This is a genomic window from Sinorhizobium americanum, from assembly GCF_001651855.1.
Lineage (GTDB): Bacteria > Pseudomonadota > Alphaproteobacteria > Rhizobiales > Rhizobiaceae > Sinorhizobium > Sinorhizobium americanum.
Map to the genome: position 1 here is coordinate 1 of NZ_LNQC01000079.1, position 40891 is coordinate 40891.

Here is a 40891-nt window from a genome sequence, read left to right on the forward strand (position 1 = left end):
GCTGCGCATCATCCCGGCCGTCGGCCACATGCCGCAGATGGAGGCATCATCCGCCGTCAACGAAGCGGTTCTGGAGAACATCCAGCGCGGATGAGCACGCGCTTTACCGATGCCTTGTGAAATGAAGTGGTTCTAATTGGGAGCAAATCCATGTCCGGACGATTGTCAGGCAAGCGCGTTCTCTTGACCGGAGGCGTGGCGAATATCGGTCTTGCCATACTTGAGGCATTCGTGGCCGAAGGTGCAACAGTTTCTGTGGTCGACATCGATGCAGCCAAGGGTGCCGAAGTCGAGAAGCGTTTTGGCGAGCGAGTCCGCTTTTTCAAAGCGGATATCTCGCAGGAAGACGAAATCAAGGACGCGATCGCTCAATCGGTCGCCTGGATGAAAGGGTTGGACACGCTGTGCCTGAATGCAGGCGTCCAACTCTCGGGCAAAGTGGAAGATTTTAGTACCAGCAACTGGGACAAGGTTTTCACGATCAACGTCCGGGCCAATTTCATTTTTGCGCGCGAGTCCGTCAAACACCTCCGTGCTGCTGCCAAGTCTTCGATCGTGATGATGTCGTCGCTTGCCGGCAAGCGTGGCGCGCCGGGGTTGCTAGCCTATTCGGCATCGAAAGCCGCAGTCATTGGGTTGACGACAACGCTCGCCCTCGAACTGGCTCGCGACGGAATCCGTGTAAACGCTGTCTGCCCGGGTTGGATTGATACCCCGTTCAACCAGCCGGCCATCGACTACATCGGTGGCAGAGACAAGCAGGAAGCCCTGGTTCCGACGGTCATCCCGCTTGGACGACAGGCCACACCGCAAGAGGTCGCGCCGTTGTTCGTCTATCTCGCCTCGGATGAGGCTTCGTACGTCACAGCTCAGTCGATCAATGTCGACGGCGGAATCTACAACTAAGGCAACGGCGAGGGCATGAAAATGGCGAAGATGATTACGCATGAATCGGCGCTCAAAGCCATTGAGGTCGGCGCGGCGAAAGCACGGCAGCTTGGTGAGCCTTCTTCTCTCGCAATCGTGGATGCCGGCGGCAACCTGATGGCGTTCTTGCGCGTCGACGACGCCGCGCTTTCCACAGTCGAGATCGCTCAAGGCAAGGCATATACCGCTCTGGCCCTGCGCTCGCCTTCCGGAAACTGGCTCGAAATCGTGCAGCCGGGCGCAGCGCTCTATGGGCTTGATGCGCTCGGCGGGCGCAGGCCATTTGTTGTCTTCGGCGGCGGATTGCCGGTCCACGACGGCAAGACCGTCATCGGGGGGGTTGGCGCGTCGGGGGGACCGGTGGATGCCGACGTAGCGATCGCAGAGGTGATGGTGTCGGCGCTGCAGCAGCACTAGCCCTATCTTTCTTTCACTGCCTATGAGGGTCGCATGTCAACGGAATCAGTTGCAGCAAAGGCATCCATGTCGGCTTCTGAAGTTCGACAGATGATCCGCGAAGGAAGCCTTCGCGTCCCAACCACCGGGTTTGCCGAAGGGTTCATGCAAGCCAATCTGGTGATTTTGCCTGAGCGGCATGCATCCGACTTCCGCCTATTTTGCGAGCGCAATGCCAAAAGTTGCCCGCTCCTCGGCATTGGCAAGCCGGGCGATCCGGGCTTGCCTGAATTAGGCTCGATTGACATTCGCACAGACGTGGCTCGATATCGAGTCTATCGGTCGGGCGAGCATACGGAGACAATAGCAAACCTTTCGGACATCTGGCGTGACGATCTCGTCACGTTCGCGCTTGGTTGCTCATTCTCGTTTGAGAGCGCGATCCTTCGCGCTGGGATCGATATCCGTCACATCAGTGCCAATCGCAACGTTGCGATGTACGCGACGAATCTGCCTACCAACCCTGCGGGGCCCTTTGCCGGATCGATGGTGGTGTCCATGCGGGCATTTCGGCCGGCCGATGCCATCCAGGCGATCATCTTGTCGGACCGCTATCCGCTTGCCCACGGCGCCCCAGTTCACATAGGCGATCCCGCCGACATTGGCATCAAAGACATAAGCAGGCCAGATTACGGCGATCCGCCGGTTATCGAACCGGGTGACATACTCGGCTTCTGGGCCTGTGGGGTAACGCCGCAGCTCGCACTTCAGCAGGCGAAATTGGATCTGGCGATCACACATGAGCCGGGCTTTATGCTCGTCACCGATTTGCCAGCGGATCTTGCGGGTCCGCCCGGCAAAGAGGCCCCGAGAAACTGAACCGAAGTTGGGCGCCGAGACGTGCCCGCCGTTCACGGCATCAACTGGAGAGCTACCAATGTCTGAACACATCGTGCGCGTTGAATGGAGCGCGACTGAGCATACCAAACAACCCGGCACATACAGCCGCGACCATAAGTCAATCATCAGCCCTCAGGTAACCATCCCTGTCTCGGCAGCCGCGGATTACTTGGGCAACAGCGAAATGGCCGATCCAGAACAGTTGCTCGTTTCTGCGCTCGCAAGTTGCCACATGCTGTACTTCCTCGCGATTTGCGAAGGAAGCGGATATACGGTCAGCACTTATGTCGACGAAGCCATCGGCACCGTCGCCAAAAGCCCTGTAGGTTTCCACTGGGTATCGTCGATCACGCTTCGGCCTAGAGTCTCCTTCAGTTCTGAAAAGCAACCCGATCGCGACGCTCTGGCTCGGTTGCATCACCGCGCGCACAAAGGCTGCTTCATCGCAAATTCAATTAGGTCGAAAGTATCCATCGAGTTGGAACCACAGCTAGCTGATGCTTGACATGCGATCAACCCACGAAAATCTGTGAAGGAGAGGCGATACATGAAGGAAAAGCTTGTAGTTGTCGCAGTGGTCATCGCGCATCAAGGAAAAGAGGACCTCCTTAGAGACGGGTTGATGGAACTGGTTTCCATCGCACGCACGGAGCCAGGCTTCATCCAATACGATCTGCACGTTTCGCTCGAGCGCCCCGGAGAATTCCTCTTTTATGAGATCTGGGACGATGAGCAGTCGCTCGACCTGCACAACAATACGGAATCAATGAAGGCATTCGGCGCAAAAGCCGGCCAGTGGATCCAGTCGGTCACGCTCAATAAGTACAGGCACATCTCTTAAGCCTGGATACCTTCATCGGCTTGGATCGCGAATGCGAATACGGCCCCGTCCGGCCGGACGGCCAAGATATCGGTGGGCGAGAGCAGCATTTACCGGAATTGCCAGATTAAAGGACTGTCGGATGACTTCCAACATGGATAAAGGCCATCAGAAAGCTCCCGATCTCTCGGTGCACTATCGCCCAATCGCCTTGAAGGCTGTTCTTGCCGCTTGCAGCGTTGGTTCCGCAAAAGCGGAACCAACGCCGTTGCGACGGGCGTTCCAACACCATCCAGATTTCCATGGGTATGAGGAAGACTAAACCGGCTTGACCTCCTCCGATGCGAAGGAGAGAACTAGCTACCGTGATGCATTCGCTGACCTAGCTGTTTCAGCATAGACACGGCCGCCATTCGTGCCTCGAGGCAGAGCTTTCGCTTCACTAACGAATCTCGGCAACAGCTTCGATTTCCACGGCCATGCCCGAGGGGAGCGCGTGTGTCCCCGAGGCAATGCGGGCGTGACGGCCGTCCACACCCAGAACATCGCACATTAGATCCGAGGCTGCGTTGAGCACCTTTGCCTGGTCTTCAAAATCGGGAGTGCAACGGACAAGCCCCGCGACCCGGACGAGCCGTACGACCCGATCAAGGTCACCGCTGCAGGCGGAGCGCAACTGTCCCAATATATTCAATGCGCAAAGGCGGGCGGCTGCCTGGCCATCCGCGACGGTCAAATTATCGCCAATAACGCCCTTGCAGATCAGCTGACCACCCTTGCGAGGCCCTGGCCGGCGACGAAGACCAGAGCACCCGATTGGACAAAGGGAACATAGTTCCCTTGAGGAGGATTTTCTTCGGGAAGCTCCAGACCGAGGCTGGTCAAGCGCGCATCAACGATCCCCATCCCTGTTCTCACTTCAGTTGGCGCCAATCGCCGCTATCGCCCTTCCAGCCCACAACCCTGCCGGCGAGGCGCTCTAGCGTGTTGCGCAACGTGGTCACAAGGCCTGCCCACTCGGTAGCGGAAATGCCGTCCACCGCCGGTTCGGGGCCCATGAACATGCCGTCGACGCCGCCGAAGGAAACGCATTGTTCTATGCACCGGCGCTCCAGTTCGCCGTCGTGGAAAATCGAGGGTTTCTCAAGCAGTGCCGAAAGGGCAGCGATAAGGCCGGTGGCCCCCCAGTTCGAGACGTTCGAAACGATCAGGTGGTCGGCTGCCGTTGCCGCCGCCACACCGCCACGTCCCGGATGGCCACTATCCTTGGCCTTCGGTGAAAAGACCTTGAGTTCTTCTGCGATCACGCCCATCCCCAACTCGTTTCCTCCGTCGCCGATTGCAACGAACGGAACGCCTTCGGACTTCGCGCGGAGGAAAAATTGATCGAGATCGGCGACAAGACCGTCGAGCGGCCGTCCACCGAGACCATGATAGAGGCCACGGTCATTTCTTCCCGGGCGCTCAATCGAGATGACCAGGGACGGTCTGGTTACATCGAGCAGAGAGTCCGTAATCTTCCGGCAGCCTGCATCGTCCTTCGGCACGCTGCGAATGTAGACCGGTCGGATGAACTCGACCGACTGGATTACGCCAGATTCGGGGAAGGGAAGGGGAGAGAGGCCGGCTCCCCGGCAAGTCCCGATCATCATTTCAACCCAGTCGTTGTCCGTCAGGATGATCGTTTCAACACCCAGCCCCAGGAAGAATGCACGCGCCATGAGCGCTGCACCCACGGGGCCATCGGTCTCAGGGACGCCGGCCCCCTCGGGAAAGCCTGTGGCAATGACAATCGGACCGCCATGGTCGCGCACCCGGTCGCAAATCAGTTTGGCGGCCGTCATGCAAGCCGGGCCGGGCTGGCGGCTTTGAAGCGCCTCATAAATCTTGCCGATCAGCCCGACGCCTGTGAGATCGAGCGTCATGAAATTCTCGATAGTCCGGGCGATTTTCTCGCCCTTTGCACTTTGCAGATCAAGCATGTTCAGGTTCCGATACGTTGGTGAGGTAGTTGGCGAACTTGTCAGAATCGACGTTGCCGCCGCTGACCAGTATCGCGGCGGTTTTTCCCGTGATTTCCAACTTGCCGGCCAACAGCGCGGCCAATGCTACCGCCCCGCCGGGTTCGACCACGAGTTTCAGGTCACGATAGGCGAAGCGGATAGCCTCCTTCACCTCGTCGTCGTCGACAGACAGCCCGCCGGCGAGATGCTTTCGACATATCGGGAACGTCAATTTGCCCGGAGCAGGGACCAGCAGAGCGTCACAGATCGATGTGGCAAGCGCGGGCGCTTTTCGCGGCTCACCGGCGGCAAGCGAAAGCGCCATCCCGTCGAAACCTGCGGCTTCAACGCTATAGATTGCCGCCCGCGGCATGAGAGTGTGAACTCCGCAAGCAGCGCCTGAAACAAGCCCTCCGCCGGAACACGAAAACAGCGCAACATCAAGCGAGACACCTATTTCAGCAGCTTGGTGGGCGATTTCCGCACCGAGGGTCGCCTGGCCGGTAATGACGTACGGATCGTCATAGGGCGGCACGATGACAGCTCCGCTCTCAGCCGCGATTTGCGCGCCGATCTCTTCACGATCTTCCTTGGTTTTGTCGTAGAGCCGGACGCTCGCGCCGTTTTGCCGCACACCCTCCACCTTCGTCTTGGGAGCGTCGTAAGGCATCAAAACAGTGGCTCGAATCCCAAGTTCTCTGGCTACAAACGAGATTGCCAATCCGTGATTGCCTGACGACCACGTCACAATGCCGCAATCACGCTGCGCCGCGTTGAGCTGCAAGGCCCTGTTCAGGGCGCCGCGAAGCTTGAAGGAGCCGGAACGTTGCAGGTTCTCCGGCTTGATGAGCACACGTCCTCCAACCAGCCGGTTCAGCTCCTGACTCTCTAGGATCGGCGTACGCACCGCATATTTCCCAATACGATCCCGCGCCGCTTGGATTGAATCTGCAGTCGGTTCGAAATGGTCGAGTGGAGGTTGAACTGTCACCTGGAGCTCCAAAGACGGTATATGCTCCAAGACAAGCTCAGCGATGACTTAAAGTAAAATTATAATCCCTGATCGATCGGCATAAGGAGATGTAATGCGTCCTCATTCAGCGTGGGAGTCCTCACTGGCAACGCGCTGCGCAATCGCCGCAAGTTCCTCAAGCATTTCGCTGCCGAAGCCTAACGGGTAGAACGCGTAGAACCTCAAGGGGGGGAGGTCTATTTCGCTTGGGACAGGCTGAAGAATGTTGCCGTCCTTTGCCGCACCGAGAGTGCCTTCTGCAACAAGTGCAACGCCTATGCCGTCGAGCGCCAGTTTCTCGATTGTCGAGATCGATGAGTTTGCGAAGATTCGAGGGGGTTGACCGCTTTTTTCAAATATCAGCTCCCGGAGATAGTCAAATGGGTAGGTATTACGAGGATAGGTCAAAATGGGGACGGTCGGAGCTTTCTGATATGTGAGCGGTTCGCCCGTGACGAGCCCGGGGATCGCATAGAACCGCAGAGGGTAGTCCTTGAGTTTTACACAGGTGAAACCTTCGAGGACTGCGGGTCCCAACATCAGTGCGATGTCGATTTCGCCGTTTTGCAGGGCAACGAGCATCGACGGCGTGACGTCCACCGTCATGTCGAAGTCTATGTTTGGAAACCGGCGCGAGGCCTGTTCGAGAAATCGCGAAAGCCACGTATGAACAATAGTTTCCGAGACCCCAAGGCGTATCCTGCAGTGCAGGTGCCGATTGAGTTCAAGATCGCGCTCCATGGCAACGACCTGCCGCAGAAGCAATTCTGCATGGCCAAATAGGGTTCGTCCAACCCTTGTCAGAGCTATGGGCTTCGCCATTCGATCGAACAGAGGTTCGCCGACTAGTTCCTCCATCGCCCCAATCCGCTGTGAGATTGTCGGCTGCGTAGTGTTGAGTTTCTCTGCTGCCTTGGAGAAACTGCGCAGGCGTCCTGCCCAATAAAAGACTTCCAGGCTTCTTAGGCTGAACATCCTACCTTCCCATAATCTCTCGCGCCTGCCGGCGCGCAGCACGCGCCCCCGCACTTCTGGACGGGTTCATTAGACCCGAATGCTAGCTGAGCTGCCATCACTTCGAGGATTGCTCTCCTCCTACTGTAAACTGAATGTTATCGTTGACATAGACGCAAATCCCGTCTCGTATACGTTGACATGAGCCCAGGCCGTGCCCAACCCTCTGAATTCTACCAACCGGAAACTGCTTTGGCTCAACTCCCTGCGCGTGAGTGCGAGCACGTCACCACGGGCCATGCGCAGGAACGCCGTCCTCAATAGGAAGGAAGATAAAAGGGATGACAACGAGCATCGGAAATTCTGCTGCCTCAACCCGCAATTCCATTCGGGTATGTGGGAAATGAGCGTCGCGATTGGCGTTATCGGCACCGGGGTGATGGGCTCCGAACATGCCCGCATTCTTCGCGAGGAGACCAGCGACGCGCATCTTGCCGCCGTCTGCGATGCTGATGAAGGCCGCGCCCGCGCCGCCGGTGCCGGAAGTAAGGTGTTCACGGATCCACTCGCCCTTATCAACGCCGATCAGGTCGACGCCGTCGTGATCGCCGCGCCGGATGCCATGCACGGCAGCCTCGTGCTGTCTTGCATCGAAGTGGGTAAGCCAGTGCTGTGCGAAAAGCCTCTTGCACTCACCGCGACCGAGGCGCTTCAAGTCGTCGAGGCAGAGGTCGCCAAAGGGCGGAGACTGGTTCAAGTTGGCTACATGCGGCGCTTCGATGCGTCCTATGTAGAGATGAAACGGCTGCGTGAAGCAGGGGAAGTTGGAAAGCCGGTCATCCTGCACAACGTCCATCGCAATCCCGTCGTGCCTGCATGGTTCAGCGGACCGATGTCGGTGACAAATGCCTTTGTCCACGAGATCGACATGAGTCGGTGGCTGCTCGGCTCGGAGATGGTGTCGGCACGGGTTTATTCCGGACCGGGTGGTGACCCGCTGATGATCACAATGCAAACCGACCACAGCGAGATCGTTTCAACCGAGATCTTCATGAACTGCGGCTACGGCTATCATGTGCATTCGCAGCTCGTCGGCCGTAATGGAACCATCGAGACCGCCCTCCCAACCGCCACCGTCAGGAATCTCGCTGGTCAGCACAGCGCAACTTATCCAGAAAATTGGGTACCACGCTTCCGAAATGCCTACACAAGCCAGATGAATGCTTGGGTAAGATCTGTAAGAACTGGTGAGTCCAGTCACGGGGCTGGCGCGTGGGACGGATATGTCACCACGTCTCTGGCAGAACAGATCGTCGCGGCACTCGGAGCGAACGCCACAGCGCAGCTAACGATTGAAGCACGTCCCGCATTCTACGCAATGTGACTGGCCTCATAAAAAAGGCCAATCGGCTCGCGGACTGCAACGCTGATGGGCATTCAAGCGCAGTGGTCGGATATGCTGTCATCGGCGCCGGCTGTATCGCTTAATAGGCATTCGTTCCCTCGATTGGACAAACCTACCACGCCTTTGTCGCGCTGGGTGGAGCAAATGACCATGACGGACTCCTTGTTCGTTCTCACCTGATGAGTACCATTTTTCAGAGGCACACCGCCTTTCGGATGGAACCCTGAGAGCCGCGGCATGTAATCGTTGACGTTGGTCATTGTACTTGATCAAATGCCACGCCGTGTATACGGCACTGCATGGGCTACGCAGCCCCGGCGACGATTTTCTCTTTGGATTGAGTGAGTTTAGATGAGCAAGCCGCCGACTGTCCACGACGTGGCACGCCTGTCGGGTGTATCGACCGCCACAGTGTCTCGATACTTCACCGGGAAGACTGATGCGATTTCGCCCGAAACCATCGAGAGTGTGCGCAACGCCGCCGAGGCTCTTGGGTATACGCCATCAGAGATCGGGCGCTCGCTCCGCCTGGCCCGCAGCCGCGTGGTCGTGATGTTGGTTCCCGATGCAACAAATCCATTTACTGCGGATGTTGCGGCGTCGGTCGAACAGGCGCTGAAGGATTTCGGCCTCTCTATGGTGCTGGCGAACGCTTCCGAAAACGCGGAACAGCAGGATCGCCTACTTTCCGACGCACAAGGTCTGCGGGCGCGCGCGATTGTGCTGCAAGGTGCAATAGATACGCCGCGACTGCGTGACATGGCTTTGCGGCAGAACAACATTATTTTTGTCAATCGTCGCCCGGCGCCGGGAATCATCGCTCCCTACGTGGGCATCGACAACTTCGCGGCGGGTCGCGCCGTCGGGCGCTATTTCGTGGAGCGCGGGTACGAGAACTGCGTTGCGATTCACGGACCACGCCATTACTCCGGCAGCACTGAGCGGCTTGATGGCTTCCTTGCCGGTCTCCAGCAGGAGCGCCCTGTTTTCCAGTTTGAGAGCGCATACACCATGGAGGCGGGTTACCGTCAAGGCCAGTTGCTGCTCGCTGATCACAGCCGTCGATATGCGGTATTTTGCGGCAACGACATGATTGCCTATGGGGTTTATCGCGCCGCCATGGAGAAGAGCATGCGCGTGCCCGACGATCTCGTGATCTTCGGCTTCGACGACAATCGGTTGAACGAGTGGCTGGCGCCTTGGCTCTCCACCGTGAAGGTCCCGGCGTTCGATTTCGGCCCTGCCATCGCCAAACTCATTCATGAGCCGATCGCCTCGGACGACCCAAATAGAAACGTTATTCTTCCGTTTACGCTGACGATCAGAAAGTCTGCTTAGAACAGGGCAGGGACTCGCAAAAACAGCGAGCGCACATGCTGCCAAAGCCGGGCCTTACCCTCGGATTGCCTATTTGGGATCACTTTGGCATCACATCCATTATTCACTTCCCCAACTAATCCCCGCAATGTAATCGTTGACATAGTCATTTTGCATAGTGTACACGTTTACATTATGGGAATGGGAAATTCATGGACGTTTGAATGCGCGTGGCAGAGGAGTGTGAAAGGTGAGCATTCGCCGATCGGCAGGGCCCGTTTCAATCACGAAACAAATAGCACTCGCAATCCAAGTAGGACGATCGCGGACCTCCTCGAACATCTGGACAAACTAACATGGCCAAGCCGCCGACTATCCGCGATGTAGCACGCCTTTCCGGGGTTTCCACCGCCACGGTTTCGCGGTTCTTCACAGGCAAGACGAGCGCGATTGCCCCTGAGACCATTGAGAATGTACGCAGTGCCGCAGAGGAGCTCGGTTACACGCCGTCGGAGATCGGGCGCTCGCTCCGCCTGGCGAGCAGCCGGGTCGTGGTGATGCTGGTACCCGATGCCACCAACCTCTTTACCGCCGATGTTGCAGCGTCGGTTGAGAATGCGCTCAAAGGTATTGGACTTTCATTGGTACTCGCGAACACGGCTGAAAATGCTGAGAAGCAAGACGGCCTGCTCGCCGATGCGCAGGGCCTGCGGGCGCGAGCGATCGTTCTACAGGGCGCAATGGATACACCGCGATTGCGCGAGATGGCCGAGCGGCAAAACAACCTGATATTCGTGAATCGCCGGCCCGCGCCCGGCATTGTCGCTCCCTATGTCGGGGTCGATAACTTCGCCGGCGGCTTCGCGGTCGGACGCTATTTCATCGAGCATGGCTACGAGAACTGCGTGGCAATTCACGGGCCACGGCACTATCCGGGAAGCAGTCGGCGCCTTGAGGGCTTTCTCGCCGGTGTCGGTGAGATGCGCCAAGTCCTCCGGTTCGAGTGCGCTTTCACGATGGCGGCCGGCTACCAGCAAGGTTCGCTTCTTCTGGCTGACCGCAGCCGTCGATACGCAGTCTTCTGTGCCAACGACATGATCGCCTACGGCGTTTATCGGGCCGCCATGGAGAGGAACATGCGGATTCCCGAAGATCTGATCATCTTCGGGTTCGACGACAATCGCGTGAACGAGTGGCTTGCTCCTTGGCTCACGACCGTCAAGGTTCCGGCATTCGATTTCGGCCCTGCGATTGCGGAGCTGATCAACGAAGCGCCCGCCACGAACGATCACAACCGGACCGTTATCCTGCCCTTTTCACTGACGATCCGGCAGTCTGCTTAGAGGAGCAGCAAGGGGGCCGGAGCAACAGCACTTACCGGACACCGAAGTGCAGCGGGGAAAAGAAGAAAATGAATGAGATCGCCAATAACCAGCCGATCGGTCTCGGGCGAGTTTCGAAGTTGCGGCGCATCAATTCTATCAGGTCCACGCCGAAGGGCGGAGCGTGAAAGGCTAACAGCATGCTGTCACCATCTACAATCAAGGTCGTTCGCGAAACGGGTGCGCTGCCTAACTCCGAGTATCTCTTGGAGGTCAAAAACGTCCGCAAGGAATTTGCGGGGGTCGTTGCGCTCGACAATGTCTCTTTCCGGGTCCGCCGCGGCAGCGTGCATGCGCTCATGGGCGAGAACGGTGCCGGCAAGTCGACATTGATGAAGATCATTGCCGGCATCTACACGCCGGATGCCGGGGAATTTAAGTGGCGCGGCCAGTCGATCCGGCTGAACAGCCCGCTCGACGCGCTCGACAACGGCATCGCGATGATCCACCAAGAGCTCAACCTCATGGCGCCGATGACGGTATCGGAGAACGTATGGATTCGCCGCGAGCCGAAGAACCGGTTCGGGTTTATAGACCACGACGAGTTGCGCCGCCGCACGCTGGAACTCTTCGACCGACTCGGGATCGATATAGACCCGGACGAGCAAGTCGGTAAGCTCTCCGTCGCCAGCCGACAAATGGTCGAGATCGCAAAAGCGGTTTCCTATGAATCAGACGTCCTGATCATGGACGAGCCTACCTCGACTCTGACCGAGCGCGAGGTGGAGCACCTTTTCCGGATCATCCGAACACTCAGGGAAGCCGGAAAGGGGATCATCTACATAACGCATAAGATGAACGAGCTTTTCGAAATTGCCGATGAGGTCTCGGTCTTTCGTGACGGCAAGCACATCGCGACCAGTGCCGCCAACGAGGTCACCCGCGACGACGTTATCCGAATGATGGTTGGCCGCGAGCTCTCGCAGATGTTTCCCAAGACACCCGCCCCGATTGGCGACGTCATCCTGAGAGTCAGCAATCTCGGGCTGGCAGGCGTCTTCGAGGGCATTTCCTTCGACTTACGAGCCGGCGAGATCCTCGGCATCGCAGGCCTGGTTGGTGCGGGGCGTTCCAATATTGCCGAGACAATCTTTGGCGTCACCCCGGCGACCTCGGGTACTATCGAGATTGATGGCAAAAAGGTGGTTGTGGACTCGCCTGCTGTCGCCATGGAACATGGCATGGCCTTCCTCACCGAGGAACGCAAGGAGTCCGGCTGTTTTCTGCTTCTCAACATCCAGGAAAACATGCAGATGGCGGCGCTGCGCAGCGGCTATGTCCGGCGCGGCTTCGTCGATCAAACACGGCTGTCCCGCGACTGTGATGCCATGACAAGCGCGCTGAGGGTCAAAACCCCAAATATGGAGGAGTTGATCCTGAATCTCTCCGGAGGCAACCAGCAGAAGGTACTTATCGCCCGCTGGCTGTTGACGAAGCCGCGCATCCTTATTCTTGACGAGCCTACCCGGGGTATCGACGTCGGCGCTAAGGCGGAAATCCACCGCATGATCTCTAATCTTGCCGGCGAAGGCCTGGCGGTGATCATGATCTCCTCGGAGATGCCCGAGATCCTCGGGATGAGCGACCGTGTCATGACTATACGTCAGGGGCGTTTGTCCGGCGTTTTGGATCGCGCTGAAGCCGATCAGGTAAAGATCATGGAGCTTGCAGCACAATGATCACCACGGTGGCGGCAGAGACCCGCTGAAGCGACTGGTGTGCATCGATTGGGACTGGTGCCACGAAAAACAAAGGTCTGACCTGTGAAAGGTCCACGAAACCTTCCATCGGCAGGTCTTCAGCGTTCGTGAGCTAAGGTCTTAACCGCATCAAGAAACCACTCGAAACAGGCTGTGATATGGCAAGCATCGATCTCAATAGCGATCTCGGCGAAAGTTTCGGCCCCTGGCCGATGGGTGACGATGCCTCGATGCTTGGCATTGTCACCAGCGCCAACATTGCCTGCGGCTTTCATGCAGGCGATCCGGCGGGCATCCTTACGGTTCTACGTGAGGCCGCGCGACGCGGCGTCTCGGTTGGCGCCCATATCGGCTACCGAGACCTGGTCGGCTTCGGCCGGCGTAACATGGACCCGTCGAGCGCCGAGCTCGTAGGCGATACGATCTACCAGATCGGCGCGCTGCAGGGCCTCGCAAAGGCCGCCGGCACCGAAGTTGGCTACGTCAAGCCGCACGGAGCGCTTTACAATACTATCGCCAACGATATGCGCCAAGCGGACGACGTGATTGCCGGGATCAAGGCGGTCGATCCCTCGCTGATTCTCATGGCGCTCGCGGGTGCCCCGATTGTCGAGCAAGCCCGTGCCGCTGGGTTGACGGTCGTGTGCGAGGCCTTCGCCGATCGCGCCTACAATGCCGACGGCAGCCTTGTCAGTCGCCGGCTGCCGGGCGCGGTCATCCACGACGCTGAGGTCGTCGCGACCCGGATGCTGCGCATAGTCAGCGAGCATCGGATCACTGCGATCGACGGCACCGAGATCGTCCTCGAAGCGCAATCCATTTGCATCCACGGTGACACGCCATCCGCCGTAGCCCTCGCCCGCGCGGTGCGCGACAGACTCATCGCAAGCGGCGTCGAGCTGAAGCCCTTTGCTGGGTCGATCCGGGATTTGGCTAATGCCTGACCGTCTACGTTTTCTGCCCGCCGGCGCTGATGCTCTTCTGGTCGAATTGGACGACCTGGAAACGACGCTGACGTTACTCGACCGTTTGTTGGCCGCCCGGCCAGAGGGGGTGAAGGAGTTCGTTCCGGCCGCACGCACCGTGATGATCCGCTTCGACCCGCTCGTCACCGACCGCTCCACGATCGCCGCATTCGTTGCGCGGATCGATCTTTCGATGCGGAGTGTGCGGCAGGGCGAGACGTTCGATATCCCAGTGACCTATGACGGTGAGGATTTGGGCGACGTTGCCGAATTTCTCGGCTGGCCGGTGGAAGAACTCATCCGCCGCCACACCGACGCGACTTACACCGTGGCCTTCACCGGCTTCGCGCCCGGTTTCGCCTACATGACCTGCGATGATCCCGCGTTCGACGTGCCGCGCCGCAAGACCCCGCGGGTGCGAATTCCGGCCGGCTCCGTGGCGATAGCCGGTACGTTCGGTGGCATCTATCCCACTGACAGCCCAGGCGGTTGGCAGCTTCTCGGCACAACACCGCTTCGCATGTGGGATACAGCCCGCCCCCGGGCGGCGCTGCTCGCCCCTGGCGATCGCGTGCGCTTTCGCGATATGGCCAAGGGCACCCTGGTACCGGTCTCCGTGCCCGAACGGCAGGCGGACGTCGCGGCGCCGGGAGGGGGCTTGCGCGTTATCCGCGCCGACCGACCGGCGCTTTACCAGGACCTCGGCCGTCCCGGTCGGGCAGATCAGGGCGTCTCGAGGTCCGGTGCGCTCGATCGCGCCGCACTTCGCAACGCAAATCTCTGTGTCGGCAATCCAAGCGATACCGCGGCGATCGAGATCACTTTCGGGGGCTTCGCGCTCAGGGCCGACCGACCCGTGACGCTGGCGTTAACGGGCGCGTCGTGCCCGCTGGAAATTCGCACGGCGGGCGGCCGCGTAGTCTCCGCCCCGTTTGCTCATCCGTTTGCGCTCGACGCCGGCGACGAGTTGACGCTCGGCGTGCCGAGCGAAGGGATGCGCAGCTATCTGGCGCTCCGCGGCGGCTTCTTCGTCCAACCTGTTCTCGGTTCGGCCTCGACGGACACGCTGGCGAAGATCGGGCCACCGCCGATTGCTACGGGCGATGTCCTCGTTCCGGCGAGCGGACCGGCCGGCGCCGTCGACCCCTACCGGCCCGAACCGGGACACCTGCCGCGCGCAGGCGAGACCGTGTCTCTTGACGTGGTGCTCGGCCCGCGAACCGACTGGTTCACGGACAAAGGCGTGCAAACCTTCCTCTCGCAGGAGTGGGAGGTCACTGCCCAATCGAGCCGCGTCGGCGTGCGCCTCTCCGGGTCCGCACCGCTCGAACGACGCGACGCAGCGGAGCTTCCCTCCGAAGGCACGGCGCTCGGCTCGGTACAGGTGCCACACAGCGGCCAGCCAGTCCTCTTCCTTTCCGACCACCCGCTGACCGGCGGCTATCCGGTGATCGGCGTGGTTGCAGCCCATCACCTCGATCTGGCCGGCCAGATCCCAATCGGCGCGCGCATCCGTTTCAATTCGATCGCCGCCTTCGATCCGCATGTGAAGGATACCGACCGATGAAAAAGCTGCTCATCGCCAATCGCGGTGAAATCGCCATCCGCATCGCCCGGGCTGCGCGCGATTATGGCGTCGCCTCGGTCGCCATTTATTCGGATGCCGATGCGACATCGCTCCATGCCGAGATTGCCGACGAGGCCTACGGCCTCGGTCCCGGTCGCCCGGCGGAGACTTATCTCAACATCGAAAAGATCCTCGATATCGCCCGTCGGGCCGGCGCCGACGCCGTCCATCCCGGTTACGGCTTCCTGTCGGAACGCACCGAATTCGCGCAAGCGGTGATCGACGCGGGCCTTACCTGGGTCGGTCCCGCCCCCGAGGTCATAACAGCGCTCGGAGACAAGGTCGAGGCGCGGCGCATTGCGGCGAAGGTCGGGGCGCCTCTCGTCAAAGGTTCGGAGGGTCCGCTCGCTTCGGCTGCGGAGGCGGTCGACTTCGCCAAGCAAGCCGGCCTGCCGCTTGCCATAAAGGCTGCATTTGGCGGCGGGGGCCGCGGCATGAAGGTCGCACGGCGGCTGGACGAGGTCGGTGAACTGTTTGATTCCGCCGTGCGCGAGGCGAAGGAAGCCTTTGGCCGCGGTGAATGCTATGCGGAGCAGTTCCTCGACCGGCCCCGGCATATCGAGGCGCAGGTCATTGCCGACAGCCGCGGCAACACGGTCGTCCTCGGTACGCGCGACTGTTCGCTGCAGCGGCGCAACCAGAAGCTCGTGGAAGAGGCTCCGGCTCCCTTCATCACCGCCGACCAGCGTGCGCGCATTCACGACGCCGCGCGCGCCATCTGCACGGAAGCCGGCTATACTGGGGCAGGGACCGTGGAGTTCCTGCTATCGCAGAATGGGGTGATCTCGTTCCTCGAGGTGAACACGCGGCTTCAGGTCGAGCACCCGGTGACCGAAGAGACGACTGGCGTCGACATCGTCATCGAGCAATTGCGTATCGCTGACGGCCTGCCGCTCTCCGTCACAGAGACGCCCGCGCCCCGCGGCCATGCCTTCGAGTTCCGCATCAATGCCGAGGATCCTGGGCGAGGCTTCCTGCCCACTCCAGGCCTTATCACCCGCTTCCGCGCCCCTGCAGGGCCCGGCGTGCGCATTGATGCCGGCGTCGAGACTGGATCGGAGATCCCCGGCTTCTACGATTCCATGATGGCAAAGCTGATCGTCACGGGCGCCACACGCGAGGAAGCGCTTATCCGGGCTCGGAGGGCGCTAGCCGAATTCCGCATTGAGGGAGTCGCCTCCGTGCTGCCTTTCCATCGAGCGGTGCTGGATGAGCGCGATTTCACCGGCGAGGACGGCTTCGGCGTTTTCACCAACTGGATCGAGACGGAGTTTCGCGGCTTGGAGCCTTCACCCCGCGTCGATCCGGCAGGAAGTGGGCTGATACGCAGCTTCGTCGAGATCGATGGGAAGCGGCACGCCATCGGCCTGCCCGCAGCCCTATTTTCCGGTCTGGGCGCCCCGCAGCTCGTGCAACAGGCTACGTCAGTAAGCGACGGCGGCGTGACCGCTCCGATTCCTGGCACGTTGCAGCAATGGTTGGTCGATGACGGAGCGGAAGTCGCGGAAGGCGACGCTGTCGCCGTTATCGAAGCGATGAAGATGGAAACTCGCATACTTGCACCGAAGGCGGGCCGGATCCGCATTAAGACCGAAGCGGGCGCGGTCGTCAGCCTCGGCGCAGAACTGGCGACGGTTGGCTGAGCCACACGGTTTCGTCACATGGCAACCCCCGAGCTCCGATGACCCGATCGCCCGTCCAGAGGTGCCAGCTTGGTGGTGCTCGCATCACAGCGATGGCGCGTTCAGGCGAGCAGGCGAGGGTCGTCGACCTCCTCGCTTACCGTTCGATCACGAAGAGTATCTCTCATGTCAACCATAGCCATGCCTGAACCGGATGCCGGCGTCCTTGCGAGAGCACCCCAAATCATCGCGGCGCTTGAGGCTGCGCTGCCGGCAGGGACTGTCATCTCGAGCCCGGAGGAAACACGGGCCTATGAATGCGACGCGCTGACCGCGTATCGCTGTCCGCCTCTTGCAGTTGTGCTGCCGCGCACAACCGAGGAAGTGGCAACCGCCATGCGCGTCTGCCATGAGTTGCGTGTACCCGTCGTGCCCCGTGGAGCAGGGACATCGCTTGCTGGCGGCGCTTTGCCGACCGCGGACAGCGTCGTCATCGGCACCATGCGTTTGCGCGAAATACTCGAGGTCGACACCGCCAACCGCTTCATTCGTGTGCAGACGGGTGTAACGAACCTCGCCGTCAGCGCCGAACTGGAAGTCCAGGGCTTCTTCTACGCGCCTGATCCCTCTTCTCAGCTTGCTTGCACGATTGCCGGCAACATTGCGATGAATTCCGGTGGCGCCCATTGCCTCAAATATGGAGTTACGACGAACAACCTGATGGGCGTCCGGATCGTTATGGCCACGGGCGATATCGTCGAGCTTGGCGGCCCACTCCCGGGTGTGTCGGGCCTTGACCTCGTCGGTTTGATCTGCGGATCGGAGGGCCAGCTCGCCATTGTTACCGAAGCAACGCTCCGGATCGTGCCGAAGCCTGAAGGCGCACGGCCCGTACTGATCGGCTTCGATAGCGCGGAAACGGCTGGTGAGTGCGTAGGACGCATTATCCGATCGGGCCTGCTGCCCGTCGCGATCGAATATATGGACGACGTTTGCCTGCGTGCGGTCGAGGCCTTCGTCAAGGCGGGCTATCCGAATTGCGCAGCCGTGCTGATTGTCGAGGTGGAAGGCTCAGAGGCGGAAATCGACCATCAAATCGAGCGTATCCGTCTGATCGCCGAGGAGCTGAATCCGGTGGAGTTCCGTGCCAGCCGAACTGCCGAGGAAAGCTTGGCGATCTGGAAAGGGCGCAAATCGGCATTCGGGGCGATGGGCCGGCTCGGCGATTACCTGTGTCTCGACGGGACCGTGCCGGTCTCGAAACTTCCCCACACGCTCAAGCGTATTGGCGAGCTGTCGAAAGCGTATGGCTTGGAGGTCGCCAATGTTTTCCACGCAGGCGATGGCAACATGCACCCGCTGATCCTGTTCGACGCGAACGCGCCCGGCGAGCTCGAGCGAGCCGAAGAATTCGGCGCCGATATTCTACGGCTTTGCGTCGACGTAGGAGGCTGCCTGACCGGCGAGCATGGGGTCGGAATAGAGAAGCGCGACCTCATGACGAAACAATATACGGCCGATGACCTGGCGATTCAGATGGAAATCAAGAGCGTCTTCGATCCCGCCTGGTTGCTCAACCCAGCGAAGGTCTTCCCACTCGAAGTCAGTCAGCCACATCGTCACGCGGCAGCGAGATGCCCATGATAACGAACAGCAGCGATCACGCGGCGACAGTGGTTTCGCCGCCCAGCGAGGCGGAGTTGGCTGGTTTGATCGCCGAAAGCTATGCGCGGGCCGCACCCCTGCGCGTCGTCGGCGGAGGCACCCGTATCCGATCGGAGGCCATCGCCGCTGATCAGACCCTTACCTCGCGACGTCTTAGCGGTATCGTGACCTATGAGCCCGGCGCGCTGACGCTGATTGCGCGCGCAGGAACGCCTATCGAGGAAATCGAGGCAACACTTGCAGCCGAGGGCCAGGCGTTCGCGTTCGAACCGATGGACCATAGGGCGGTACTTGGCACCAAGGGGGCTCCCACAGTTGGCGGCATGGTTTCGGCCAACGTCTCCGGCCCGCGCCGAATACATGCGGGTGCTTGTAGGGATCATCTCCTTGGCGTGCGGTTCGTCGATGGCAGGGGGCGGGTCATCAGGAATGGTGGCCGGGTGATGAAGAACGTCACTGGGCTGGACCTTGGCAAACTGCTCTGCGGCTCCCACGGAACGCTTGGCGTGTTGACCGAGGTGGCGCTGAAAACGTTGCCTGCCGCGGAAAGCCAACAGACGCTGGCCTTTCATGCCACTTCAGTGAAGGAGGCAACAGAAATCTTTGCGACGGCACTCGCCACTCCCTTCGAGGTGTCCGGCGCCGCCTTTCGGTCCGGCACTGCCTGGCTCAGGATAGAGGGGCTTTCCCCGCAGGTCGATTATCGTCGCGAACGGTTGTCCGCACTCTTCCGCGATCGGGAGATCGACATAGTGGGCGAGCCTGACAGCCGGACGCTGTGGCGCAGATTGCGCGATCTGCACCACTTTGCGGGCTCGAGCGTACCGCTTTGGCGGATTCTGGTTAAGCCGAGCGAAGCTCCAGCGGTTGTGGCCCGTTTGCATGCGCTTGGCGGGGAGGTGTCGCTGGATTGGGGTGGCGGATTGATTTGGTTTGAGAGTAACGCCGATAGCGTTGCGATCCGCCGCGCAGCTGGTGTGGGGCAAGCTGCGCTGCTGGGCCGTGGCACGCTGCCGAACAGTAACAGTTTTCCGCCCGAAGGAGCCGCTGTAGCTCGGCTCTCAGCTGCATTGCGTCGGACTTTCGATCCCGCCGGAATTCTCAATCCCGGATTGATGGGTAAATGAGATGCAGACAAACTTCACCGACACACAGCTCGCCGATCCCGCCACGAGACGTTCGAACGAGATTCTGCGGTCTTGCGTCCATTGCGGCTTCTGCACAGCGACGTGCCCGACATACAAGGTGCTTGGCGACGAGCTCGATAGTCCGCGTGGTCGCATCTATCTGATCAAGGACATGTTGGAAAACAACAAGGTCCCTGACGAGCGAACGGTAACTCATATCGACCGCTGCCTTAGTTGTCTGAGCTGCATGACGACCTGCCCCTCGGGTGTGCATTACATGCATCTGATCGATCATGCGCGCGAGTATATCGAGAAGACCTACAAACGCCGGTGGGATGAAAGAGCTCTACGTTGGCTTTTGGCAAAAATTCTGCCGTATCCCGGCCGGTTTCGGCTGGCGCTGATCGGTGCAAGACTCGCCCGCCCTTTCAGGAAACTTCTCCCCGACGCTCGCCTGAGGGCCATGTTGGAGATGGCGCCCGACTTTATTCCGCCGGCCAGCGAGAATGACAGACCACAAAGCTTTTCGGCGATCGGCGCGCGTCGCAAGCGTGTTGCCCTGCTCATTGGTTGTGCGCAGCGCGCCCTGAACACGGATATCAACGATGCGACGATCAGGCTGCTACGCCGCCATGGCTGTGAGGTCGTAATCCCGAAGGGCATCGGCTGCTGTGGTGCTCTGACGCACCACATGGGCAAGGTCGAAGAAAGTCATGCAATGGCCGCGGCGAACGTCCGGGCGATTGTCCACGAACTCGACGGCGAAGGCCTGGATGCCGTGGTCATAAACACGTCGGGCTGCGGGACGACGGTGAAGGACTATGCCCATCTGTTGCGAGACCATCCGATCGCCGACGATGCAGCTCGCGTCGCCGCTCTCGCCAAAGACGTAACCGAAATCATGGCCGACCTCGGCTTGAACGACCCATTCCACGCCGAGCCGCTACGCGTGGCTTATCATGCTGCTTGTTCGCTGCAGCATGGCCAGCAGATCCGCTCCGCCCCGAAAGACCTGCTTCGGGCGGCAGGCTTCGAAGTCGTGGAGCCGCGCGACAGCCATATCTGCTGTGGATCTGCTGGGACCTACAATCTCATGCAGCCGGCGATATCTTCTGAACTCAAGGATCGAAAATTAGCGACGATCGAAGCCACTCGCCCTCAGGTGATCAGTGCCGGCAACATCGGCTGCATGATGCAGATCAGCTCCGCGACCGAAATACCTCTTGTTCACACTGTCGAATTGCTGGACTGGGCCACAGGTGGACCGAAACCCCGTAGCATCGCCAATGCCGTCACCGTGAAAATGCGGGAATTGCCAGCATGTAGGTGTTGAGGTTTCCGGCTATGGCGCTCCTAAACGCCGCGACACCATCTTCGCGGCATTCCTTACTCGTTCCCCGATTTGTTGCACTTGCCTGTCCGGCATTCTATGCGTTGGGCCTGAAACGGAAATCCCGGCCACCGCTTCGCCGTGCACATTCAAGATCGGGGCTGCAACACAACGCATCCCTTTGGTTCGCTCCTCGTCATCCAACGCATAGCCTCGGTCTCTCGTGACGCGAAGTTCTTCTTCCAGTTGAGCGACTGACCGAACCGTATTCGCAGTGAACCGCTCCAGGGTGGTCTTCTTGAAAAGTGAAGCGAGACGGCTGTCGTCATATGTGCTGAGCAACGCCTTTCCTATTCCCGAGGCATGCAGGGGAGACAGTGTCCCTGGCGGGAAGAATGCCCTGATCGATTCGTGAGTTTCGACCTGGCTGATGAAGAGGACATTGCCGTCCTTCTCGACGCCGAGGTTCGAGGTCTCTCCGGTCTCCAGCATCAGCTCCCGCATGATTGGGCGGCTGCGTTCCACAACGTTGGTACGACGAAGAAACGCGGAGCCGAGCCGATAGGCCTCGGGGCCGATGTGCCAGACCTGTCGATCGGGGCTGATCTCGACGAATTCACGACGTTCCAGCGTCGAAAGTACCCGATGCATCGTGGCGGCCGATTGACCGAGATGGGCGGCAAGTTCCGATAGCGTCAGTCCTTCGGGCGAGGCCAGAGCCTCTAGCACGTCCAAAGCGCGGTCGAGGGACTGAATGATGTTCGGGGACTCCGGAGCATTGAATGCTTTCGGACGCCCTCTTCGCCGCTTTACTACCTGCATCTTTTGCACCTCACCAATGTCATTGCTATCATTCAATAACACTCATGAAAAATCAATTCTCACAATGAAAAAATCTAATAGGCTGATATTATTTACTAATCGTCGTTGTATCACAATTTCGAAAAACAGTTTCAAAAAAATTTACCTCTAAACGCCGGCATGTTATCTCTCTTTCCAGCTCTAGGAGGACGCCCCATGTACCTGCAGAACCCGGTCTTCATTCCAGGTCCGACCAATATGCCGGAGGTGCTGCGTAAGGCGTCGGATATGCCGACTATCGACCATCGCTCGCCACTGTTCGGAGAGATTTTGCGGCCCGCCCTCGCAGGCGTGAAAAAGATCGTGAAGTCCGATGCAGCCTCGATCTTCGTTTTTCCTGCAACGGGCACGGGTGGATGGGAAACGGCGATCACAAACACCCTCAGTCCCGGCGACCGCGTTCTCGTGGCTCGCTATGGGATGTTCAGCCATCGCTGGATCGACATGTGCCAGAGGCATGGCCTCGACGTTAGTGTCATCGAGACGTCGTGGGGCAGCGGCGCCCCGGTTGATCGGTATGAGGAAATGCTGACCGCCGACAAGGCGCACCAGATCAAGGCCGTCCTGGTGACGCACAACGAGACGGCAACGGGGGTCAAGTCGGATATCGCCGCGGTTCGGCGCGCCCTTGATGCAACTCGCCATCCGGCCATGCTGTTCGTCGACGGCGTCAGCTCCATTGCTTCAATGGAGTTTCGCATGGACGATTGGGGCGTCGACGTTGCTGTGACCGGCTCACAGAAAGGCTTCATGCTGCCTGCTGGGCTGGCGATCACCGCATTCTCTCCCAAGGCCTTGGCGGCGCTCGAAACGGCGAAGCTGCCGCGCACTTTCTTCGACATTCGCGACATGTCGAAGAGCTATGAGAACAACGCCTACCCCTATACCCCCGCGGTCGGGCTGCTGAATGGCCTGAAGGTCTCGACGGAGATGCTGCTGGCGGAAGGCCTTGAGAACGTATTCGCGCGCCACAAGCGCATAGCAACGGGAGTTCGTGCGGCCGTGCGTGCCTGGGGTCTGGAGCTCTGCGCGAGGAGCGAGGACCTTTACTCGGACACTGTCAGCACAATTCGAACTCCTGACGGCTTCGACGCTACGTCCGTCGTTACCCACGCGGCGAAGAAATATGACGTCGCCTTCGGTGTTGGACTGGGAGAGGTCGCCGGCAAGGTGTTCCGCATCGGGCATCTCGGCAGTCTGACGGACGTGATGGCCCTTTCGGGTATTGCGACGGCGGAGATGGTCATGGCGGATCTCGGTCTCGCGATCAAGCTCGGTTCCGGGGTTGCCGCGGCCCAGGAATATTACCGTAGCAACCAGGTTTCAGCGGGCCGGGGAGCCGCCTGAGGGAGCTATGACGATGTATATCCCGACGCTTTTCGACGTGGATGAAGCGCATGCGCGCATCAAGCCGCACATTCATCGCACCCCGGTTCTCACCTCGCGTTTCATCAACTCCCTTGCCGGGGCGGAGCTTTTCTTCAAGTGCGAAAATCTGCAGAAGGCGGGCGCCTTCAAGGCCCGTGGCGCATCGAACGCCGTTTTCGGGTTGAGTGATGAGCAGGCAGCAAAGGGCGTTGCCACCCATTCCTCGGGCAATCATGGTACCTGTTTGGCCTATGCGGCGGGACGGCGCGGAATACCTTGCACCGTCGTCATGCCCCGTACCGCGCCGCAAGCGAAGAAAGATGCTGTCCGCGGTTACGGTGCCAAGGTTGTCGAGTGTGAGCCGTCAACATCCTCCCGCGAAGCGGTCTTTGCCGAAGTCGTCGCCGCGACCGGTGCGGAATTCGTGCATCCCTATAACGATGCGCGCGTCATCGCCGGTCAGGCAACCTGCTCGAAGGAACTGATCGAACAGGTCACGGGTCTCGATGCGGTGATCGCGCCGATTGGGGGCGGCGGCATGGTGTCGGGAACATGCCTCACGCTGTCGAACCTGGCGCCGCATATCAAGATCTACGCGGCCGAGCCGGAGCAGGCGGATGATGCATACCGGAGCTTCAAGGCCGGGCACATCATTGCCGACGACGCACCAGTCACCGTGGCTGACGGCCTGAAAGTGCCTCTCAAGGATCTGACGTGGCACTTCGTCAGGAACCACGTCACCGACATCCTGACGGCTTCGGAGGCAGAGATCGTCGACGCGATGAAGCTCATCTGGAAGCGAATAAAGATCGTCATGGAGCCTTCCAGCGCCGTGCCGCTCGCGACCATCTTGAAGAACAAGGATCTGTTCGCCGGCAAGCGTATCGGCGTGATCATCACCGGCGGCAACGTCGACCTTGACAAGTTGCCTTGGCAATAGGGGAGAGAAAGAGAGATGAATATGGAAACGAAGTTCGCAGGCATGGAAGTCGGCTACGATGTACCGGCTCTTCCCGGGATGAGCGTCAATGAAATCCAGACGCCGTGCCTGATCCTCGATCTCGATGCCCTCGAACGCAACATCCGCAAAATGGGCGACTATGCCAAGGCGCACAACATGCGCCACAGGGCGCACGGCAAGATGCACAAGTCGGTCGATGTTCTGCATCTCCAGCAGGAACTCGGTGGTGCGATCGGTGTGTGCTGCCAGAAGGTATCGGAGGCAGAGGTCTTCGTGCGCGGCGGGATAAAGGACGTGCTGGTGTCGAACCAGGTCCGCGAACCGCTGAAAATCGATCGTCTAGCACGCCTTGCCACGCGGGACGCACGCATCATCGTTTGCGTCGACGATCTGGCAAATGTCGCAGAACTGTCTGCAGCGGCGCAGAAACACGGAACAACGCTCGAGTGCTTCGTCGAGATCGATTGCGGTGCCGGCCGGTGCGGCGTGACCACCGCCGCCGCGGTCGTGGCGCTTGCCAAAGCTATCGACAGTGCTGCGGGTCTCAAGTTCGCTGGCATTCAGGCCTATCAGGGCGCCATGCAGCACATCGACAACTACGAAGACCGCAAGGCCAAGCTCGACATCGCGATTGCCCAGGTGAAGGATGCGGTCGCTGCCTTGAAGGTCGAGGGTCTGGAGCCCGAACTGGTGAGCGGCGGCGGCACCGGCAGCTACTATTTCGAGAGCAATTCCGGTGTATACAATGAACTGCAGTGCGGCAGCTACGCGTTCATGGATGCTGATTACGGTCGCATCCGCGATCAGGGTGGCAACAGGATTGATGGAGGCGAATGGGAAAATGCGCTCTTCATTCTCACCAGCGTGATGAGCCACGCGAAGTCGGACAAGGCAATTTGCGACGCCGGATTGAAGTCCCAGTCGGTCGATTCCGGACTGCCCTTCGTCTATGGCCGCACCGACGTCAAGTACGTGAAATGCACGGATGAGCACGGCGTCATCGAGGATCCGAACGGCGTGCTCAAGATCAATGAAAAACTTCGTTTGGTTCCTGGCCACTGCGATCCGACCTGCAATGTTCACGATTGGTATGTGGGCGTGCGGAACGGCCGGGTTGAAACGCTGTGGCCGGTCTCGGCCCGCGGTAAGGCCTACTGACCGTCAACGCGGGCATTGCCCCACTTCGCATCAATCGGAAGTTCGCAATGATTATCGTACCGGAAAATCAGATCGCCGGGCTGATTACTCCCGCTGATTGCCTTGTGGCGGTCGAAGGGGTCTTCGCCTCCATGGCCAAAAAGTCCGCCTACAATTTCCCTGTTATTCGCGAAGCCATCGGACACGCGGACGCGCTCTATGGTTTCAAATCGGGGTTCGACCGCGACAGTCTGGCCCTCGGCCTTAAATCCGGTGGTTTCTGGCCGAACAATGTTGAGAAGGGGCTGGCGAACCACCAATCGACCGTCTTCCTGTTTGACGCTGATAACGGCAGGTGCCGCGCCGTGGTGGGCGGCAATCTGCTGACGGCGCTTCGGACGGCGGCAGCCTCGGCTGTCTCGATCAAGTATCTTGCCCGTAAGGACGCGAAGGTGCTCGGCATGATCGGCGCGGGGCATCAGTCGACGTATCAGTTGCGCGCTGCGGTGGAGCAGAGGCCTTTTGAGAAAGTCCTCGCGTGGAATCTGCACCCCGAGATGTTGAGCCGTCTCGAAGAAGTCGCCAGGGAACTGGAGCTTCCGTTCGAGACCGTCGATCTCGATCGTCTGGGTGCTGAAGCGGACGTCATCATTTCGATCACCTCGTCCTTTGCCCCGATCCTCAAGGCCTCTCAGGTTCGCCCCGGCACACATCTCGCCTGCATGGGCACCGACACAAAGGGCAAACAGGAGATGGACCCCGAACTCATCGCTGCAGCAACGGTGTTCACCGATGAAGTCGCTCAGGCGGTCACGATAGGTGAATGCCAGCACGCGATTGATAAGGGGCTGATCAGCAAGGGCGACATCGTCGAGATCGGTGCGGTCATCACCGGTCGCCACAAGGGCCGTTCGTCACCAGAAGAGATCACATTGTTCGACGGAACGGGGGTCGGTCTCCAGGATCTGGCGGTGGCTTCTGCCGCTGTCGAACTCGCGCTCTCGAAAGGGACAGCGATCGAGGTGGATTTCTAGGCCATCGCGTCGCATTCTGAACGCCAGAGCTGTTCCGTCGGGACAGTAGGGGAGGGTCTCCGTGTCTTTGAAGCGTCGGGGGCTTTCGCCGCATGCTCGATACGAAGAAGGAGAAACATGGTAACGGTTTTCGACGCGGTCTCGGATCGGGCTCAGCGTATCCGCCATCCGGAAAAGGCGCACCGGCCGGATACGGAAGTGCTGCGCAAGCCGGACTGGATCCGCGTGAAGGCGCCGACCTCGAAGGGCTACCAGGAGACCCGCTCGATCGTGAAGAGCAACAAGCTCGTCACCGTCTGCGAGGAGGCCGGCTGCCCGAACATCGGCGAATGTTGGGACAAGAAGCACGCCACCTTCATGATCATGGGCGAGATCTGCACGCGCGCCTGCGCCTTCTGCAATGTGGCGACCGGCAAGCCGAACGCGCTCGATCTCGAAGAGCCTGCCAATGTCGCCAAGGCCGTCAAGCAGATGGGCTTGAGCCACGTCGTCATCACCTCGGTCGACCGTGACGACCTCGAGGACGGCGGTGCCGAGCATTTCGAGAAGGTGATCTTTGCGATCCGCGAGGCCTCGCCCACGACGACGATCGAAATCCTGACGCCGGACTTCCTCAAGAAGCCAGGCGCGCTCGAGCGGGTCGTCGCCGCCAAGCCCGACGTCTTCAACCACAACCTCGAGACCGTGCCGGGCAACTATCTCACGGTGCGCCCGGGCGCGCGCTACTTCCATTCGATCCGTCTCCTGCAGCGGGTGAAGGAACTCGATCCGACGATGTTCACCAAGTCCGGCATCATGGTCGGCCTCGGCGAGGAGCGGAACGAGGTGCTGCAACTGATGGACGACCTGCGCACCGCCGACGTCGACTTCCTGACGATCGGCCAGTATCTGCAGCCGACCCGCAAGCATCACAAGGTCGAGAAGTTCGTCACCCCCGAGGAATTCAAGTCCTACGAGACGGTCGCCTATACCAAGGGCTTCCTGATGGTCGCGTCGAGCCCGCTGACCCGCTCGTCGCACCATGCCGGCGACGACTTTGCACGGCTGAAGGCGGCGCGGGAGAAGAAGCTGGCCGCAGGATAGTTGACAGCCTCGGCTGGGGCATCCCGGTGGGTGAACGCAACGCATGCTGTCATTGCCATGGCTTCCGTACACGTCGACGACAGCAATCGTTTCCCCCAACGCTACCACACTGGCATGCGGCAATTTTGATCGCGACTCGGGACCGAGAGACGAATTCTGTGTTTCACATGTATCTATTCTTGCAGCAGGTAGCGAATCTCTCCAGTGCCGCCGAGGGCCACCGGGGCCGGTGACCGCGGGCGCCGCAAGCGCTCGGATTTGTCTGCAAGGATACCGCTGACGATCGCCGGGAGGGCGCCGGGATGCTTCAAGGCGTAGCCGATGGCGCTTCTAAAGCCGTCCTGGTTTTTGAGGTCGAGAAAATGCCGCAACTCGTAACGGTCTCGAACATGGCGTTCGTGGCGGCGCAACGCAGCCTCGGCGGCGGCGCCTAGCCGGGCTTCAGCAAGCATTGCCCGGTCGGCTTCGTAGAGACACTTCAAGTCGATCGTGCGGTGCCTGCCGCTCAGCGAGTTGCCGCGCACGAGGGCAGCGTATCCGCAGCTTTTGATGACCTTGTAGCGCGCGCCCTTTGCGAGCGCCCGGGCATAAAGGTTGTAGTCTTCGCCGAGGCGCAGCGTCTCATCGTAACGAAGCCCATGCTCATCGAGGAAGGCGCGTCGCATAATGGGTTTCAGGAAGCCGATTTCACCGCGGCGGGCGCCGTGCCGCGAGATGTTCCCTTCCACAAAACCGGCAAGGTCAATGAGCCGTGGACTCGGCGTGAACTGCTTAACCTCTGCAACCGCGGTCGCCGCTCGCTCGGCATCGATGAAGGCGATGTTGTCGGCGATCAAGTCCCAACCGTCCTCCGAAAGCAGTTGCCGCAGCCGGCCGGGGAGGAAGAAATCGTCCGCGTCCAGGAGCGCAAGAAGGGGGGATTGCGATATCGAAATCGCATAATTGCGAGTTGCAGACGGTCCGCGATTTGCTTCGAAGCGAACGACAGTCAGCCTCCCGGTCCCATCATCGGCAGCGCTGGCAACCGCCGCGGTTTCATCGGTTGAACCGTCATCAACGACGACGACTTCAGAGGTTTCGGGCTCGGAAAGTGCAGAGGTGATTGCTCTGGCGATCGTGTCGGCGGCATTCTTTGCCGCGATGATAATGCAAACGGCTGTCGGCGCGGCTGCGGTCATAAGGGGCTCCAGCATGTGATGCTCTGGCAGGAAAAGTGCGACCGGTCTACTGCACGACTCCGATCGACTTAGTGATTCAACGTGCGACAGCAAGCTCGGCAGTCACGAGCCGACCAGAGAGGAAATGATGTGCAATCATATGGCAGACACGTCAAAACGGCATGTCCAAGTCATCTTATTCCGTTCCCATTCAGAAGGGGCTCTCACCGTAATGACGCAGCCGGAGGCTCAATTCGCCCAGCCCCGTTGATTCAGCGACAACTTACCCCAGGAGAAGCTCATCGATGTGAACGTGGAAGTCGGCAAAAAAAGGGCATGGCAACGATTACATTGCTAGCGAATTGCGTGACGTCGGAAAACCAGCACAGGAGCGGGCGGCCCCATCGCCAGCGCCGGACGGGATTACTAGGGCCTGCGGACGCGTTGGAGGGCATACTTATCCCAGCGCGCTACGAGTTCGGTGGCAATAGGCGGCGGCGCGCTCGCGCCGACCGCCATGGTCCATCTGCCACACGAGTTTGAAGTTTTGCGCTGAATTCGAATCGCCGCGGAAATGAACCGTTCAATGCCGATGACGATCCCGAAGTCCTTACAACATCAGGCCGCCTGACCTGCGGCCTGGCCGGATTTTTTCTTAGATAGCCAACTCTCCACCGTCGATCCGGAACGTGGTCCCGGTAACAAACGAGGCCTCGTCAGATGCAAGATATGTGAAGAGACCCGCTACCTCTGCAGGCACGCCCATTCGGCGCATCGGAACCGTGGTTTGAAGAAATTCGTCGCGGAAGTCGTGTGCATTGCGACCGAAACGTGCACTCATGACTTCGAGATCGGAGAAATTAAGCGCCGTGTCGATTTGGCCGGGCGCCACGGCATTGGCGGTGATACCATATTGCGCCAGTTCCATACTAATGGCCCTCATTAGAGCGATCACTGCGCCCTTGCTAGCCGCATACGCTGTCGACGGCGCGTGTCCCTCGCCTCGTAGACCGGCAATCGATGACGTTGCGAGCAGTCGTCCTCCCTTGCCCGCCTCCACCATAACACTAGCGGCTGCACGGAGCGTTATCATCACGCCAATAAGATTGACCTCGATGACCTGCATCCAGGATTCGCGAGACCCGTGGATGAAATCTTCGATTTTACCGATCCCGGCATTGGCGACGCAAATATCGAGCCCGTTGAACGCGCGTGCGGCCTCAATTGCGCGGTCGATATCCGCCGCAACGGTTACGTCACCTTGCACCCACGTGAGCCGAGGATTGGGCGAGCTGGTTTCCACTGCGCGATCAAATGCAACAACCTTGGCACCCTCGCGCAGATATCTCTCAACGGTGGCCCTGCCGATACCATTTCCAGCACCGGTCACGATGGCAACTTTGTCTTGAAGAACGCCCACTTGGAAATTTCCTTTCTACATTAACTGATGCTGGTGTTCAGCTCGCTTGCGGCTGTTCGCAAGGCGAACTATTTTGTTGGGGATTCTCGGTATCCTCGACGAACAGGACATCATCCGGGCTCCAAGTCAGCACGACAGCTCGACCTTCATCCGCGGCATCAAACACTTCGGCGGCTGCAGATACATTGAGAAGCGCACCACTCTCCGACCGAACAAGCAGCTCATAGTTCAGCCCGGTGAACACCGCGCGTTCCACTGTCCCCTTGATCTCGTTTGTTGCCCCTGTGGGAGCACTCGATGAAAGTCGCGCTCGACCGCGGGGCAACACTGCTGCCAGCCGCGAATGCTGCGGGATGGCCGGCTGTACTCGTCCCTCCAAGACGATCCCGGAAGCCTCCAGGCGCGCATGACCTCCATCACGGCGGGTGGATCCTTTGACGATTGTCCCCAGGTTGATAAAGCGAGCCACGTGGGTCGAGCGTGGGCTGCGGTAGAGCGTTTGCGGAGTATCAATCTGTGCGATCTGCCCGCGGTCCATAATCGCGATCCGATCGGCCATTGCGCAGGCTTCTTCCTGATCGTGCGTGACATGGATGAAAGTCGTGTTCGTCTCCCTTTTTAAGGTGACGAGTTCCTCCTGCATTTGGCGGCGAAGGCTTAGGTCCAGGGCGCCGAGCGGTTCATCCAAGAGCAACACAGACGGCCGATTGGCGAGCGCGCGAGCCAGCGCCGCCCGTTGTTGTTGTCCGCCCGACAGTTCAGAGATTTTCCGATTTTCAAGCCCCCCAAGCCCCACCATCTTGAGGGCCTGAGACGACCGGTGATCTCGTTCAGAGCGCTGAGCGCCAGTCATTTTCAATCCAAAGGCTACATTGGCTCCCAGCCGCAGGTGGGGAAATAGTGCATAGCTTTGGAAGACGGTGTTCGTCGGACGCCTATATGGCGGAGCAAATGTCACATCTTTCCCGTCGATGAACACAGTTCCGGCATCAGGCTCGATAAAGCCGCCGATAATGCGAAGAGTAGTGGTCTTGCCGCAACCGCTTGGCCCAAGCAAAGCAAAGAGTTCCCCCCGCTCGACCTCGAAGGAGATGCCGTTGCTCCCTTCCCCGAGGGCTGGGCCCTGCTGTCCGGCGTAGCGTTTTGACAGGTTCGAGCATCGCAATGCAACGGACATAGTCTCAATCCTTGTGTTTTTGAAGATCACTGGGAACCGTTTTGATGGCATTAGGCGCAGGCACCGACGGACGACCTTTACCCCGTGTGGCAAGCAGCGCGCCCGTTACCAACAGAGCGAACGACACAAGGAGAAGGGACACCGATAACGCCACCACCGCAGGCGTTACGCTGAAACGCAACTGCCCGAATATATAAAGCGGGAGGGTGCTGTCAGCGCCAGTTACGAGCGCTGTAAGGATGAACTCATCCATAGACAAGGCGAAGGAAATCAATGCAGCGGCCACTATACCTGGCAAGGCTTGCGGTACCGAAACCCGAACTAGAGCCGTCATCGGCGGCGCTCCGAGGTCCATGGCCGCCAGTTCGAGGTTTGGATCGAGACCCTCGAGACGGATCAGCACAAGTAAGGTGACGACCGGCAACCAGAGAATGGTGTGACCGATGATAATCGTCCAGAGCCCACGTTCGATGCCGAGAGCATTGAGGCCGATAATGATCGCGAGTCCAAGCAGCATCGGCGGAAGAAAAAGCGGAACGGAGATAATCGCCAAACTTGCCTGGCGCCATTGGCCGTGACTTCTCGCGAGTTGCACCGCCGCAACCGTGCCGAGAGCGACGCTGATGCTAACGGACGCGAACGCTACGATCAAACTGTTGCGCAGGCTTTCCAGGAGAAGTGGATCGTCAAGGATCGCCGCAAACCAGTGGAATGTGACGCCATTGAAAGGGAAGCCGATCGACGTGTTGTCGTTGAGGGCCAGCACGACGAGAAGCCCGATCGGTGTGTAGAGAAATGCGAGGAATGCGATTGCGTACGCCTTGAGCACGGGCGATCTGGATGGATTGAATTGGCGTGAGAACGTTCCGACCTGGGCTGCTCCGCCTGTAACCTGACGGAGCACGAGCAGAAGCACAAAAACGACGACGAGGAGAATTAACGCTAACGCTGATCCAAAACCCCATTGAACCGAGGAACCAAACTGACGCTGGATGATGTTTGAGTAGAGGTATCCATCGGTCCCGCCGATCAATTGCGGCGTCACATAGTCGCCCAGGATTGTGATAGTGCTAAAAACGAAACCTCCGACGATACCCGTTCGAGCCACCGGCAGAGTTACGTAAAAGAGTCCCTGCCAAGGGCGTGCGCCCAGATCCGCTGCCGCCTCCAGAATGGTAGGATTCGTTCGCTCCAGCGCAATGAAAGTCGTAAGGAAAGCCAAGGGAAAAAGCAGATAGATGAAAGTGAGAACAATTCCCGAACTGTTCAGGCCAAGTATCCAAAGCGGGTTCTTAATCAGGCCAAAGTACATGAGGCCTTGATTAAGAAGTCCTGTGTCGCCTAAAAGGTTCATCCAAGCGAAGACTCTAATCAGGTAACTTGTGAAAAACGGTACGACCGCGACCAGTACCCAGATCAGCCGCCTTTCCGGCTGCACTTTCAGCGCAACGAAATAGGCAAAAGGGAAGGTCAAAATTACCGTAAGGGCCGAGGCGAGGGAAGCGAAGAGCAAGCTTCCGAGCAACGTTCCCCAATAGACCTCGCTTTCGAAAAAGCGGAGGTAGTTGGTAAAAGTCCACTCCCGTATGACCTCCTGATCCACGGTTGGCCACAGCGAGTAAACGATAAGAACAGCCATTGGTACGAACACGCCAACAACGATGACGGCCAAGGCAGGGAGACTAAAGACTGGGTTCTCAAGATCCGCAGCCAGTTTTTTGCGCCGTTTCGGTGGCGTGGGTGATGGATTCGGTCGGTCGTCGGGTATTATCTTCATGGGCACGGTATCGACGCTGGATCGCATGCTAGCCCCCTACAACCTGGTCGTATGCTTTCGCCCACGCCGCCGGATCGTCAGGCGGTCCCTGGAACAGAATTTTCTTTGCCATAGCGGGATCGTCTGCTCCGCGGTCGAGCAGATTGGCGGCGCCATCACCGCCCTTTGCCAGAACCCGCTCTGTTTCAGTTTTGCTGCACAGTGGGAATGAGTAGGTGTCATAAAGAAACGATTGCACCTCCGGGCCATTCCAAATTTCCATGAACTTTATCGCATTCGCCCGGTTTTTGGCGCCTTTGACGAGCTGGGGGCCATCTACCCAACCCAGGCTTCCCTCAATCGGGATTACACTTTGAGAGGTCTCTTTGCCCGCAACTTTGTTCACTCTGGCGGAGGCTGCAAGGTTCGACGACTGACCGACCCACGCCTTGCCAGTGCGGATTGCATCTTCGAAGGAGGAATCGCTTGGTGCGATCTGAAAGGGTTTCAATTTGGCCAGCGCCGCGGCTGCCGATTGCAGTTCGTCTCCAACCATCGCAAAAATTCGGTCTCGGGGAATCCCCAGGCTAAGGCCGGCTATTGTAAGGAAATCCTCCGGGCCGCCTTTCATGATTACTTTGCCCGCCGGCACACGAGGATCCCAAAGAGCCTTCCACGAGTAAGGCTCAGTCAGCGGCAGTTGCTCTTTATTCCATATCAGGCCAAATGAATCCCACATATTGGGAAAGAGCATGAGTCTGTTGGGTTCGACCACATAGGGGAAGGTCGTGTCCTCACGGAAGATCGGCCAAAGCCGGTCCCAGCCAGGGATTTCCTTTACGTCGAAGGCTTCGATCAGCCCCGCTTTGTAATAGGTCGGCGACCAGCCACAGTTGGCGAAAACAATGTCATAAGACCCGGCTCCCCCCGCTTTGAGTTTCGTGAACATGTCCTGATCGGTTTCCGCCGGGACGCCACGCATGTTCAATCCGGCCTTTTTCATAAAGGCGGCGATTTCAGGCGCCACGTAGCTCGACCATCCAAGGACTACCACCTCGTTTTCTGATGAGGAGCATCCAGACAGAGCGCCAACCGGACCTGTGGCTAAAGCGAGACCGGCTGTTCCTTTCAGAAAAGCACGACGTGTTGGGTGCATAGCACCGCTGATAGGATTCATCATAACGTTCCCTCTTTTTTGGTTGATGGAACGTTCCACGGATTGTGCTGTTCTGTCAAGCAGAATTCTTCGGCTGGCGAATTATCGCCAGCGCAAACCAAATCTCAGTGTGGAGCGCGTTCCGCTTTGAGGCGGCGCGAGAACGCGAAGACTTTTCGGCGCTGTCAGTTATCGCTCTTTAGCGAACATGTTGTACGGCGTTTCACCAAGCGCGATGCAAGGAGCACGCTTTCTGCGCCTTTGCCATTCTTATGCGCAATGCCAATAGCTAAATCGACCGCATTCTTTGCGAGCTCATCCATTGGCTGGGCAATCGTCGTCAGCGCAATCCGGCTATGCCCAGAAATTCCGACATCGTCGAAACCCACCAAGGAAAGGTCGTCTGGGATTGCGATATTCAAAAGATCGGCAGCCGAAATTATCTCTAGCGCGATACGATCAAGGGCGGCGACAATTGCTGTCGGCCGATCGTGCTGGCTTAGAAGTCCAATAATTTGGTTCTCGTACTCCTGCAGTGAGGATGAGGAACCACCTCGTTCGCGCAAGAGCAGCGAAGGGGAGATTGAAAGCCCCGCCTTCATCATCCCATCGACATAGCCTTGAAACCGGTTAGCCTCGATATGGGGTTCATCTGCAAGCATCATACTAACGAATGCAATTCGGCGGTGCCCGAGCCCGACCAAATGTTCAACTGCCTGCCTGGTCCCATCGCGCTCATCAACTGAAATCGACAACTCACCAGGCATGGTCACGCTGACAAAAACTCTCGGGATGTCATCGCCCAACAATTTCAGGGTACTGCTATCTGGTGATGAGAGAAACAGCACCGCTGCGACCCGCTGTTCGATCAGCGTCCGAAGCCGCTCGCTTTCTCGCTCAGGAAAGCCGCCGGTCGAGACCAACAAAATGCTGTGTTGCTGCTCGGCGGCGAATTGTTCAATAAACGCAGCCAATTCAGCGTGGAACGGGTTCTTCAAGTCGCCAACGACCACCCCCAATACCTTCGAACGCTGTCGCATCGAACGAGCACCCGCGTTCGGCCGATAACCGATCTTCGCGATTGTTCTTTGTACTCGCTCACGGATTTCAGGAGCGACGGTCCCTTTTCCTTGAAGGACGTTGGACACCGTAGACTTCGAGACGCCTGCGTGTAAGGCGACATCGATGATTGTCGGAGGCCTGCGCATCCTTTAGACCCTTGCGCTATTCCGGTGCACTTTCCATCAGGCGGTACATAAGACCCGCAAGTCGAATAGTAAATGGTGGCCCGATTTACAAGGTCTGCACCGGACTCGAAAGGACACTCAGGTCGCATCAGTGGGGTGTTATTGCCGCATCTAGTTGCAGCGACATACTCGTTGCTCACTCCAAGGGCGACTATCCACTGTGGGGCACCTCCACCGCTCCGACCGGCTTGCAATTCTCACCCGGAACGGTAGCGGCTTTGCTACCCGCCTCTATAGCGACCAGTGACGTGGTTGGCTTGGCGCTTTGGCGAACTTCGGAAACGGTAACGCGGCGTCCCACATGTTTCCCCCACCCCCGGACTCGAAATGCGAGAAATTCGTCATCCCAGCATCGATGAGCATGTGGCGTCAAAAAACATTGTCGCGTTCTTCAGGATCGTATCCCTACAGGTGGTGTAGCTCGGCGGTAGCGAAGCCGCTCGCGAGCGCGCCCTCAACAGCGCGGCGGCGTAGCGGTGGTCATCGATGTTCTTCGGTAGAGTCGGGTCGCTGACACCAACATGATTCGAAGGAACTACCGATGACCAACGACATGATGAATCTGCGTGCTCTCGTGGAGAAGTCCCCCTGACGCCGATCTTTTGCGCGAGATGATCGGCTTTGCCACCGAGGGGCTGAGTTGGAAGTGGGCACTGCAGCCGGTGCGGGATATGGCGAGAAGAACCCGCTGCGGTTGGCCCAGCGCAACGGTTACCGCGAGCGGGATTGGGAGACGCGCGCCGGGAGATGGATCTGATCCCGCAGTGCTGGGACAGTATTTGTCAGCATGATGCTGGGCCTCGATCGTCACGGCCTGCCGATGGATAGACACGCCGAACACGGTGCGAGACATTGCGGATGCACCTCTCACGCTCCTCGAACCTGGTGGGTAGCCGCAATAGACCGTGGCCTCGAGACTCAGCTTTGTGCCCGAAAGCGGCCTTTCGAACGCCGCGTTCTCGACGACAGCAACGGGGTCGACTCTGCTCGTTCGTGTAGGTCTCACCAGGGTGGAACGCGGTCATCCGCTGTATCTCAAGCGAGTGACAGCTTTTCCAAGGACAAGCTGTCGTCGGGCGATCGCCGCGTCTCCTCGTACCGGGTCCTCAGCGCGGTGATCATCCGAGATCCTTCTTTTGGCATGATCTTTGGTGTTTGACTCGCGAACCTCACTCTTCAACCTTCAATCTCCTGACGGACAAACGGTGAGCCGAAGGCGTTCTGCGATGCGACGCGGCGCACACTGCGACCCACCAAATTGTGTTGCGCTTGGTGCTGGGTGCCCATGCGGGGCATAAGATGGCTTGCAAGGCTCTGAGCGACATCAGTGGTTGATCGCCTTGACGATCTCCTCGGTGACCTTCTTGGCGTCGCCGAGCAGCATCATCGTGCCGTCCTTGTAGAACAGCGTGTTGTCGATGCCGGCATAGCCGGAGCCGAGCGAGCGCTTGACGAACAGGCAGGTCTTGGCCTTGTCGACGTCGAGGATCGGCATGCCGTAGATCGGCGAGGCCTTGTCGTCGCGCGCCGCCGGGTTGGTGACGTCGTTGGCGCCGATGACATAGGCCACATCGGCCTGGGCGAATTCCGAGTTGATGTCCTCGAGCTCGAACACCTCGTCATAGGGGACGTTCGCCTCGGCCAGGAGCACGTTCATGTGCCCGGGCATGCGGCCGGCGACCGGATGGATGGCGTATTTGACCTCGACGCCGGCCGCCTTCAGCTGGTCGCCCATCTCCCTGAGCGCATGCTGCGCCTGCGCCACCGCCATGCCGTAGCCGGGCACGATGATCACCTTCGAGGCGTTCGCCATCAGGAAGGCGGCGTCGTCGGCCGAGCCCTGCTTGACGGTGCGCTGGATGCCGTCGTCGCCGCCCGCGGCTGCCGTCTCGCCGCCGAAGCCGCCGAGGATCACCGAGACGAACGAGCGGTTCATGCCCTTGCACATGATGTAGGAGAGGATCGCGCCAGAGGAGCCGACCAGCGCCCCGGTGACGATCAACGCCAGGTTGCCGAGGGTGAAGCCGATGCCGGCCGCCGCCCAGCCGGAATAGGAGTTGAGCATCGACACCACCACCGGCATGTCGGCGCCGCCGATCGGGATGATGATCAACACGCCGAGGACGAGCGACAGGGCGACGATCAGCCAGAAGACCGTGGTGCTCTCGGTGAAGACCAGCATGATCACCAGCGCGACGAGTGCCGCCGCAAGGCCCGCATTGACGAGGTGGCGTGCCGGTAGGAGGATCGGCTTGCCCGACATGCGGCCATCGAGCTTCAGGAAGGCGATCACCGAGCCGGTGAAGGTGATCGCGCCGATGGCGACACCGAGCGACATTTCGACCAGCGCCTGCGAATGGATGTCGCCGATGGCGCCGATGCCGAAGCTTTCCGGCGCGTACATCGCCGCGGCCGCCACCATCACGGCAGCGAGACCGACCAGCGAGTGGAAAGCGGCGACGAGCTGCGGCATCGAGGTCATGGCGATGCGCCGCGCGATGACGGCGCCGACACCGCCGCCGATGGCAAGGCCGACGACGATCATCAGAAAGCCGCCGATCGACGGCAGGGCGAGCAGCAGCGTCGTGACGATGGCGATCGCCATGCCGATCATGCCGTAGGCATTGCCCCTGCGGCTGGTGGTCGGATGCGACAGGCCCCTGAGCGCCATGATGAACAGCACGCCGGAGACGAGGTAGAGGAAGGCTGCGAAGTTAGCGTTCATCGGCCCGCCTCACTTGTCTTTTTCTTGTACATGGCGAGCATGCGCTGGGTGACGAGAAAGCCGCCGAAGATGTTGACCGAGGCGAGCACCAGCGCGACGAAGCCGAAGCCGGTGGCCAGCCCCGAGGCCGAGATGCCGACCGCCAGGAGCGCGCCGACGACGATCACCGAGGAGATCGCATTGGTGACCGCCATCAACGGCGTGTGCAGCGCCGGCGTCACCGACCAGACGACGTAGTAGCCGACGAAGATCGCCAGCACGAAGATCGCCAGCCGGAAGACGAACGGATCGATCGCCCCGCCGGTGGCGCCATGTGCCACCGCGCCGGCCGCGTCCGGCACGTATTCGGCCGCGGTCCTCACCGCCTCCACCGCCCGTTCGAGGTCGGTGAGCGCCTTGTCGAGAAGTTCGTTCGCCATTTACTTGTCTCCCCCATTCGCGCCGCCGAAGGCCGAATGCACGACCGCACCGCCGTGGGTCAGCGCCGTCGCCTTGACGAGTTCGTCCTCCATGTTCACCGCCAGCGCTTTCGTTTCCTTCGAGACCATCGTCTCCAGGAAGGTGACGAGGTTCTTGGCATAGAGGAGCGAGGCCGACGCGGCGATGCGGCCCGGCACGTTGAGATGGCCGACGACCTTGACGCCGCCGCGTTCGACGACCTGGCCGGCTTCGGCGCCTTCGACATTGCCGCCGCGCTCGACGGCAAGGTCGACGACGACCGAGCCGGGCTTCATCGCATCGAGCATCTCGCGGGTGACCAGCCGCGGCGCCGGCCGGCCGGGGATCAGCGCCGTGGTGATGACGATGTCCTGCTTGGCGATGTGCTCGGCGACCAGGGCCGCCTGCTTCGCCTGATAGTCCTTCGACATTTCCTTGGCGTAGCCGCCGGCGGTTTCGGCCGCCTTGAACTCCTCGTCCTCGACGGCGATGAACTTGGCGCCGAGCGAGGCGACCTGCTCCTTGGCCGCCGGGCGAACGTCGGTGGCCGATACCATGGCGCCCAAGCGCCGTGCGGTGGCGATCGCCTGCAGCCCGGCGACGCCGGCGCCCATGACGAACACCTTGGCCGCCGGCACCGTGCCGGCCGCGGTCATCATCATCGGCAGGGCCCGGTCGTATTCATGGGCCGCGTCGATCACCGCCTGGTAGCCGGCGAGATTCGCCTGGCTGGACAAGACGTCCATCGATTGCGCCCGGGTGATGCGCGGCATCAGTTCCATCGCGAAGGCGGTCAGCCCGGCTTCAGCCATCGCGGCGATCGCCGCGTCGTTGCCGTAGGGATCCATGATGGCGATGACGATGGCGCCGGATCGGTAGCCGGTAACTTCCTCGGCCGTCGGCCGGCGCACCTTGAGTATGACGTCGGCGCTCTTCGCGTCCGCCGCCGTGCCGATCCGCGCACCGGCCTTCTCGAACTCCGCATCCGGCACGCGCGACCGCATGCCCGCGCCGGCTTCAACGACGACGTCGACGTCGAAACCCAGTGACTTCAGCTTCCTGACGCTCTCGACCGAGCCGGCGACGCGGCTCTCTGCCGGGTCACGTTCTTTCGCAATAAATAGTGATGGCACGGGAATTTTCCTTGACCGGCTGCTACAGAGAGAGGGCTAGAGAGCCCCTTCCAGTTCCGGAAGCGCTTCGAAGAGATCGGCGACGAGGCGGTAGTCGGCGACCTGGAAGATCGGCGCCTCCTCGTCCTTGTTGATGGCGACGATCACCTTCGAATCCTTCATGCCGGCGAGATGCTGGATGGCGCCGGAAATGCCGCAGGCGATGTAGAGGTCGGGGGCGACCACCTTGCCGGTCTGGCCGACCTGCCAGTCGTTCGGGGCATAGCCGGCATCGACGGCGGCGCGCGATGCACCGACGGCGGCGCCGAGCTTGTCGGCGACCGGCAGGATGACTTGCTGGAACTTCTCAGACGAGCCGAGCGCCCGGCCGCCGGAGATGATGATCTTCGCCGAGGTCAGTTCCGGCCGGTCGGAAGAGGAGAGTGCGTCCGAAACAAACATTGACCGATCAGAGAAAGAGGCTGCCGTCGGGACCTGTTCGACGGCAGCCGAGGTGCTGCCTCGTGAGGCAGACGGGAAGGCGGTGGTTCGCACGGTGATGACTCGCTTTGGCTCGCTTATCTGTACCGTCTGGACGGCGTTGCCGGCGTAGATCGGCCGCTTGAAGGTGTATGGCGAGATCACCTCGATGATCTCCGAGACCTGCGAGACATCGAGAATTGCCGCAACCCGCGGCATGACGTTCTTGCCGACCGAGGTGGCGGCTGCAACAAGCGTGTCGTAAGAACCGGCCAGCGAGACGATCAAGGCGGCGAGCGGCTCGGCCAGGTTGTTGGCGAGCGAAGCGTCGTCGGCGATCAGCACCTTGGCGACGCCGGCAAGCTTGGCGGCCTGCTCGGCAACGCCCTTGATGTTGGAGCCGGCGACGAGAACGTGGACGTCGCCGCCGATCTTCGTCGCGGCGGTCAGCGCCTTCGCCGTCTGGTCGGAAAGGTGGGTGGCGTCGTGGTCAGCCAGAAGCAGAATGGCCATAATGGAAATCTCCCTTTCCTTAAAACTTAAAGCACGCCGGCTTCGGACTTGAGCTTCTCGACCAGCTCGGCGACCGACTTGACCTTGATGCCGGCCTTGCGGCCGGACGGCTCT

35 protein-coding genes and 3 pseudogenes are annotated in these 40891 nt (G+C 59.8%); 21 read left to right on the top strand and 17 right to left on the bottom strand.

The genetic code is table 11. The features are described 5' to 3' along the window. The first annotated feature begins 150 nt into the window (after positions 1 to 150). The 5 genes from ATC00_RS27360 to ATC00_RS27380 are packed head-to-tail and all read left to right on the top strand — an operon-like array spanning position 151 to position 3064. Complete coding sequence (locus tag ATC00_RS27360) at positions 151 to 906, top strand: SDR family NAD(P)-dependent oxidoreductase (RefSeq protein ID WP_018238032.1); 756 nt, start codon at positions 151 to 153, stop codon at positions 904 to 906. A 21-nt stretch (positions 907 to 927) separates the two neighbouring features. Then, positions 928 to 1344, top strand: coding sequence for a GlcG/HbpS family heme-binding protein (locus ATC00_RS27365; protein ID WP_064255194.1), 417 nt, complete (start codon positions 928 to 930; stop codon positions 1342 to 1344). 33 nt (positions 1345 to 1377) lie between these two features. Beyond that, positions 1378 to 2202 (top strand): putative hydro-lyase, encoded by an 825-nt coding sequence (locus tag ATC00_RS27370; RefSeq protein ID WP_064255170.1) that lies wholly within the window; start codon positions 1378 to 1380, stop codon positions 2200 to 2202. Between the two features lie 58 nt (positions 2203 to 2260). Next, positions 2261 to 2728, top strand: a complete 468-nt coding sequence (locus ATC00_RS27375; protein ID WP_064255171.1) for an OsmC family protein — start codon at positions 2261 to 2263, stop codon at positions 2726 to 2728. Between the two features lie 42 nt (positions 2729 to 2770). Beyond that, positions 2771 to 3064, top strand: coding sequence for a putative quinol monooxygenase (locus tag ATC00_RS27380; RefSeq protein WP_064255172.1), 294 nt, complete (start codon positions 2771 to 2773; stop codon positions 3062 to 3064). Positions 3065 to 3485: 421 nt separating this feature from the next. Here the strand turns inward: ATC00_RS27380 and ATC00_RS27385 are convergent. The 4 genes and pseudogenes from ATC00_RS27385 to ATC00_RS27400 form a co-directional block, all read right to left on the bottom strand. Then, positions 3486 to 3949, bottom strand: a pseudogene (locus ATC00_RS27385) (RidA family protein). Positions 3950 to 3957: 8 nt separating this feature from the next. Beyond that, a complete protein-coding gene (locus ATC00_RS27390; protein ID WP_064255173.1) occupies positions 3958 to 5025 on the bottom strand; it encodes a DUF4392 domain-containing protein in 1068 nt (355 codons plus the stop codon). After that, positions 5018 to 6037 (bottom strand): threonine ammonia-lyase, encoded by a 1020-nt coding sequence (locus ATC00_RS27395; RefSeq protein WP_082912591.1) that lies wholly within the window; start codon positions 6035 to 6037, stop codon positions 5018 to 5020. The genes ATC00_RS27390 and ATC00_RS27395 overlap by 8 nt, the downstream gene beginning before the upstream one ends. 102 nt (positions 6038 to 6139) lie before the next feature. Continuing rightward, positions 6140 to 7033 carry a LysR family transcriptional regulator gene (locus ATC00_RS27400; RefSeq protein WP_064255174.1) on the bottom strand — a complete coding sequence of 298 codons (894 nt, stop codon included), beginning with the start codon at positions 7031 to 7033 and terminating at the stop codon, positions 6140 to 6142. Between the two features lie 382 nt (positions 7034 to 7415). On the opposite strand from ATC00_RS27400, the gene ATC00_RS27405 reads away from it, so the two are divergent. Beyond that, the gene (locus tag ATC00_RS27405) at positions 7416 to 8396 is read left to right on the top strand and encodes a Gfo/Idh/MocA family protein (protein ID WP_064255196.1); all 981 of its coding nucleotides are present in this window, start codon (positions 7416 to 7418) and stop codon (positions 8394 to 8396) included. A gap of 53 nt (positions 8397 to 8449) precedes the next feature. Here the strand turns inward: ATC00_RS27405 and ATC00_RS32395 are convergent, their stop codons facing one another. Further along, positions 8450 to 8677: a hypothetical protein gene (locus ATC00_RS32395; protein WP_153045297.1), complete on the bottom strand. Its 228-nt coding sequence runs from the start codon at positions 8675 to 8677 to the stop codon at positions 8450 to 8452. A gap of 91 nt (positions 8678 to 8768) precedes the next feature. Between ATC00_RS32395 and ATC00_RS27410 the strand changes: the two genes are divergently transcribed. The 9 genes from ATC00_RS27410 (at position 8769) to glcF (ending at position 21155) form a co-directional block, all read left to right on the top strand. Beyond that, a complete protein-coding gene (locus ATC00_RS27410; protein WP_037380879.1) occupies positions 8769 to 9755 on the top strand; it encodes a LacI family DNA-binding transcriptional regulator in 987 nt (328 codons plus the stop codon). Positions 9756 to 10090: 335 nt separating this feature from the next. Continuing rightward, entirely contained in the window at positions 10091 to 11077 is a 987-nt protein-coding gene (locus ATC00_RS27415; protein ID WP_064255175.1) for a LacI family DNA-binding transcriptional regulator, read from the top strand. Between the two features lie 179 nt (positions 11078 to 11256). Then, positions 11257 to 12795 (top strand): sugar ABC transporter ATP-binding protein, encoded by a 1539-nt coding sequence (locus ATC00_RS27420; RefSeq protein WP_064255176.1) that lies wholly within the window; start codon positions 11257 to 11259, stop codon positions 12793 to 12795. Between the two features lie 179 nt (positions 12796 to 12974). Continuing rightward, positions 12975 to 13760, top strand: a complete 786-nt coding sequence (locus ATC00_RS27425; protein ID WP_037380871.1) for a LamB/YcsF family protein — start codon at positions 12975 to 12977, stop codon at positions 13758 to 13760. Continuing rightward, positions 13753 to 15348: a 5-oxoprolinase subunit B/C family protein gene (locus tag ATC00_RS27430; protein WP_037380868.1), complete on the top strand. Its 1596-nt coding sequence runs from the start codon at positions 13753 to 13755 to the stop codon at positions 15346 to 15348. The genes ATC00_RS27425 and ATC00_RS27430 overlap by 8 nt, the downstream gene beginning before the upstream one ends. After that, on the top strand, positions 15345 to 17051 hold the full coding sequence (locus ATC00_RS27435) for an acetyl/propionyl/methylcrotonyl-CoA carboxylase subunit alpha (RefSeq protein ID WP_064255177.1): 1707 nt from the start codon (positions 15345 to 15347) through the stop codon (positions 17049 to 17051). Before ATC00_RS27430 ends, ATC00_RS27435 begins: the two co-directional genes overlap by 4 nt. 165 nt (positions 17052 to 17216) lie before the next feature. Beyond that, the gene (locus ATC00_RS27440; RefSeq protein WP_064255178.1) at positions 17217 to 18674 is read left to right on the top strand and encodes an FAD-linked oxidase C-terminal domain-containing protein; all 1458 of its coding nucleotides are present in this window, start codon (positions 17217 to 17219) and stop codon (positions 18672 to 18674) included. Further along, entirely contained in the window at positions 18665 to 19822 is a 1158-nt protein-coding gene (locus ATC00_RS27445; RefSeq protein ID WP_064255179.1) for an FAD-binding protein, read from the top strand. Before ATC00_RS27440 ends, ATC00_RS27445 begins: the two co-directional genes overlap by 10 nt. Before the next feature lies 1 nt (position 19823). Continuing rightward, positions 19824 to 21155 (top strand): glycolate oxidase subunit GlcF, encoded by a 1332-nt coding sequence (gene glcF / locus ATC00_RS27450; protein WP_064255180.1) that lies wholly within the window; start codon positions 19824 to 19826, stop codon positions 21153 to 21155. Between the two features lie 9 nt (positions 21156 to 21164). Here the strand turns inward: glcF and bhcR are convergent, their stop codons facing one another. Further along, complete coding sequence (gene bhcR, locus ATC00_RS27455) at positions 21165 to 21974, bottom strand: HTH-type transcriptional regulator BhcR (RefSeq protein ID WP_064255197.1); 810 nt, start codon at positions 21972 to 21974, stop codon at positions 21165 to 21167. A gap of 195 nt (positions 21975 to 22169) precedes the next feature. On the opposite strand from bhcR, the gene bhcA reads away from it, so the two are divergent. The 5 genes from bhcA to lipA all read left to right on the top strand — a co-directional run bounded on the left by bhcA (position 22170) and on the right by lipA (position 27596). Beyond that, positions 22170 to 23360, top strand: a complete 1191-nt coding sequence (bhcA, locus tag ATC00_RS27460; RefSeq protein WP_064255181.1) for an L-aspartate--glyoxylate aminotransferase BhcA — start codon at positions 22170 to 22172, stop codon at positions 23358 to 23360. Between the two features lie 13 nt (positions 23361 to 23373). Beyond that, complete coding sequence (gene bhcB / locus ATC00_RS27465; RefSeq protein ID WP_064255198.1) at positions 23374 to 24321, top strand: beta-hydroxyaspartate dehydratase BhcB; 948 nt, start codon at positions 23374 to 23376, stop codon at positions 24319 to 24321. A gap of 15 nt (positions 24322 to 24336) precedes the next feature. Beyond that, positions 24337 to 25500, top strand: a complete 1164-nt coding sequence (bhcC, locus tag ATC00_RS27470; protein WP_064255182.1) for a 3-hydroxy-D-aspartate aldolase BhcC — start codon at positions 24337 to 24339, stop codon at positions 25498 to 25500. A gap of 47 nt (positions 25501 to 25547) precedes the next feature. Continuing rightward, a complete protein-coding gene (bhcD, locus tag ATC00_RS27475; RefSeq protein WP_064255183.1) occupies positions 25548 to 26513 on the top strand; it encodes an iminosuccinate reductase BhcD in 966 nt (321 codons plus the stop codon). A gap of 117 nt (positions 26514 to 26630) precedes the next feature. After that, positions 26631 to 27596: a lipoyl synthase gene (lipA, locus tag ATC00_RS27480; RefSeq protein WP_064255184.1), complete on the top strand. Its 966-nt coding sequence runs from the start codon at positions 26631 to 26633 to the stop codon at positions 27594 to 27596. Between the two features lie 173 nt (positions 27597 to 27769). On the opposite strand, the gene ATC00_RS27485 is transcribed toward lipA, so the two are convergent. The 6 genes from ATC00_RS27485 to ATC00_RS27510 all read right to left on the bottom strand — a co-directional run bounded on the left by ATC00_RS27485 (position 27770) and on the right by ATC00_RS27510 (position 35470). Continuing rightward, positions 27770 to 28774: a glycosyltransferase family 2 protein gene (locus tag ATC00_RS27485; RefSeq protein ID WP_064255185.1), complete on the bottom strand. Its 1005-nt coding sequence runs from the start codon at positions 28772 to 28774 to the stop codon at positions 27770 to 27772. A gap of 634 nt (positions 28775 to 29408) precedes the next feature. Then, positions 29409 to 30173, bottom strand: a complete 765-nt coding sequence (locus ATC00_RS27490; protein WP_064255186.1) for an SDR family NAD(P)-dependent oxidoreductase — start codon at positions 30171 to 30173, stop codon at positions 29409 to 29411. 37 nt (positions 30174 to 30210) lie between these two features. Next, positions 30211 to 31350, bottom strand: coding sequence for an ABC transporter ATP-binding protein (locus ATC00_RS27495; protein ID WP_064255187.1), 1140 nt, complete (start codon positions 31348 to 31350; stop codon positions 30211 to 30213). A 4-nt stretch (positions 31351 to 31354) separates the two neighbouring features. Further along, entirely contained in the window at positions 31355 to 33154 is a 1800-nt protein-coding gene (locus ATC00_RS27500; RefSeq protein ID WP_064255188.1) for an ABC transporter permease subunit, read from the bottom strand. A 1-nt stretch (position 33155) separates the two neighbouring features. Further along, entirely contained in the window at positions 33156 to 34286 is a 1131-nt protein-coding gene (locus ATC00_RS27505) for an ABC transporter substrate-binding protein (RefSeq protein ID WP_072642933.1), read from the bottom strand. A 161-nt stretch (positions 34287 to 34447) separates the two neighbouring features. Next, complete coding sequence (locus ATC00_RS27510) at positions 34448 to 35470, bottom strand: LacI family DNA-binding transcriptional regulator (RefSeq protein WP_064255190.1); 1023 nt, start codon at positions 35468 to 35470, stop codon at positions 34448 to 34450. 580 nt (positions 35471 to 36050) lie between these two features. Between ATC00_RS27510 and ATC00_RS31735 the strand changes: the two are divergent. Continuing rightward, a pseudogene (locus tag ATC00_RS31735) lies at positions 36051 to 36254 on the top strand (transposase); the annotation flags it as partial. A gap of 579 nt (positions 36255 to 36833) precedes the next feature. On the opposite strand, the gene ATC00_RS27515 reads toward ATC00_RS31735, so the two are convergent. From ATC00_RS27515 to ATC00_RS31740, 5 genes and pseudogenes are all read right to left on the bottom strand, one after another. Next, on the bottom strand, positions 36834 to 38234 hold the full coding sequence (locus ATC00_RS27515; RefSeq protein WP_064255191.1) for an NAD(P)(+) transhydrogenase (Re/Si-specific) subunit beta: 1401 nt from the start codon (positions 38232 to 38234) through the stop codon (positions 36834 to 36836). Beyond that, positions 38231 to 38653: an NAD(P) transhydrogenase subunit alpha part 2 gene (locus ATC00_RS27520; protein ID WP_014765963.1), complete on the bottom strand. Its 423-nt coding sequence runs from the start codon at positions 38651 to 38653 to the stop codon at positions 38231 to 38233. Before ATC00_RS27520 ends, ATC00_RS27515 begins: the two co-directional genes overlap by 4 nt. Further along, entirely contained in the window at positions 38654 to 39805 is a 1152-nt protein-coding gene (locus tag ATC00_RS27525) for a Re/Si-specific NAD(P)(+) transhydrogenase subunit alpha (RefSeq protein WP_064255192.1), read from the bottom strand. A 36-nt stretch (positions 39806 to 39841) separates the two neighbouring features. Beyond that, positions 39842 to 40777, bottom strand: coding sequence for an electron transfer flavoprotein subunit alpha/FixB family protein (locus ATC00_RS27530; protein WP_064255193.1), 936 nt, complete (start codon positions 40775 to 40777; stop codon positions 39842 to 39844). A 26-nt stretch (positions 40778 to 40803) separates the two neighbouring features. Next, a pseudogene (locus ATC00_RS31740) lies at positions 40804 to 40891 on the bottom strand (electron transfer flavoprotein subunit beta/FixA family protein); the annotation flags it as partial.

Bases quoted from the DNA above. Each gene is read 5' to 3' on its own strand.
- lipA (WP_064255184.1), top strand. From the start codon at position 26,631: ATGGTAACGGTTTTCGACGCGGTCTCGGATCGGGCTCAGCGTATCCGC.
- ATC00_RS27425 (WP_037380871.1), top strand. From the start codon at position 12,975: ATGGCAAGCATCGATCTCAATAGCGATCTCGGCGAAAGTTTCGGCCCC.
- ATC00_RS27435 (WP_064255177.1), top strand. From the start codon at position 15,345: ATGAAAAAGCTGCTCATCGCCAATCGCGGTGAAATCGCCATCCGCATC.
- bhcR (WP_064255197.1), bottom strand. From the start codon at position 21,974: ATGCAGGTAGTAAAGCGGCGAAGAGGGCGTCCGAAAGCATTCAATGCT.
- ATC00_RS27405 (WP_064255196.1), top strand. From the start codon at position 7,416: ATGAGCGTCGCGATTGGCGTTATCGGCACCGGGGTGATGGGCTCCGAA.
- ATC00_RS27445 (WP_064255179.1), top strand. From the start codon at position 18,665: ATGCCCATGATAACGAACAGCAGCGATCACGCGGCGACAGTGGTTTCG.
- ATC00_RS27415 (WP_064255175.1), top strand. From the start codon at position 10,091: ATGGCCAAGCCGCCGACTATCCGCGATGTAGCACGCCTTTCCGGGGTT.
- ATC00_RS27520 (WP_014765963.1), bottom strand. From the start codon at position 38,653: ATGGCGAACGAACTTCTCGACAAGGCGCTCACCGACCTCGAACGGGCG.
- ATC00_RS27500 (WP_064255188.1), bottom strand. From the start codon at position 33,154: ATGCGATCCAGCGTCGATACCGTGCCCATGAAGATAATACCCGACGAC.
- ATC00_RS27400 (WP_064255174.1), bottom strand. From the start codon at position 7,033: ATGTTCAGCCTAAGAAGCCTGGAAGTCTTTTATTGGGCAGGACGCCTG.
- ATC00_RS27375 (WP_064255171.1), top strand. From the start codon at position 2,261: ATGTCTGAACACATCGTGCGCGTTGAATGGAGCGCGACTGAGCATACC.
- ATC00_RS27370 (WP_064255170.1), top strand. From the start codon at position 1,378: ATGTCAACGGAATCAGTTGCAGCAAAGGCATCCATGTCGGCTTCTGAA.
- bhcA (WP_064255181.1), top strand. From the start codon at position 22,170: ATGTACCTGCAGAACCCGGTCTTCATTCCAGGTCCGACCAATATGCCG.
- ATC00_RS27380 (WP_064255172.1), top strand. From the start codon at position 2,771: ATGAAGGAAAAGCTTGTAGTTGTCGCAGTGGTCATCGCGCATCAAGGA.
- ATC00_RS27360 (WP_018238032.1), top strand. From the start codon at position 151: ATGTCCGGACGATTGTCAGGCAAGCGCGTTCTCTTGACCGGAGGCGTG.
- ATC00_RS27365 (WP_064255194.1), top strand. From the start codon at position 928: ATGGCGAAGATGATTACGCATGAATCGGCGCTCAAAGCCATTGAGGTC.
- ATC00_RS27515 (WP_064255191.1), bottom strand. From the start codon at position 38,234: ATGAACGCTAACTTCGCAGCCTTCCTCTACCTCGTCTCCGGCGTGCTG.
- bhcB (WP_064255198.1), top strand. From the start codon at position 23,374: ATGTATATCCCGACGCTTTTCGACGTGGATGAAGCGCATGCGCGCATC.
- ATC00_RS27530 (WP_064255193.1), bottom strand. From the start codon at position 40,777: ATGGCCATTCTGCTTCTGGCTGACCACGACGCCACCCACCTTTCCGAC.
- ATC00_RS27430 (WP_037380868.1), top strand. From the start codon at position 13,753: ATGCCTGACCGTCTACGTTTTCTGCCCGCCGGCGCTGATGCTCTTCTG.
- ATC00_RS27485 (WP_064255185.1), bottom strand. From the start codon at position 28,774: ATGACCGCAGCCGCGCCGACAGCCGTTTGCATTATCATCGCGGCAAAG.
- ATC00_RS27440 (WP_064255178.1), top strand. From the start codon at position 17,217: ATGTCAACCATAGCCATGCCTGAACCGGATGCCGGCGTCCTTGCGAGA.
- bhcD (WP_064255183.1), top strand. From the start codon at position 25,548: ATGATTATCGTACCGGAAAATCAGATCGCCGGGCTGATTACTCCCGCT.
- glcF (WP_064255180.1), top strand. From the start codon at position 19,824: ATGCAGACAAACTTCACCGACACACAGCTCGCCGATCCCGCCACGAGA.
- ATC00_RS27495 (WP_064255187.1), bottom strand. From the start codon at position 31,350: ATGTCCGTTGCATTGCGATGCTCGAACCTGTCAAAACGCTACGCCGGA.
- ATC00_RS27420 (WP_064255176.1), top strand. From the start codon at position 11,257: ATGCTGTCACCATCTACAATCAAGGTCGTTCGCGAAACGGGTGCGCTG.
- ATC00_RS27410 (WP_037380879.1), top strand. From the start codon at position 8,769: ATGAGCAAGCCGCCGACTGTCCACGACGTGGCACGCCTGTCGGGTGTA.
- ATC00_RS32395 (WP_153045297.1), bottom strand. From the start codon at position 8,677: ATGACCAACGTCAACGATTACATGCCGCGGCTCTCAGGGTTCCATCCG.
- ATC00_RS27390 (WP_064255173.1), bottom strand. From the start codon at position 5,025: ATGCTTGATCTGCAAAGTGCAAAGGGCGAGAAAATCGCCCGGACTATC.
- bhcC (WP_064255182.1), top strand. From the start codon at position 24,337: ATGAATATGGAAACGAAGTTCGCAGGCATGGAAGTCGGCTACGATGTA.
- ATC00_RS27505 (WP_072642933.1), bottom strand. From the start codon at position 34,286: ATGATGAATCCTATCAGCGGTGCTATGCACCCAACACGTCGTGCTTTT.
- ATC00_RS27510 (WP_064255190.1), bottom strand. From the start codon at position 35,470: ATGCGCAGGCCTCCGACAATCATCGATGTCGCCTTACACGCAGGCGTC.